General features: G+C 49.8%; 56 protein-coding genes and 1 tRNA gene (2 of these 57 only partly in view). 45 read left to right on the forward strand and 12 right to left on the reverse strand.

Features of this window, described 5'->3' with window-relative positions; all coding sequences use genetic code 11:
• Together LOS79_RS25045 and gyrA are read right to left on the reverse strand one after the other, a co-directional pair.
• Nucleotides 1-853: the 5' portion of an HD-GYP domain-containing protein gene (locus LOS79_RS25045; RefSeq protein WP_315413183.1), read on the reverse strand. The gene continues 248 nt to the left of window position 1, outside the view; only the first 853 of its 1,101 coding nucleotides appear in the window; its start codon is at nt 851-853; the stop codon falls past the left edge of the window.
• Nucleotides 854-999: 146 nt separating this feature from the next.
• Nucleotides 1,000-3,540, reverse strand: a complete 2,541-nt coding sequence (gene gyrA / locus LOS79_RS25050; protein ID WP_315413185.1) for a DNA gyrase subunit A — start codon at nt 3,538-3,540, stop codon at nt 1,000-1,002.
• Nucleotides 3,541-3,836: 296 nt separating this feature from the next.
• Between gyrA and LOS79_RS25055 the strand changes: the two genes are divergently transcribed.
• Nucleotides 3,837-4,712: a YheC/YheD family protein gene (locus LOS79_RS25055; RefSeq protein WP_315413187.1), complete on the forward strand. Its 876-nt coding sequence runs from the start codon at nt 3,837-3,839 to the stop codon at nt 4,710-4,712.
• Nucleotides 4,713-4,802: 90 nt separating this feature from the next.
• Here the strand turns inward: LOS79_RS25055 and gyrB are convergent, their stop codons facing one another.
• The 6 genes from gyrB to dnaA form a co-directional block, all read right to left on the reverse strand.
• The gene (gyrB, locus tag LOS79_RS25060; RefSeq protein WP_315413189.1) at nt 4,803-6,713 is read right to left on the reverse strand and encodes a DNA topoisomerase (ATP-hydrolyzing) subunit B; all 1,911 of its coding nucleotides are present in this window, start codon (nt 6,711-6,713) and stop codon (nt 4,803-4,805) included.
• Between the two features lie 46 nt (nt 6,714-6,759).
• Nucleotides 6,760-7,008, reverse strand: a complete 249-nt coding sequence (gene remB / locus LOS79_RS25065; protein ID WP_039295738.1) for an extracellular matrix regulator RemB — start codon at nt 7,006-7,008, stop codon at nt 6,760-6,762.
• Nucleotides 7,009-7,024: 16 nt separating this feature from the next.
• Nucleotides 7,025-8,143 carry a DNA replication/repair protein RecF gene (gene recF / locus LOS79_RS25070; protein WP_315413193.1) on the reverse strand — a complete coding sequence of 373 codons (1,119 nt, stop codon included), beginning with the start codon at nt 8,141-8,143 and terminating at the stop codon, nt 7,025-7,027.
• A 21-nt stretch (nt 8,144-8,164) separates the two neighbouring features.
• The gene (yaaA, locus tag LOS79_RS25075) at nt 8,165-8,392 is read right to left on the reverse strand and encodes a S4 domain-containing protein YaaA (protein WP_315413195.1); all 228 of its coding nucleotides are present in this window, start codon (nt 8,390-8,392) and stop codon (nt 8,165-8,167) included.
• Between the two features lie 46 nt (nt 8,393-8,438).
• The gene (dnaN, locus tag LOS79_RS25080; protein ID WP_315413197.1) at nt 8,439-9,581 is read right to left on the reverse strand and encodes a DNA polymerase III subunit beta; all 1,143 of its coding nucleotides are present in this window, start codon (nt 9,579-9,581) and stop codon (nt 8,439-8,441) included.
• Nucleotides 9,582-9,778: 197 nt separating this feature from the next.
• On the reverse strand, nt 9,779-11,125 hold the full coding sequence (gene dnaA / locus LOS79_RS25085; protein WP_315413198.1) for a chromosomal replication initiator protein DnaA: 1,347 nt from the start codon (nt 11,123-11,125) through the stop codon (nt 9,779-9,781).
• A gap of 738 nt (nt 11,126-11,863) precedes the next feature.
• Here dnaA and rpmH point away from each other — a divergent pair.
• From rpmH to LOS79_RS25145, 12 genes are all read left to right on the forward strand, one after another.
• Nucleotides 11,864-11,998, forward strand: a complete 135-nt coding sequence (gene rpmH / locus LOS79_RS25090; protein WP_019914530.1) for a 50S ribosomal protein L34 — start codon at nt 11,864-11,866, stop codon at nt 11,996-11,998.
• A 496-nt stretch (nt 11,999-12,494) separates the two neighbouring features.
• A complete protein-coding gene (rnpA, locus tag LOS79_RS25095) occupies nt 12,495-12,845 on the forward strand; it encodes a ribonuclease P protein component (RefSeq protein ID WP_315413205.1) in 351 nt (116 codons plus the stop codon).
• Nucleotides 12,846-12,931: 86 nt separating this feature from the next.
• Entirely contained in the window at nt 12,932-13,858 is a 927-nt protein-coding gene (locus tag LOS79_RS25100; RefSeq protein WP_315413207.1) for a YidC/Oxa1 family membrane protein insertase, read from the forward strand.
• Nucleotides 13,855-14,589, forward strand: a complete 735-nt coding sequence (gene jag, locus LOS79_RS25105) for an RNA-binding cell elongation regulator Jag/EloR (RefSeq protein ID WP_315413209.1) — start codon at nt 13,855-13,857, stop codon at nt 14,587-14,589. Before LOS79_RS25100 ends, jag begins: the two co-directional genes overlap by 4 nt.
• Before the next feature lie 87 nt (nt 14,590-14,676).
• Nucleotides 14,677-16,053, forward strand: coding sequence for a tRNA uridine-5-carboxymethylaminomethyl(34) synthesis GTPase MnmE (gene mnmE, locus LOS79_RS25110; RefSeq protein WP_315413211.1), 1,377 nt, complete (start codon nt 14,677-14,679; stop codon nt 16,051-16,053).
• 15 nt (nt 16,054-16,068) lie between these two features.
• Nucleotides 16,069-17,955: a tRNA uridine-5-carboxymethylaminomethyl(34) synthesis enzyme MnmG gene (gene mnmG, locus LOS79_RS25115; protein WP_315413213.1), complete on the forward strand. Its 1,887-nt coding sequence runs from the start codon at nt 16,069-16,071 to the stop codon at nt 17,953-17,955.
• A gap of 3 nt (nt 17,956-17,958) precedes the next feature.
• A complete protein-coding gene (rsmG, locus tag LOS79_RS25120; RefSeq protein WP_315413214.1) occupies nt 17,959-18,681 on the forward strand; it encodes a 16S rRNA (guanine(527)-N(7))-methyltransferase RsmG in 723 nt (240 codons plus the stop codon).
• Nucleotides 18,682-19,027: 346 nt separating this feature from the next.
• Complete coding sequence (gene noc, locus LOS79_RS25125) at nt 19,028-19,843, forward strand: nucleoid occlusion protein (RefSeq protein ID WP_315413217.1); 816 nt, start codon at nt 19,028-19,030, stop codon at nt 19,841-19,843.
• Between the two features lie 196 nt (nt 19,844-20,039).
• Nucleotides 20,040-20,801: a ParA family protein gene (locus tag LOS79_RS25130; RefSeq protein ID WP_315413219.1), complete on the forward strand. Its 762-nt coding sequence runs from the start codon at nt 20,040-20,042 to the stop codon at nt 20,799-20,801.
• The gene (locus LOS79_RS25135; protein WP_315413220.1) at nt 20,794-21,636 is read left to right on the forward strand and encodes a ParB/RepB/Spo0J family partition protein; all 843 of its coding nucleotides are present in this window, start codon (nt 20,794-20,796) and stop codon (nt 21,634-21,636) included. Before LOS79_RS25130 ends, LOS79_RS25135 begins: the two co-directional genes overlap by 8 nt.
• Before the next feature lie 93 nt (nt 21,637-21,729).
• Nucleotides 21,730-22,893 carry an aminotransferase class V-fold PLP-dependent enzyme gene (locus tag LOS79_RS25140; protein ID WP_315413222.1) on the forward strand — a complete coding sequence of 388 codons (1,164 nt, stop codon included), beginning with the start codon at nt 21,730-21,732 and terminating at the stop codon, nt 22,891-22,893.
• Nucleotides 22,894-22,913: 20 nt separating this feature from the next.
• Complete coding sequence (locus tag LOS79_RS25145; RefSeq protein WP_315413224.1) at nt 22,914-23,414, forward strand: DUF4446 family protein; 501 nt, start codon at nt 22,914-22,916, stop codon at nt 23,412-23,414.
• Here LOS79_RS25145 and yyaC read toward each other — a convergent pair.
• Complete coding sequence (yyaC, locus tag LOS79_RS25150) at nt 23,386-23,994, reverse strand: spore protease YyaC (RefSeq protein WP_315413226.1); 609 nt, start codon at nt 23,992-23,994, stop codon at nt 23,386-23,388. The genes LOS79_RS25145 and yyaC overlap by 29 nt on opposite strands.
• Before the next feature lie 200 nt (nt 23,995-24,194).
• Between yyaC and LOS79_RS25155 the strand changes: the two genes are divergently transcribed.
• From LOS79_RS25155 to LOS79_RS25170, 4 genes are all read left to right on the forward strand, one after another.
• Nucleotides 24,195-24,479, forward strand: coding sequence for a putative Se/S carrier protein (locus LOS79_RS25155; protein WP_315413228.1), 285 nt, complete (start codon nt 24,195-24,197; stop codon nt 24,477-24,479).
• The gene (locus LOS79_RS25160; RefSeq protein ID WP_315422448.1) at nt 24,472-25,500 is read left to right on the forward strand and encodes a mechanosensitive ion channel family protein; all 1,029 of its coding nucleotides are present in this window, start codon (nt 24,472-24,474) and stop codon (nt 25,498-25,500) included. The genes LOS79_RS25155 and LOS79_RS25160 overlap by 8 nt, the downstream gene beginning before the upstream one ends.
• Nucleotides 25,500-25,712 carry a DUF951 domain-containing protein gene (locus LOS79_RS25165; protein WP_315413229.1) on the forward strand — a complete coding sequence of 71 codons (213 nt, stop codon included), beginning with the start codon at nt 25,500-25,502 and terminating at the stop codon, nt 25,710-25,712. Before LOS79_RS25160 ends, LOS79_RS25165 begins: the two co-directional genes overlap by 1 nt.
• 43 nt (nt 25,713-25,755) lie before the next feature.
• Nucleotides 25,756-25,846: transfer RNA gene (locus tag LOS79_RS25170), tRNA-Ser, on the forward strand.
• Nucleotides 25,847-26,207: 361 nt separating this feature from the next.
• On the opposite strand, the gene LOS79_RS25175 is transcribed toward LOS79_RS25170, so the two are convergent.
• On the reverse strand, nt 26,208-26,405 hold the full coding sequence (locus LOS79_RS25175) for a YjzC family protein (RefSeq protein WP_315413230.1): 198 nt from the start codon (nt 26,403-26,405) through the stop codon (nt 26,208-26,210).
• Nucleotides 26,406-26,637: 232 nt separating this feature from the next.
• Here LOS79_RS25175 and rpsF point away from each other — a divergent pair, with 232 nt between their 5' ends.
• The 3 genes from rpsF to rpsR are packed head-to-tail and all read left to right on the forward strand — an operon-like array spanning nt 26,638 to nt 27,774.
• Entirely contained in the window at nt 26,638-26,922 is a 285-nt protein-coding gene (gene rpsF, locus LOS79_RS25180) for a 30S ribosomal protein S6 (protein ID WP_025706808.1), read from the forward strand.
• Nucleotides 26,923-26,970: 48 nt separating this feature from the next.
• Entirely contained in the window at nt 26,971-27,480 is a 510-nt protein-coding gene (ssb, locus tag LOS79_RS25185) for a single-stranded DNA-binding protein (protein ID WP_315413236.1), read from the forward strand.
• 21 nt (nt 27,481-27,501) lie between these two features.
• Complete coding sequence (gene rpsR, locus LOS79_RS25190) at nt 27,502-27,774, forward strand: 30S ribosomal protein S18 (RefSeq protein ID WP_238654517.1); 273 nt, start codon at nt 27,502-27,504, stop codon at nt 27,772-27,774.
• A gap of 94 nt (nt 27,775-27,868) precedes the next feature.
• Here rpsR and LOS79_RS25195 read toward each other — a convergent pair whose 3' ends face one another.
• On the reverse strand, nt 27,869-28,195 hold the full coding sequence (locus tag LOS79_RS25195; RefSeq protein ID WP_315413239.1) for a hypothetical protein: 327 nt from the start codon (nt 28,193-28,195) through the stop codon (nt 27,869-27,871).
• Between the two features lie 92 nt (nt 28,196-28,287).
• Between LOS79_RS25195 and LOS79_RS25200 the strand changes: the two genes are divergently transcribed.
• The 18 genes from LOS79_RS25200 to LOS79_RS25285 all read left to right on the forward strand — a co-directional run bounded on the left by LOS79_RS25200 (nt 28,288) and on the right by LOS79_RS25285 (nt 50,396).
• Nucleotides 28,288-28,662: a VOC family protein gene (locus tag LOS79_RS25200; RefSeq protein ID WP_315413241.1), complete on the forward strand. Its 375-nt coding sequence runs from the start codon at nt 28,288-28,290 to the stop codon at nt 28,660-28,662.
• A 452-nt stretch (nt 28,663-29,114) separates the two neighbouring features.
• Complete coding sequence (locus LOS79_RS25205; RefSeq protein ID WP_315413242.1) at nt 29,115-31,124, forward strand: endonuclease MutS2; 2,010 nt, start codon at nt 29,115-29,117, stop codon at nt 31,122-31,124.
• A 261-nt stretch (nt 31,125-31,385) separates the two neighbouring features.
• Nucleotides 31,386-33,107 (forward strand): oligopeptide ABC transporter substrate-binding protein, encoded by a 1,722-nt coding sequence (gene opp4A / locus LOS79_RS25210; RefSeq protein ID WP_315413244.1) that lies wholly within the window; start codon nt 31,386-31,388, stop codon nt 33,105-33,107.
• Between the two features lie 394 nt (nt 33,108-33,501).
• Nucleotides 33,502-34,551, forward strand: coding sequence for an LCP family protein (locus tag LOS79_RS25215; RefSeq protein ID WP_315413245.1), 1,050 nt, complete (start codon nt 33,502-33,504; stop codon nt 34,549-34,551).
• 186 nt (nt 34,552-34,737) lie between these two features.
• Nucleotides 34,738-35,163: a CBS domain-containing protein gene (locus LOS79_RS25220; RefSeq protein ID WP_315413246.1), complete on the forward strand. Its 426-nt coding sequence runs from the start codon at nt 34,738-34,740 to the stop codon at nt 35,161-35,163.
• Nucleotides 35,164-35,405: 242 nt separating this feature from the next.
• Nucleotides 35,406-35,708, forward strand: coding sequence for a MazG-like family protein (locus LOS79_RS25225; RefSeq protein WP_315422450.1), 303 nt, complete (start codon nt 35,406-35,408; stop codon nt 35,706-35,708).
• Between the two features lie 6 nt (nt 35,709-35,714).
• Nucleotides 35,715-36,632 carry a DUF2232 domain-containing protein gene (locus LOS79_RS25230; protein ID WP_315413248.1) on the forward strand — a complete coding sequence of 306 codons (918 nt, stop codon included), beginning with the start codon at nt 35,715-35,717 and terminating at the stop codon, nt 36,630-36,632.
• An 11-nt stretch (nt 36,633-36,643) separates the two neighbouring features.
• On the forward strand, nt 36,644-38,656 hold the full coding sequence (locus LOS79_RS25235; RefSeq protein WP_315413249.1) for a DHH family phosphoesterase: 2,013 nt from the start codon (nt 36,644-36,646) through the stop codon (nt 38,654-38,656).
• Nucleotides 38,653-39,099: a 50S ribosomal protein L9 gene (gene rplI / locus LOS79_RS25240; RefSeq protein WP_315413250.1), complete on the forward strand. Its 447-nt coding sequence runs from the start codon at nt 38,653-38,655 to the stop codon at nt 39,097-39,099. The genes LOS79_RS25235 and rplI overlap by 4 nt, the downstream gene beginning before the upstream one ends.
• A 1-nt stretch (nt 39,100) precedes the next feature.
• Complete coding sequence (gene dnaB, locus LOS79_RS25245) at nt 39,101-40,462, forward strand: replicative DNA helicase (RefSeq protein WP_315413252.1); 1,362 nt, start codon at nt 39,101-39,103, stop codon at nt 40,460-40,462.
• A 304-nt stretch (nt 40,463-40,766) separates the two neighbouring features.
• Nucleotides 40,767-42,056, forward strand: coding sequence for an adenylosuccinate synthase (locus LOS79_RS25250; RefSeq protein ID WP_315413254.1), 1,290 nt, complete (start codon nt 40,767-40,769; stop codon nt 42,054-42,056).
• Nucleotides 42,057-42,250: 194 nt separating this feature from the next.
• Nucleotides 42,251-42,856 carry a hypothetical protein gene (locus tag LOS79_RS25255; protein WP_315413256.1) on the forward strand — a complete coding sequence of 202 codons (606 nt, stop codon included), beginning with the start codon at nt 42,251-42,253 and terminating at the stop codon, nt 42,854-42,856.
• Between the two features lie 301 nt (nt 42,857-43,157).
• Complete coding sequence (locus LOS79_RS25260) at nt 43,158-44,705, forward strand: peptidoglycan DD-metalloendopeptidase family protein (RefSeq protein ID WP_315413258.1); 1,548 nt, start codon at nt 43,158-43,160, stop codon at nt 44,703-44,705.
• Nucleotides 44,706-44,865: 160 nt separating this feature from the next.
• On the forward strand, nt 44,866-45,597 hold the full coding sequence (yycF, locus tag LOS79_RS25265) for a response regulator YycF (protein WP_315413259.1): 732 nt from the start codon (nt 44,866-44,868) through the stop codon (nt 45,595-45,597).
• 74 nt (nt 45,598-45,671) lie between these two features.
• A complete protein-coding gene (gene walK / locus LOS79_RS25270) occupies nt 45,672-47,429 on the forward strand; it encodes a cell wall metabolism sensor histidine kinase WalK (RefSeq protein ID WP_397386812.1) in 1,758 nt (585 codons plus the stop codon).
• A complete protein-coding gene (locus LOS79_RS25275) occupies nt 47,426-48,718 on the forward strand; it encodes a YycH family regulatory protein (protein WP_315413262.1) in 1,293 nt (430 codons plus the stop codon). Before walK ends, LOS79_RS25275 begins: the two co-directional genes overlap by 4 nt.
• Nucleotides 48,719-48,832: 114 nt before the next feature.
• Nucleotides 48,833-49,573 carry a two-component system regulatory protein YycI gene (gene yycI, locus LOS79_RS25280; RefSeq protein WP_315413264.1) on the forward strand — a complete coding sequence of 247 codons (741 nt, stop codon included), beginning with the start codon at nt 48,833-48,835 and terminating at the stop codon, nt 49,571-49,573.
• 16 nt (nt 49,574-49,589) lie between these two features.
• The gene (locus LOS79_RS25285; RefSeq protein WP_315413266.1) at nt 49,590-50,396 is read left to right on the forward strand and encodes an MBL fold metallo-hydrolase; all 807 of its coding nucleotides are present in this window, start codon (nt 49,590-49,592) and stop codon (nt 50,394-50,396) included.
• On the opposite strand, the gene LOS79_RS25290 is transcribed toward LOS79_RS25285, so the two are convergent.
• Nucleotides 50,365-50,571: a hypothetical protein gene (locus LOS79_RS25290; protein WP_315413268.1), complete on the reverse strand. Its 207-nt coding sequence runs from the start codon at nt 50,569-50,571 to the stop codon at nt 50,365-50,367. The two genes, LOS79_RS25285 and LOS79_RS25290, sit on opposite strands and share 32 nt — an antisense overlap.
• A gap of 353 nt (nt 50,572-50,924) precedes the next feature.
• Here LOS79_RS25290 and LOS79_RS25295 point away from each other — a divergent pair, with 353 nt between their 5' ends.
• From LOS79_RS25295 to cydC, 7 genes are all read left to right on the forward strand, one after another.
• Nucleotides 50,925-52,160, forward strand: coding sequence for a S1C family serine protease (locus tag LOS79_RS25295; protein ID WP_315413270.1), 1,236 nt, complete (start codon nt 50,925-50,927; stop codon nt 52,158-52,160).
• Nucleotides 52,161-52,554: 394 nt separating this feature from the next.
• Nucleotides 52,555-52,755 carry a cold-shock protein gene (locus tag LOS79_RS25300; protein WP_039878010.1) on the forward strand — a complete coding sequence of 67 codons (201 nt, stop codon included), beginning with the start codon at nt 52,555-52,557 and terminating at the stop codon, nt 52,753-52,755.
• A gap of 94 nt (nt 52,756-52,849) precedes the next feature.
• A complete protein-coding gene (locus tag LOS79_RS25305; RefSeq protein ID WP_039295880.1) occupies nt 52,850-53,080 on the forward strand; it encodes a cold-shock protein in 231 nt (76 codons plus the stop codon).
• Nucleotides 53,081-53,304: 224 nt separating this feature from the next.
• A complete protein-coding gene (locus LOS79_RS25310; RefSeq protein WP_315413277.1) occupies nt 53,305-54,693 on the forward strand; it encodes a cytochrome ubiquinol oxidase subunit I in 1,389 nt (462 codons plus the stop codon).
• Between the two features lie 3 nt (nt 54,694-54,696).
• Nucleotides 54,697-55,710, forward strand: coding sequence for a cytochrome d ubiquinol oxidase subunit II (gene cydB / locus LOS79_RS25315; RefSeq protein WP_315413278.1), 1,014 nt, complete (start codon nt 54,697-54,699; stop codon nt 55,708-55,710).
• A complete protein-coding gene (gene cydD / locus LOS79_RS25320; protein ID WP_315413280.1) occupies nt 55,710-57,479 on the forward strand; it encodes a thiol reductant ABC exporter subunit CydD in 1,770 nt (589 codons plus the stop codon). Before cydB ends, cydD begins: the two co-directional genes overlap by 1 nt.
• Nucleotides 57,476-57,671: the 5' portion of a thiol reductant ABC exporter subunit CydC gene (cydC, locus tag LOS79_RS25325; RefSeq protein WP_315413282.1), read on the forward strand. It continues 1,712 nt past the right edge of the window; the window shows 196 of its 1,908 coding nt (coding positions 1-196); its start codon is at nt 57,476-57,478; the stop codon falls past the right edge of the window. The genes cydD and cydC overlap by 4 nt, the downstream gene beginning before the upstream one ends.

Genomic DNA, 57,671 nt, shown 5'->3' on the forward strand with positions numbered 1-57,671 from the left:
GCGACTGGGCCTTTCTATAAGCCTTTTGAAGGGTCATGGCATGGAATATATCAGCTACTGCTACTATCTTGGCGTAGAAATGAATCTGGGTACCGTCCAGCTTAAGCGGATAACCGGTACCGTCTATTTTCTCATGATGCTGCAGGGCGGCCAGTCGGACACCTTCGTTAATGGCGGTAACATTACGCAGCAGCTGATAACCATAGGTAGTATGCCGGCGTACTTCCTCGACCTCGCTGCCTTTAAGCGGCTCCGGCTTCTGCAGCAGTGCCTCATCTACTTTTACGTTGCCTATATCATGCAGTAAGCCGGCAAACGCAGCCTGCATCCAGTCCTTCTGGGGATATCCGCACCACTGGGCAATCCTATATGATGTCAAAGCCGACAATACCGCGTTATGATAATTGTAATCCTGTTCAAACAAGACGCGCGGAGCAAACTTTAGGACATGATAATCCTTCAAATGGCTGATCAGCAGCTCCAGCTGACTCCGTAATTCATAAATGGGAAGTGCCACTGCCGCTGCAGAACGGTAACACTTCTTAATGAGCGCCAGCATTCTTTCATATTCATCATGGATAGGTGAGTTGCTCTTGGCAAGCACGGATTCATTAATAAGAGAGCCTGTTTTGACCGCCTGCTGCTTCACTGCCTGTTTGGCGCCCTCTGGTGCTGTGTCTTCACCCTGGGCCCCTTCTATCTCAACCTGTCCAATTAAAAAGGCCTGCAGAACCTCTATATCGCGCGGAAGGATTATTTTCCCTTTGGAGAAGAGAACCCCTCCCAGTGGTGTTATAACATCCTTAATGATTTTTGAGCCTACTTTTATTTCTGTAACGGATACGTTTGGCATAAATTCAGCCCCTTTATTTCTGTAACACCATTTGTTCTTTAATTATAGTATGTAACCTGACAAGCGACTAGATAGCAGAAACCCTATTCCTTAAATAAAAAGCATGAGCTTCTGGAATCAGAAACTCATGCTCTGCCTGCAAATACTTACTCCTGTTCGTCCGCCTCATCATCAGCAACGGATTCAGGCTGGATATCTTCGCCTTCTTCTAGGACTACAGCACTTTGAATTTCTTCGCCGTCCTCGTGTTCAGGCAATTCATCTTCCTCTTTATCCGCTCTGCACAGCGTAGCAACCGCATCATCCTCACGGATGTTGATCAGCTTAACGCCCTGGGCGTAACGTCCCATTGTCGAAATGCCGTCCATACTGGTCCGGATCAGTGTACCGCTTGTAGTTATAATCATCAGGTCCTCGTCACGCTTAACAACCTTAAGCCCGACTACCGGACCATTCTTGTCTGTAAGGTTAATCGTCTTGATACCTTTACCGCCGCGGGTCTGGGAACGATAATCGCCGGCAGGCGTCCGTTTACCATAGCCCTTGGTTGTAACGATCAGCACTTCAAGCTCTTTATCCACACAGTCCATGCCGATGACATGGTCATTATCGTCGAGTGTAATTCCTTTAACCCCGGTGGCGCTCCGGCCCATTGAACGGACATCATTCTCTGAGAAGGTAATCGACATCCCGCGGGCAGTACCTATAATCAGATCCTGCTCACCATCAGTCAGCTTCACCTCAATAAGTGAATCCTCTTCACGGAGATTAATCGCGATCAGGCCGCCCTTACGGATATTGTTGTAATCCTCCAGGGGAGTCTTCTTCACAATCCCCTCACGGGTAGCAAAGAACAGGTACTTGTCACTGTCCGCATCCTCTACCTGGATTACCGCGCTGATCTTCTCACCCTGCTCAATTTGAATCAGGTTGATAATCGGCGTTCCCCGGGCAGTCCGGCCAAGCTCCGGAATCTCATAGGCTTTGATCCGGTACACTTTACCCTTATCCGTGAAGAACATCAGATAGTTATGGGAATTACTCACGAAGAGATGCTCCACAAAGTCCTGATCCTTGGTGTCCATCCCTATAACCCCGCGGCCGCCGCGCTTCTGGCTGCGGTAGGTGCTGACCGGCAGACGCTTGATATAGCCGGTATGGGTAATCGTAATAACAACCTCTTCACGCGGAATCAAGTCTTCGTCGAGAATGCTTTCTTCTCCGACCGTAATTTCCGTACGGCGGTCATCGGAGTACTTATCACGAATTTCCTGCAGCTCATTGCTGATAATCTCCAGAACGAGATGCTCGTTAGCCAGAATTTCACGGTACTCGGCAATTTTGGCCAGAAGTTCGTTATATTCATTCTCAATTTTCTCACGTTCCAGACCAGTCAGGCGCTGCATCCGCATGTCGAGGATGGCCTGAGCCTGCTCAACGCTTAGGCTGAAGGTTTCCATCAGGCCTTCACGGGCAATATCTGTCGTGCGCGAAGCGCGGATCAGGGCAATAACTTCATCCAGATGATCGAGGGCAATACGCAGACCTTCCAGAATATGTGCCCGTGCTTCCGCTTTCTTCAGGTCAAATATGGTCCGGCGGCGGATAACTTCGATCTGATGCTGCAGATAATGATACAGCACATCACGCAGGTTCAGAATCTTCGGTTCATTCCCTACGATAGCCAGCATATTGATCCCGAAGGTAGACTGCATAGAGGTATGCTTGTACAGGTTGTTAAGTACAACACTCGGGTTCACATCCCGGCGCATTTCAATAACAACGCGCATTCCTGTGCGGTCAGATTCATCACGCAGATCCGTAATGCCTTCGATACGCTTCTCACGCACCAATTCAGCAATCTTCTCTACGAGTCTGGCCTTATTAACCTGATAAGGCAGCTCATGCACAATAATCCGTGCTTTACCGTTATTCTCTTCGATCGTCGCTTTGGCACGCATGGTAACCGATCCGCGTCCTGTGCGGTAAGCCTGACGGATTCCTTCACGGCCCAATATATAACCGGCTGTCGGGAAATCCGGGCCTTGAATATATTCCATTAGCTCCATAGGCGTAATATCAGGATTCTTAATCATGGCCTGCACACCGTCAATAACCTCACCCAGGTTATGCGGAGGGATATTAGTGGCCATACCGACCGCAATACCGGATACTCCGTTTACAAGCAGGTTCGGATAACGCGCAGGCAATACTACAGGCTCATTCTCTTCACCGTCATAGTTGGGAGCGAAATCAACTGTTTCTTTGTTCAGATCGCGGAGCATTTCTCCGGCAATCTTGGACAGCCTTGCTTCGGTATACCGCATCGCAGCTGCCATATCCCCGTCAATGGAACCGAAGTTTCCGTGTCCGTCTACGAGCATATAACGCATGGAGAAATCCTGGGCCATACGTACCATCGTCTCATATACGGCGGAGTCTCCGTGAGGATGATACTTACCGATAACCTCACCGACGATTCTCGCTGACTTTTTATGAGGTTTATCCGAGGACATTCCAAGTTCCGACATCGCAAACAAAATGCGCCGGTGAACAGGCTTAAGTCCGTCCCGCACATCCGGCAAAGCCCGGCTTACAATGATGCTCATCGCATAATCCATGAAGGATTCGCGCATTTCCGCACCAATGTCCCGGTCTTTGATTTGCGGGTTATTTTGTTCAGCCATGAGTTGCTGGACCTCCTTCAGTTAAAAACCGCTACCCTTAATTATATTACTTTCACAAAAGCAGCACAATTAAACCTGATAGCCTTTTATCTTCTATATTGATTTTCTTTTAGTACGGATAAGGGTATACGCCCTTTCCGCTGGTGCCTCCAGTACATAGACTGTAAAGACAAGAAGAATGGCTCTATAACCCCGTTTTCGTCCAAAAAGGCATAACCCCATATCCTTATATTATAACATTGTTTAGTTAGCTTGTCCTGAAAATTCGTTGTAGAACAATACTTAGGAGGCAGAAAATGAGGATTCAGCGTGTGTCCAGCAAATGGGCCAAAACAAAAGTCATTCTGCAGAATCGCCTGCTCTCAGTCTTCATTCCCGAAACACGCAAATACCGCCTGGAAGATTTGAAAGAGCTGCTCGGCATTTACGGAACGGTCTATATTAAACCGGACCGCGGCACCTATGGCAGCGGAGTGATGAGAGCCGAGCAGCGGGCTGTCCATTTAAGCCCAAGCGATCAGCAGCCGGATTTTGATGCCGGAGACGATGTGACTCCTGAAGCAGAGACCGAGCAACGGCTGATGTACATTTTGAGATATGCAAAAGATGCCGAGGTATTTAGCACACCGGAGGAGCTTCATGCAGCCATCCTGCCGAAGATTAAAGGCCGGACCTATCTGGTACAGCAAGGGATTGATCTGCTTCAGCATCAGGACCGCCCGTTTGACCTCCGGGTTCTGGCCCAGAAGAACCTGCGGGGCTGCTGGGAGACGACAGGCATGCTTGGCCGGGTAGCCGCACCACAGAAGGTAGTCACCAACTATCATAACGGCGGCAGCATTTTTCAGATAGATACCCTGTTTAAGGAGCATATGTCAGCTGCTGAAATGGCAGGTGCCCTGGAGCAGCTGAAATCACTGGGTGTAAGAATCGGGGCACAGCTTGAAACCGCCTATCCGGGCCTTAAAGAAATCGGACTTGATGTAGCCATAGATCAGCATCATGACCTCTGGCTGCTTGAGGTGAATACACTGCCCTCTATCATTGTCTTCAAAATGTTCCGGGACAAAAGCATCTACCGCAGAATTCACCGTTATGCAGTCGCTTATGGACGTTTGAAACGTTCCCGGCCGGCTGCCGGCCGCAGGCGAAGCGTAACGGGAAGGCGCTAGCACTCTCTCTTACGCCCATTCCAGACAAAAATAAAACCTCCGGCAAGTCCCTGATAGGGAGATAACCGGAGGTTTGTTATAGGGCTCTGCTTAAATATCGAGATTTCTGACAGACTGGGCATGCTCCTGAATAAAGTCACGGCGCGGCTCTACATTGTCACCCATCAGTGTATCAAAGATACTGTCAGCCAGCATAGCATCCTCGATCGTTACCTGAAGCATAGTACGGCTCTCAGGATCCATGGTAGTATCCCACAGCTGGGCAGCGTTCATCTCCCCCAGACCTTTGTAGCGCTGAACATTGACCTTCACGTTCTCGCCAAAGGTGGCGATAATTTCATCGCGTTCCTTCTCGCTCTGTGCATAGCGGATGACCTTGTTGCGTTCAATCTTGAACAGTGGCGGCTGGGCAATGTAGATATACCCGGCATCGACAATCTTCCGCATATAACGGTAGAAGAAGGTCAGCAGCAATGTTCTGATGTGGGCACCGTCGACGTCGGCATCGGTCATGATGACAACCTTATGATAACGCGCTTTACCGAGATCGAAATCATCGCTTATCCCGGTTCCAAGGGCGGTAATAATTGCCCGGATTTCGGCGTTGGACAAGATTCGGTCAAGCCGGGCTTTCTCTACGTTCAGAATCTTACCGCGCAGCGGCAGAATCGCCTGGAAGTGACGGTCACGGCCCTGCTTGGCCGAACCGCCGGCAGAGTCCCCTTCGACGATATACAGCTCACTGATCGATGCATCCTTCGAGGAGCAGTCAGCCAGCTTGCCCGGAAGGGCGCTGACCTCAAGCGCACTCTTGCGGCGTGTCAGCTCACGTGCTTTACGGGCCGCTTCGCGGGCACGGGAAGCCTGCAGTGACTTCTCAAGCACACGGCGTGAGACGGCCGGATTCTCTTCCAGGAACTCCTGCAGCTTCTCCCCAAACAGTGATTCTACAATTCCGCGGACTTCACTGTTACCGAGCTTCGTCTTAGTCTGGCCTTCGAACTGCGGCTCAGGAATTTTGACAGAGATAATCGCGGTCAGACCTTCACGCACATCATCTCCGGTCAGATTCTGGCTGCTGTCTTTAATGACCCCTGCCTTGCGGGCATAGTCATTAATGATACGGGTCAGAGCGCTCTTGAAGCCGGATTCATGCGTACCGCCCTCATGGGTATTGATATTATTCGCAAAGGAATAGATGTTCTCTGTGTATGAATCGTTATATTGGAGAGCCACTTCAACGGCAATCATATCCCGTGAGCCTTCCACGTAGATCGGTTCCTCATGCAGGGCTTCTTTTTTCTCGTTAAGGTATTTCACATACTCTACAATACCGCCGTCATACTTGAACGTATTGGAGACTCCAGTCCGTTCATCCAGCAGGGAAAGCTCAATCCCCTTGTTCAGGAAGGCAAGCTCCCGGATACGGGTAAGCAGCGTTGAATATTCAAAAACAGTCGTTTCGGTAAAAATCTCCGGATCCGGATGGAAGGTTGTAGTCGTACCAGTCTCCTCGGAATCTCCGATTACCTTGATATCGTACTGTGGTGCACCGCGTCTGTATTCCTGCCGGTAGGCATGGCCGTCACGTTTGACAGTGACCACTACCTTCTCAGACAGCGCGTTAACAACCGAGATCCCTACGCCGTGAAGACCGCCGGAAACCTTGTAACCCCCGCCGCCGAATTTACCGCCTGCATGCAGGACAGTCATTACTACTTCGAGCGTAGATTTCTTCAGCTTCACGTTCTCACCGACAGGAATACCCCGCCCGTTATCGATAACAGTCACACTGTTATCTTCATGGATAATGACTTGAATCCGGTCGCAAAAACCTGCCAGCGCCTCGTCGATACTATTATCGACAACCTCCCAGACCAAATGATGCAGACCTTTGGCGCTGGTGGAGCCGATGTACATGCCGGGACGTTTCCGAACCGCTTCCAGCCCTTCCAGTACCTGAATCTGGCTCTCATCATATGTCGGTTGATTCATTGACATGCCTTCACCTACTTCTTTCAGATTATCTCCTGTAACTGCCGGAACATTATATTTCTAACAAGATTTTGGCTCTTTTTTTGAGAGTGGAGGAGGATATAGGGGAGTAGTAGACAGTATTCTTGGTTACGACAATAGACTTCGCTTCCTCTTCACCAATGCGTTCCAGCTTTTTGTCCTGCTGGGAATGAGTCATGAATTGCTTCGATACCTTGGAAGATTTCTCAATCGAAATATCAAATATCGCAATCAGCTCTGAGGATCGAATAATTTTCTCTCCGCCCAAATGAATATACATGGTCTTCCTCCGCTCTTTATAGCTCCACTTTACCGCCGTGAACATGATACAGGCTCGCGCCCTTGAGTTTATCGGCATTCAGCCCCTCGACACCGGTAGCGGTGATGAAGGTCTGCACCTTGCTTTGAAAGGTTTCGATCAGTTGGGTCTGACGATAGGGATCAAGTTCGGACAAAACATCATCAAGAAGCAGCACAGGATATTCTCCGATTTCCTCATGGATCAGTTCAATTTCCGCCAGCTTGAGCGATAAAGCCGCCGTACGCTGCTGTCCCTGGGAGCCGTATACCTGCGCTTCTCTTCCGTTGATAAAAAAGGACAGGTCATCCCGATGGGGACCCGTCAGCGTCATGCCGCGCCTGATTTCCTGTTCTCTCGTTTGTGATAACTTTAACATAAATTTGTCCAATAAGACAGCTTCATCTTCCTCTTCGCGCTCACCAAAAGAAGGCACATAGAGCAGTTTCAGCTCTTCTCCGCCGTTTGTTATGCCGCGGTGGATGGTTTCTGCCCATATCTGCAGCTTCTTTATGAATTGTTTCCTTTTTTTGACGATTTTAACACCATGCTCTATAAGTTGGGCATCCCAAATCTCCAAAAGCTCCTTGCCGGCAGCCTCCTTACCCCATAGCTGCTTCAGCAGATTGCCCCTCTGGAGCAGAATTTTCTGGTATTGCTGGAGGTGAAACAGGTAGCTGGGCTGCACCTGGCCAATCTCCATATCGAGAAAGCGGCGCCGGATCCCGGGGGTTCCTTTGACAATCTCCAGATCCTCCGGCGCAAACATGACCACATTCAGGGAACCTACGAATTCACTGAGCCGGCGCTGCTCGAGTCCGTTAATCCGGGCTTTTTTACCCTGGGGGGACAAGGTCAGCTCCAGCTTAAGATCACCGTATTTGCGCTCCACCTCAGCTACAATCTGTGCCGAGCCGGCCGGTGCATCAAAAGATATGAGTTCCTTATCCTTGGAGGTGCGGTGGCTTTTGGTCATCGCCAGGACGAACAAAGCCTCCATGAGATTTGTTTTGCCCTGGGCGTTCTGGCCGAGAATAAGGTTCACATCGCCCAGGTTCTCTAGACGCAGCAGCCCGTAGTTGCGGTAATACTGCAGACCGATATTTTTGACAAACAAGACCCTGTCCTCCTTGGGGTATTACTCCTTGATCCCGCCGCCTTCAACTTCGAAAACGCCGTTATCCTGTACCTCTATCTTATCACCCGGGTAAAGCTTCCGGCCACGCCGTTCTTCCTTCTCCCCGTTCACAAGTACATGTCCTTCCTGCAGCAGCGCTTTGGCCATCCCGCCTGTGGATACGCAATCGGCGAGCTTCAAAAACTGGTCCAGCTTAATATATCCACTGTGGATAACTATTTTTTTCATCTTTTTGTTCCTTTCGGCCACTTATCCACAGGTCATGGACAGGGCATTAGTTAGTTGTACGGTAAGGCAGAATCACATACAGGCTGCGGCTTTCATCGAGCGGACGGAGAATAATCGGGCTCATCATTCCGGTGAAGGCGATCACAAGCTGCTCACTTTCTACTACCTTCAGCACATCGAGCATATATTTCGAGTTGAAGGAGATCCGCAGCGGCTCACCTTTGAAATCTATGACTTCCAGCTCTTCCCGTACCTTGCCCAGCTCGGACGAGCTCGAGGAGATTTCTACATCCCCGTTCTCGAGCGTCTGCATGCGGACAATGTTTGTTTTCTCTTCACGGGACAGCAAATAAGCACGGTCAATCGATTCGCTGAGTTTTTTTGTATCCAAAGTTAGTTCTGTTTTGTAGTTGGTTGGAATAATTCTAGAAGTATCCGGATAAATTCCGTCCAGGATCCGCGAATAGAACAGCACTTTGTCGATTTTGAACAGAACCTGGTTATCAGCTACGACAATATCCACCAGCATATTCTGGTCGGGAATGATTTTGCTCAGCTCGTTCAGCGTTTTGCCGGCAATAACAATATTCGCAAACTGGACATTCTCAGTTCCATCCAGATGGGCGGCCCGTGTCGCCAGGCGGTGGCGGTCGGTTGCTGTAAATTTAAATTCGTTATCGGTCAGATTCCACAGAATTCCCGTAAGAATCGGCGTTGTTTCCTGGGTGGAAATAGAGAAGGCGGTTTGCTTAATCATATTCTTCAGCAGGTCGCCGGGAAGTGAGATGGTTTCATTCTCTTCAATGCTTGGCAGAACAGGGAATTCTTCCGGGTCAAGACCGACGATCTGAATCTCCGTGGATCCGGAAGAGATATAGGTTTGAAAGCCTTCTTTAACTTCCATGTGGATTTCTTTGGAGGGGAGCTTCTTGATAATTTCGACAAAGAACTTGGCTGGAAGCACAACGCTGCCCGGCTGCTCTACTTTGACAATCGTATGGCTGTCATTCTCAGCGGGGATAAAGGACTGGATGGAGATATCCGTATCACTTGCGGTTAAGGTTACACCCTGATGGCTAACCTCAAACTTGATACCTGTCAGAATAGGTATTGTTGTTCTGCTTGAGATTGCTTTGGAGACATGGCCTATAGATTCGTTAAGTTCATTCTTGAGAATGCTGATTTTCATAATTTCACTCCTAGCTGAAAAGTTGGGAAATGGCACTGCGGATATCCTCTTTGAAACCTGCTCTTAGATGATGAATTATTATAGTTATTTAATAGTATTAGTAGTAGGGGCTCCGTTTATGTGGATAAGTCGCTCAAACAGCATAAAATTAAGCCTACCCACATGTGTATAGATTGTGTATAGGCTCTTAGTTCCTCTTAGGAAGGATTTTTAATTTTCTCCGAAAGATTATTTACCACTTTGTACAACTCCTGGTCCACCTTTAATTGCTGCGTAATCTTCTCATGGGCATGAATAACGGTTGTATGATCGCGTCCCCCGAAGGCTTCACCAATTTTTGGCAGCGAATAATCCGTCAGCTCACGGGAGAGATACATGGCGATCTGCCTTGGAAAAGCAACAGCCTTCGTGCGTTTCCGCGCTTTGAAATCCTCCATGCGCAAATTGTAGTATTCGCCGACTTTTTGCTGAATGTCGTTAATGGTGATCATCTTCGGACGGCTGGACGGAATAATATCCTTCAGTGCTTCAGCTGCCAGATGCGTTGTCACATCCTGATTCGTCAGTGAGGAATAGGCTACAACACGGATCAGCGCGCCTTCGAGCTCGCGGATATTCGTATCAATCTGATTAGCGATATACATCATCGCTTCATTCGGGATATCCAGGTTCTCCGCTTTGGCCTTCTTCCGCAGAATTGCAATCCGCGTCTCCAGATCCGGAGGCTGAATATCTGTAATCAGTCCCCATTCGAACCGTGAGCGCAGCCGTTCTTCCAGCGTGGGGATTTCCTTCGGCGGCCGGTCGCTTGAAATGATAATTTGCTTGCGTTCTTCATGAAGCGCATTGAACGTATGGAAAAATTCCTCCTGCGTTGACTCCTTGCCGGCCAGGAATTGAATGTCGTCAATCAGCAAAATGTCAACATTGCGGTATTTGTTACGGAAGCTCTCACCGCGGTTGTCACGGATCGAGTTAATGAATTCATTCGTAAATTTCTCGGACGAGATGTAAATTACCTTGTTATTGGGGTTATGCTCCAGCACATAGTGGCCGATGGCATGCATTAAGTGAGTCTTTCCGAGCCCTACGCCCCCGTATAAAAACAAAGGATTGTAAGCTTTAGCCGGTGCTTCGGCTACGGCCAGCGAGGCTGCATGCGCAAACCGGTTGCCTGAACCGATAACGAACGTATCAAAAGTGTATTTGGGATTGAGCAAATGCGTCTGTGCTTCTTCGCGGGATACCGCGGGAGAGGGCGCCAGCTGTTGGACTACAGGCTCAGAGGGCTTGTTCTCTTCAATTACAAATTTGACGTCAACCTGTTGTCCGGTGACCTCATACACTGTAGCTCCTACCAGTTTGGTGTAGCGACTTTCCAGCCATTCTACGGCAAAAGTTGTAGGCGCCGAGATGATCAGGGCCTGAGGGCTGAAGCTTAATGCCTTCGTCGCCTTAAACCAGGTATCAAAGCTCGGCTTGCTTAGTTTGGTTTGAATAATCGATAAAATTTGCTGCCATAATTCGGAAGTATGGCTGTCCACAGACTGTCACTCCTTTAAATCTTCCAAATGTGGCGTCAGCCATGAAGTGGAAATGTCGAAGAAAATGGGTTGTTGCTGAATCTTATCCCCAATATGCAATATCAAGAGACAAAAAAATATGGATAAATTTGAATTGTTCACAACTTTATCCACAGCTTGTTGATAATATATTGAACAAACAAATCTATTCACATTCAAAAGTAATACCATCATAGCAAAAGCCCCCTTGTTTTTCAATGAGCCGCGCTATTTTATCCACAAATTCAATCACTTGTGTATAATTTTTACGAACACCACTACATATTGTTGATAATTTGTTTACCGTTCGACAGGTTCCGTCAACGGTTCGATATTTTTATACACAGGTTGTGCTCAGCTGTGTGCATCCGGCAATTTTTTTTGATCACAGGTGGATAACTGGACAAGCCTGTGGATTATTATTTTGAACAAATGCAATGTGGATAAGGCGCTAAGATGAAACTGTGGGGAACGGAAACCGCCTGGGGATAGCGGAGGTGAGGCAGCCGCAGTCAGTGCAGAAAATAAAAAGAGGGAGGAAGATGACTAGGTTGACTTTTGCCATGATTATATGTTTAAATATATAAAGGTGTTTTCTGTGAGGATATGTCTCCAAATTTAATTGATGATACTTGTAGATACTGTCCCTACTCTAAGGACGGCTTAGTCCGTTTCTGCTTATATGACAGTAATTAAGATCCTGTAAGGGAGGTGCAATACATGAGACCGACGTTCAAACCGAATGTGAGCAAACGCAAAAAGGTGCATGGTTTCCGCAAAAGAATGAGCACGAAAAACGGCCGTAAAGTGCTGGCAGCCCGCCGCCTTAAAGGCAGAAAAGTTTTGAGTGCGTAAGTTAGGCCGCTAGGGACCACTGCTGTGGTCCTTTTTTAAAAGATATGTATTTATCTGTTTCGGGGTCCCCGCAAAGAGCCTGTGTAACCATTGAAGCTAAAGCCCCACTTGTGTGGGGTTATTTTCATGGAGCCTTCCAGGAGATCTGGATCAGGCATCCTTACAAAGGCCGCATCTGCGGGGCTTTTTTGATTTTAAGTGAAGGCAGCGGATACATTAATTGTTTCTCTTCTATATATAGCGCCGAAATGGATGCTGTCCGCAGAGCGGTGGATGACCGCTTCTTCTGCTGCTACAAATACATGTTTGGCTCTGCAGAGGCTGCCTCCGATACTGCGGGGCTTTTTTTGAAACTGTCCTGCGGCGGCAGGTGCTGACTGTATTTGCTGCTCCGGTAGCAGCTGTTTATGGCATCCTCTGACTGACTATACTAATTAAGAAGAAAAAATTCCGGATTCCGGATCCATTCCGCCCGGTATTTAAATAGGAGATTACCGTGCACAAAAGTTTACGTTTACGAAACCGTGCCGACTTCAGCCGGGTCTACCGTCACGGAAAGTCATTCGCCAATCATCAGTTTGTGGTGTACTGGTTCCCCCGAAGAGAGGTCGAGCGCTTCCGGGTAGGGATATCTGTAAGCAAAAAGGTTGGAAATGCTGTGGTCCGCAACCGGATGAGAAGGCTGGTGAAGGAGATTGTACGTCATCACGAACCGGAAATTACCGGCGGGCTGGACATGGTATTCATCGTAAGAAAAGGAGCTCTTTCCAAGGATTACGGCGAGCTTGAGAACAGTGTGCTTCATGTGCTTCGTAAAGCCAAGCTGCTCAAGGCTTTGCGCAAGTAAGCGGGCCGGAAGAGGCTTGTTTATTTGTATCCATAATTATGTTATGATTTACGGTGCAATGGAATGTTTATGAGAGGGGTTTTGAAGTGTCTCTAATGAAGACTAAGCGAGGAAAAATGTTTCTTCTCCTCGGGTTAATGGTTCTAATGATCGCTGTTCTGTCGGGATGCTCTCCGTCTGCGGCAACAGTGACGCACACTACGGAGGATTTGAAAAATGGAGGCTTCTGGCAAAGTAATGTTGTTTATTATTTCGCCATTGCACTGGATACGTTTGCGAAGTGGTTTAACGGCCAGTATGGTTTAGCCGTCCTTGTAATGGTTATCATCGTGCGTACGCTTATTTTGCCGCTTACTATTAAGCAAGTGAAGAGCTCGCGTGCAATGCAGGCCATTCAGCCGCAACTTGAGAAGATTAAGAAAAAATATAAAGATGAGCCGGAAAAGGTACAGCAGGAAACCATGCGCCTCTTCCAGGAGAATAAGGTTAATCCGATGGCCGGCTGTCTGCCGCTGATTGTGCAAATGCCGATCTTCATCGCACTGTACAATTCAATTTACTACAACCCGGACCTTCGATTGCATGACTTCCTGTGGCTGCAGCTCGGCAAGCCCGACCATCTGTTCATACTGCCGCTTCTGGCCGCTGCTACAACATTCATTCAGACTCGTATGATGACCAAGATGAACCCGGTACAACAGCAAGGCCCAATGCAGTTCATGATGATGGTATATCCGGTTCTGATTTTCATCATGTCCTACAACTTCCCGGCTGCGCTTCCGCTGTACTGGTTCTATAGTAACTTGTACACCATTATTCAGAACTACTTCTTGTACCGCAACAACGACAAGCATAAAGCGGCAGTTGCTGCTGCCAGCGCTGCTGCAGATGCCGAAGAAGCAAGACTGGCTAAGAGCAAAAAGAGCAATGCCAATACCCGCAAGGATGTTACGCCTGCTGCTGCTAAAGGCAACGGCGGTAACGGAAAGAAGGGGGCCAAAAAGTCAAAATGAGCAAAGTCGTCGCGACAGGGAAAACCATTGAAGAAGCTGTAGAACGGGGACTTAATCAGCTTGGAGTTCACAAGGACCGGGTAACGGTCAACGTACTTGAACAGCCGTCAAAAGGATTCCTTGGATTGATCGGTGCGAAGGGAGCCAAGGTAGAATTAACCTTGATTCCTGAAGCCGCACCGGTATCAGCGGCGAGTGCTCCGCTACTGTCTCAGCAGTCAACAAGAGAGAGCAACCAGGAGGCTATCAGCGGCGCACCGCGCCAAGATTCCGGACACCCGGTGGAGGAAGCTTACGGGCAGGCCGTTCAATTCATTGTGGATGTCGCCAAGAGCATGGGGCTCGAGGTGGAAGTAGAAATCGTTCATACCAAGGAATCGACTGTTCTGCAAATATCCGGTCCGGATCTGGGGCTGCTGATTGGCAGAAGAGGACAAACTCTCGATGCTCTGCAGTATTTGGCTAATATTGTTGCCAACCGTTATTCTGACAGCTTCATCCGTCTTGTGCTCGATGCGGAGAACTTCCGTGAGCGCCGCAAGAAGACACTTGAGGAGCTGGCAGACCGGCTGGCCGGGCGTGTGGTCCGGACCCGTAAAGAGGTTGTACTGGAGCCCATGTCCCCGCAGGAACGCAAGATTATTCATTCCCGTTTACAGGATCACCGGCAGGTTAACACGCTCAGCAAGGGTGAAGAGCCGAACCGCCGCGTCGTTATAACATTGAAGTAGTTCTATATGCCGCAATGACTCCTTGACCTATGCGAGGAGTCATTGTTTTTTTGAATAGAAGAAATCAAGCCCGAGGTGAATAACAACATGCTTAGTGATACTATTGCTGCTGTATCGACAGCGCTCGGTGAAGGCGGAATCGCCATCATCCGGGTTAGCGGACCGCAGGCAATTTCCCAGGTAGCCCCATTGTTTCATAGCCGTATCCCCCTGACAGAGGCTGAGTCACATACGGTGCAATACGGTCATATCGTAAGCCCGCAGGACGGGGAACGGATGGAGGAAGTGCTTGTAACGGTCATGAAGGGACCACGTTCCTTCACTACTGAAGATGTGGTGGAGATCAGCGCCCATGGCGGTGTAATCTCCGTCAGAAGAGTGATGGACCTATTGCTGCAGCAGGAGATCCGGCTGGCTGAGCCGGGGGAATTCACCAAACGTGCATTTCTCGGCGGACGGATTGATCTTTCACAGGCGGAAGCAGTGATTGACCTGATCCGTTCCAAATCAGACCGGGCATTCTCGGTTGCTCTGAAGCAGGTCAGCGGTTCGCTGTCAGCGCGGATTCATGAGCTTCGCCATACCCTGATTGAGACGCTGGCCCATATCGAAGTTAATATAGACTATCCCGAACATGATGTAGAATCGTTAACAGCTGATTTCATTAAGGATAAGAGTCAAGAGGTTATGGAAGGCATTAATAAGCTGCTTAAGACAGCTAATGAAGGAAAGATTCTGCGCGAAGGGATTACAACAGCAATTGTAGGAAGGCCTAATGTAGGGAAGTCCTCACTGCTTAACGCGCTTGCCCGCGACAACAAAGCGATTGTAACCGATATTCCGGGAACAACGCGTGATGTAATAGAGGAGTATGTTACGATTAATAATATCCCCCTCAAGCTGCTGGATACGGCTGGTATCCGTGAAACGATGGATATTGTAGAGAAAATCGGCGTCGAACGCTCGAAGGCTGCTTTTAGCGATGCTGATCTTATTCTGCTTGTGCTGAACGCTAATGAAGAGCTGCATGAGGATGAGCTGGCACTTATGGAACAAATCCACGGTAGACAAGCCCTCATCATCATGAATAAAATGGACTTACCGTCCCGTTTGGACAAGGAGAAGCTTTACTCCTTTTTTGAGGAGTCCAGCATAGTTCCGATGTCTGTACTGGAGGAGGAGGGCCTGGATAAACTGGAAGAGGCGATCTCGGCACTCTTTTTCGGAGGCAAGCTGCAATCGGGAGATTTAACCTACGTAAGCAATGTAAGGCATATTGCACTGCTGAAGAAGGCACACAAATCACTGCAGGATGCCTATGAGGCTGCGGAGATGCTCATTCCTATAGATATGATTCAAATCGATGTGCGTCTGGCCTGGGAGCAGCTTGGTGAGATCATCGGGGACACCGCTGCCGACTCTTTGCTGGATCAGATTTTCTCGCAATTTTGCTTGGGTAAATAAAAGGAGGGAACAGCTATGAATTATGATGGAGGCAGCTATGATGTTATCGTCATTGGCGCCGGACATGCCGGCTGTGAAGCGGCACTGGCTGCGGCCCGGATGGGCTGCCGCACACTGATGATTACAATCAACCTGGATATGGTGGCGTTCATGCCATGTAACCCTTCCATTGGCGGACCTGCCAAGGGTCATGTGGTACGTGAGATTGATGCGCTGGGCGGTGAAATGGGCCGCAATATAGATAAGACCTTCATTCAGCTGCGGATGCTTAATACAGGCAAGGGGCCGGCTGTTCATGCACTTCGTGCACAGGCCGATAAGTACCTTTATCAGCATGCCATGAAGGAAACGATGGAAAAGACACCGAACCTGACCCTGCGCCAGGGAATGGTGGAAGAGCTGATTGTGGAGGACGGCCGCTGCGCTGGAGTGATCACGAAGACAGGCACGGTGTATCACAGCAAAACTGTAATTTTGACGACCGGAACGTATCTTCGGGGCAAAGTGATTATGGGTGAATTAACCTATGAGAGCGGGCCGAATAATCAGCAGCCGTCAGTCCGTTTATCGGAAAATCTGCGTGAGCTTGGCTTTGATCTGGTCCGTTTCAAGACGGGAACACCGCCGCGTGTGCATAAGGACACCATAGACTTCTCAAAGACAGAGATTCAGCCGGGCGACGATAAACCGAAATTCTTTTCATTTGAAACGAAGTCATCCGATAATGAGCAGCTTCCTTGCTGGCTGACATACACGCAACCGGCCACACATCAGATTATTAATGATAACCTGCACCGTGCTCCGATGTTCACCGGGATTATTGAAGGAACGGGTCCGCGCTATTGCCCGTCGATTGAGGACAAGGTTGTCCGTTTCAGTGATAAATCGCAGCATCAGATCTTCCTGGAGCCGGAAGGAAAGAATACATCAGAATATTATGTGCAGGGTCTGTCTACCAGTCTGCCTGAAGATGTCCAGCTTGCTGTTCTACGGTCTATTCCCGGTATGGAAAAAGTAGAAATGATGCGCAACGGTTATGCGATAGAGTATGATGCAATGGTTCCTACACAGCTATGGCCATCGCTTGAAACCAAACGTCTGCCGGGGCTGTTCACGGCCGGACAGATTAATGGCACCTCCGGTTATGAAGAAGCAGCGGGACAAGGTGTGATTGCCGGAATTAATGCTGCACGTAAAGTGCAAGAGAAGGATGCGGTCATACTGGACCGTTCCCAAGGGTACATTGGTGTACTGATTGATGATCTGGTGACCAAAGGAACCAATGAGCCTTACCGGCTGCTGACCTCCCGTGCAGAATACCGGTTACTACTCCGCCATGATAATGCGGATCTGCGCCTGACGCCAATCGGCCATGAGATCGGACTGATTCCACAGCAGCGGTATGAAGCCTTCCTCGATAAAAAAGAACGGGTGGAACGTGAGATTATCCGCCTTCAAGAAACAAAGGTTAAACCTGTACAGGTAAATGAACTGCTTGCTGCTTATGATTCGGCTCCTATTGTTGACGGAAGCAATCTCTTGACCTTAATGCGCCGGCCTGAGATTCAATACAGCTTCGTAGACAGCGTATCTTCTGCTCCGGAAGAGCTCGATGATGAAATGAAGGAACAGGTTGAAATTCAAATTAAATATGCCGGCTATATTGAGAAACAGCTTCAGCATGTAGAAAAGCTGCAGAAGATGGAGAAAAAGAAGATCCCGGATGATATTAATTACAATGAGATTCATGGGCTTGCTATGGAAGCCCGGCAAAAGCTGACTAAAATCGCCCCAATCTCCATCGGTCAGGCTTCGCGTATCGGCGGGGTAACTCCGGCAGATATTTCGATCCTGCTAGTCTATTTGGAGCACTATAACCGGGTGACGGCTGCGAAAGGATAAATCATGGATAATACGGTTACTCAGTTCACTGCACTGCTTGGCGAGCGGGGGATACAGCTCACACCTAAGCAGCTTGAACAATTCGAGTCATACTTCCAGGAACTGATCTCCTGGAATGAGAAAATGAATCTTACGGGGATCACAGAACGAAGCCAAGTCTATACGAAGCATTTCTATGATTCGTTGACACTGGCCTTATACCTGAATATGGATGAAGTCAAGAGTCTGGCTGATATTGGCTCAGGAGCAGGTTTTCCCGGGATTCCGCTGAAAATTTGTTACCCGCATTTAAAGCTGACAATAGTTGATTCACTTAGTAAGCGAATCTCTTTCCTGCAGCATGTATGTGACAAGCTTGGACTAACCAATGTGCAGTTGATTCATGGACGGGCAGAGGATGTAGCCAAGCAGTTTGTACACCGTGATGCTTATGATGTAGTCACTGCGCGCGCAGTTGCGCGATTGGCGTTACTAAATGAATTCTGCCTTCCGTTTACCCGTAAGGATGGGATTTTTGCAGCGATGAAAGGCAGCGATCCGGCTGAAGAGCTGGCAGAGGCGAAACGCAGCTTCAAAGAGCTGAGGGCAGAACTACAGAAGGTGGAGTCCTTTAGTTTACCGGTAGAAGATTCGGCGCGGCATATTATTCTTGTCCGTAAAACTGGAGCGACACCGGCTAAATATCCGCGCAAAGCAGGAGTGCCGGCGAAATCGCCGCTGGTGTAATTGTTTCACGTGAAACAATCCTAATTGCAAAGTACGAGTTTCAGATCAAGCTCATTGAGAGATGAGCTTGTTTTTTTATATTATTTACTTCTGCTTATCTATTCGACACAAAGCATTAAATAAAGCCGATGATGACATTTGTGATCAACTATTTCCAGAGAAATGAGTGACTGAATGCAGAGTCTAGGCAGGAAAAATAGGTCTTTATGGAGAATAGGATTATGAGAGAAAAAGTGATAGAATACTATAGTAGATCTTTTCTGGAGGTTCTACGCTGTACGATGAGCTTTTCGCAAGAAAGGTTAACGGGATCGTACTAAAACGAAATTAGGTGGTTATGGACGGAATGAAAGAACAATTCACCAAGCTTTTTGGATTTAGCGAGCGGAGCAGCGGAGAAGAGATCAAACAAATCCCGGTTCATGAGGTTGTCAGCAGTCCATACCAGCCACGGACTATTTTTGATGATGACAAAATAGACGAACTGTGCCAGACTATCAAAACTCATGGAGTTATCCAGCCGATCGTTGTTCGTATGCGTGATTCCCAGTATGAGATTATTGCAGGCGAAAGACGATGGCGGGCAGTCAAAAAGCTGGGCTTGGATACCATTCCCGCCCTTGTCCGCGAGTTTAACGATTCTCAGGCAGCTTCAATCGCACTAATAGAAAATTTGCAGCGTGAAGGGCTAACTTCAATTGAAGAAGCCATTGCCTATCAGAAGCTGATAGATCTTCATCAATTAACACAGGAGAGCCTGGCCCAGCGGCTTGGTAAAAGCCAATCTACAATTGCCAACAAAATCCGTTTGCTGAATCTGCCCGAGCAGGTCAAAACCGCTTTAATGGAAAGAAAAATTACTGAACGCCATGCGCGTTCGCTGCTGTCTCTGGACAGTGAAGAGATGCAGCTAAAGGTTCTTGCTGAGATTATTGCCAAAGAACTGAATGTCAAACAAACCGAAGCGCGGATTGCCTTCTATAAGGAAGTTACGCAAATCAAAAAGTCAAAAAGGATATCTTACACTAAGGATGTCCGGCTGGCGCTAAATACAATCCGTCAATCCATAGATATGGTAACCGGCTCAGGAATGGAAATTAAGACCTCAGAGAATGACCGCGGCGATCATTATGAGATTGTCATCCAAATTCCAAAAAGATAAATGATTTCAAAAGCTGAAGGCGGCCTTGAGGTGATTGGCCGCCTTTTCTATGACTTGAACCGGACGTTGTCACATATTAAATAATGTACATTTGTCTATACTTCTTGCAGATGTGATGCCGTGTATAATAAACCATGTTGCTCATCCAACTCATGACCTACAAGATGATTCTTTCTAACAATTCGAGGTGAAATAAGTGTCCAAGATTATTGCCATAGCAAATCAAAAAGGCGGAGTCGGCAAAACAACAACCTCTGTGAACCTGGGGGCCGGTATGGCTACTTTAGGGAAGAGAGTGCTGCTTGTTGATATTGATCCGCAAGGCAACACTACGAGCGGCGTTGGCGTCAACAAAGCAGATGTAGCAAATTGCATTTATGATATTCTGATTAATGAAGCTAATCCCCAGGATACAATTTTGGAGACTGGGATTGAATGGTTGCATATTATTCCGGCTACCATTCAACTCGCAGGTGCAGAGATTGAGCTTGTCTCTACCATTTCCAGAGAACTCAAGCTAAAAAAGGCACTGAATACAGTCAAAAGCAAATATGATTATATAATTATAGATTGCCCTCCATCATTAGGTATATTGACGATTAACTCATTGACTGCTGCAGACTCAGTAATCATTCCTATACAATGCGAGTATTATGCGCTTGAAGGATTAAGCCAATTGCTTAATACGGTGAGACTGGTTCAGAAGAATCTCAATCCTCATCTGCAAATTGAAGGCGTACTGCTTACTATGCTTGATGCCCGGACTAATCTGGGGATTCAAGTTATTGAAGAGGTAAAAAAGTATTTCCAAGAAAAGGTATATAGAACCATTATCCCGCGGAATGTGCGCCTGAGTGAAGCGCCTTCTCACGGACAATCAATTATCACCTATGATGCCCGTTCTAAAGGAGCGGAAGTGTATTTAGAGTTGGCAAAGGAAGTGATTTCTTATGAGTAAACGGTTAGGAAAAGGACTGGATGCTTTAATCCCTTCTCTATCCATTAATGAAGATGATAAGGTTATCGAAATCTCCTTGTCACAGTTAAGAGCCAATCCTTATCAGCCGCGCAAGGATTTCAATGAGGAAGCTATCCAGGAATTGGCTGAATCAATCAGGCAGCATGGAGTTATTCAACCGATCATTGTCCGCAGTGTTCTTAAGGGATATGAAATTATTGCCGGTGAACGCAGATTCCGGGCTTCGCAGTATTGTGGCAAAGCAACTATTCCTGCTGTGGTGCGCAGCCTCAGTGATCAGCAGGTTATGGAGATTGCCTTAATTGAAAACCTGCAGCGTGAGAATCTGAATGCAATGGAAATTGCCGTTGCCTATCAAGGCTTGATGGATCAGTTCGCGCTTACTCAGGAGGAACTTTCACTTAAGGTCGGAAAGTCGAGATCGCATATTGCTAACTTCCTGCGGCTCCTTAGCTTGCCGGAAGAAGTGAAAGAATATGTTTCACGTGGAACAATTTCAATGGGGCATGCCCGGGCGATTGTTGCTCTGAAAGATACAGAGACCATCAAACAATTAGCAGCGCAATGTGTGGAACAGCAGTGGAGTGTGCGCGAGCTGGAAGAAGTAGTGAAGAATCTCGACCGTAAACCGGCTGAGGGGACTAAGTCCAAGGTGATTAAAAGAGATCCTTATATCGATAACGTAGAAGAGGTATTGCGTGAACGGTTTAAGACGACTGTTAAAATTAAGCAGGGCAAAGAAAAAGGGAAAATTGAATTGAATTATTACAGTGCCCAAGACCTGGAAAGATTGCTGGAGCTGCTTGGCAACTGATTTGGATATTTGTGCCGAAAACATATCCTGAGATATCCTTGATAAGGGTATGGAGGGGTATGTTTTTTAAAAGGGAAAAGTGAGGGTGGAGAGATGGAGGGACTTGTGTATCTGGATCATGCAGCAACCTCGTGGCCTAAACCGCCCGAAGTTGCTGCTGCCATGATGGATGCTTTGCAGCATTCAGGGGCAAATGCCGGGCGCGGTAATCACTCACTGGCGATGGGGACAGGGCGTGTGCTGGTCCGGGCACGAAGCCTGCTGGCGGAGCTGTTCTCTGTTGCAAATGCCCAGAATATCGCTTTTACGCATAATACAACTATGGGGCTAAATATGGCTATTAAGGGTACACTTCAACCAGGAGATCATGTGATATCAACAATGACTGAACATAACTCTGTTCGCAGACCACTGGAATATCTGCGCCGGACAATTGGAATTGAAGTGGATTACTTACAGGCTGATGGAGAGGGGCAGATTAATCTGCAGCAGCTTCAGCAGTCCTTCCGCCATAACACCCGGATGGTAATTTGTAACCATAGCTCTAATCTGCTCGGAAGTGTGCTTCCGGTTGGGCTGATAGGGGATATTGCTAAATCGCATGGAGCGATATTTCTGGTGGATGCTGCGCAAAGTGCCGGTTCCATTGATATTGATGTAGCGAAGATGAATATTGACCTGTTGGCATTTCCGGGGCATAAAGGGCTGCTTGGACCGCAAGGGACCGGAGGGCTCTATATCTCTCCTAATTTAGATCTCGAACCATTAATGCACGGAGGGACTGGCAGCCAGTCAGAAAACAGTGAGCAGCCTACTGTGCGGCCGGACCGTTATGAAGCGGGGACACAGAATGCAGTCGGTATTGCCGGACTACTGGCAGGAGTGAAAAAAGTCAAAGCATTAGGGACGAAACAGATCCATTCTCAAGAATGGATGCAGACGCAGACTCTGATGGAAGGATTGGCAGGCATTCCGGGAATCCGGATGCTTGGACCAAAATTAGGCGATGAACGCAGCGGCATTGTATCATTTGTAGTTAAAGGACAGGACTCGGCCGATATAGCCCATCGTTTGGACCGGGAGTATCGTATAGCTGTACGAGCAGGTATGCATTGCACGCCACTGGCTCATCAGGCAGCTGAAACACTGGAGAGCGGAGCGGTCAGAGCCAGTGTCGGGGTGAGTTCATCAGAAGAAGATATTAAGCGGCTGATTGATGCAATGGAAGAAATGTACGGGGTTTCGCGCACAAGATAAATACAAAGGATGGTCCATACATGTCAGAATTGAATGAAATCATTAGTGAGCAGCTGTCGCTGTTCATTATGGGGTTTGCGGCAATCATTATTGTGCTGGTGATCATGCTTATTGTCCAAGGGGTCAAGCTTCGCGGTATGCGGCGGAGATATGATGCAATGATGACCGGGAATGGAATAGAGGACCTGGAGAGCCTGTTGATTAATTTGCGTAATCAGAGTGACAAGCTGGAAGAAGACCAGCAAGGGCAGAAGGTGCTTATTGAGGCCGTACAGGCCAAAATGCGCGGAATGAAATCAAAGGTGGCTGTGAAACGCTACAACGCCTTCGGTGAACGCGGTAATGATCTGAGCTTCTCGCTTGCCATTCTGGATGACAACCAAAGCGGGATTGTGGTGAGCAGCCTGCACAACCGCGAGAACTCATATATTTATGCCAAGCCGCTTGAAAAGGGAGAATCCCAGTACCCGCTATCCCCGGAAGAGAAAGAAGTTATTGCTCTAGCGCTGCAGCAGATCTAGCATGGAGATTCCATTGCTTCAAGGCAGAGAACAGGCTGGAGGCAATGATATCGGCCAATCTCATTACAAGGCTTAATCTTGTGTTCTGCAGAACAAAGTACTCCATGAAGCCGCCCACATTAACAATGCCTGTCAGGTGGATATCTCCAACCGGCGGAAGCTGTTTATTGACTCCGGCCCCCGGGCGGAGGGGGCCTTCAACAACCTGAATACAGCCGACACTCGTTGACTGGCCCAGACAAGCATCAATGCCTATAATGAACGGATCGGAATGTTTCGCGTAGATAAGGCCGAGTGTTTCCTCCAGATTGACGGCATGCACAGGCTCGTCCAGCGTTCCATAGAGATGGAATAGCGGACTGTGGAAGCGGGCTAGAGCTGTGCCGACAAGCGGACCCAGCGAATCGCCGGTAGAACGGTCTGTGCCTACGCAGACAATCACAATCGGTGTATCCGGGCGCGTGCGGGAGAAGTGGAAAAGCAGGCGGTGGGTGATTGCAGAATAGATATCGGGATCAGCATGTGATATTTTTAAGCAAGACGGTTCCTGCAATGACGAAGCTTTCGAAGAGAAATTCATATGATCTTCCTTTCTGGGCGGCAGCTGCTAATTACGAGAATATCATCAGCTTAATGAGAGAAACCTGCTGTGAAATGCTGATCACGCAAAGGCATTGGTCCGCGGATAGTATCCTGATGAGCCTAGTATATGGATGAAAGTGGCTTTTTATACTATGACGGCAATAGATAGGACCAATAGCCCAGAGGAGGCGTAAAAGTGTGGAGGAAGAATTACTGCTAGCCTTTGATTCGACCCAGCAGGCGCTGCGCGCCGAGATGCTGCTGGAGTATGCGGAAATTGAAATTGATATATTTCCTACACCGAAGGAGATTACGGCCGGCTGTGCAATGTCGATTCAATTCTACCGGAATGCACTGGAAGAGGTGCGTGTTATTGTAGCCGAGCAGCAGGTTGAGATCAGAGGGATCTTTGCCAGGTCGGCTGATGGGGCCGGTTATGTTGAAGTGACGGAAAAGGGGAAATTCGATGAGAACGATGAATAACTGGGTACTTGAAGTAACTGATCCGGGGCAGGTTATTGATGAGGCTGTACGATTCAAGGACAGGGTATGGGAATGGGTGACTAATGCGGATATGTGGGCAACCGTATTGTTCGCGGGAATCCGGATTCTCCTGATCTTCATCATAACCCGGGTGATCATCAAAGTGGTCTCCAGCACCATTGACCGTTCACTGGAACGGGAGAGCCGGGGGAGGCTGCTGGCGAATAACCGCCGCTTCTCAACAGTAGGCGGGCTGCTGAAGAACGTGGTTACCTTCATCTGCAATTTTGTCATGATTATGCTGATTCTTTCCGAGTTTCAGTTCGATCTGAAGCCGCTGCTGGCCGGAGCCGGGGTAGTCGGGCTGGCTATAGGGTTCGGTTCACAAAGTTTGGTCAAGGATGTAATTACCGGCTTCTTCATCATCTTCGAAGATCAGTTTGCTGTCGGCGATGTGATTCAGAGCGGAACCTATAAAGGTACGGTGGAGATGATCGGGCTGAGAACGACCAGGCTGCTTAGTGCTACGGGGGAAGTACATATTATCCCTAACGGCACGATTGTCAATGTGACCAATTATTCACTGGCCAATGCGCTTGCGGTAGTGGATGTACCGGTTAAAATCGAACGCGGGCTGGAAGCAACCCTTGCCTTGATCGGAGATGCGCTGAAAGGGATAGAGGAGCGGAGCGAAAGTGTCATTGCTTACCCTAATATCCTCGGTATCCAATCCATGAGCACTTCCGAATATGTAATACGGGTGGCAGCTGGCTGCCACCCTAATGCCAGGGATTCCGCAGAGCGGCAGATTCAGAATGATATTAAGCAGGCTCTTGAGCGGCAAAGCAGCCTGGAGGCCGCTAAGGCCGAGCAGGAGGCCCGTGAACAGGCCGAGAGAGATGCAAGGGCGATTGATTTGGAAAAGCTCTCTGAGGGCCTCACCGAAGCCCGTGAGGAGCAAGAGGCTGCTCCAAGAAGGCAGATTGCTGCTGCTAAAGAAGCAGAGGAAGGGGAGGAGTGATGGAACGCAAAGTATTCGGACTGGGGGATATTGTGCTGATGAAGAAACCTCATCCCTGCGGTACTAATGAGATGGAGATTATCCGGATGGGCATGGATATCCGGATTAAATGTACCGGCTGCCAGCATAGCGTGCTGATCCCCCGGGCCAAATTCGAGAAAAACTTGAAAAAGGTGCTGCATTCCGCAGAAAACACAGCCGACAATAATTAAGCTTGCAAATATGAAATCGTCATGCTACAATAAATCTTGCTGCGGAGAGGTACCCAAGAGGCCCAAGGGGGCTGACTCGAAATCAGTTAGGCGTGTCAAAGCGTGCGTGGGTTCGAATCCCACCCTCTCCGCCACTTCAGCAATTTATAATTAACTTACAGACCTTCGCCCAATTGAGCGAAGGTTTTTTTGTGTCTTCATTATCTGCTAATTATCTGCTGAAGACACAAAAAGAGGGACCCTTTAAGGTCCCTCTCCAGAGGCAGTACATCAATGATGTTCGGAAATCTCTGTCTGTAGCCGCTAAAGTGAAACAGGTTGTGCTGGGCTGCTTTTTTAGGGCAGCCTTTACTCTCCCCGGCTTACATTAGATGCTGATTCAGAATCCCTGTGATTGTGTTCGTCTACGACGTTCAACGGAACCACACCTCTCTTTTGTACTGCCTGGATCTATTATGTGCATCGGTACAATTATTATACATACTGCCAAATTAATTAGTGGACCCGTGCCTTCTCAACCTTTTTCCATTTGCGGTTCTGGTTTGTAGTTTCCGGGAAAGTATCACCTTTCTTCATTTCAATCTGTTTCGGATTCTGAATCTCCGTGTGGAAGCTGCGCCCTTCGCCTACCTCTGTATACATGCCTGGATTTGGAGCCTTATCGCCCTTTTCGTATTCTGTTTTCTCGCCCATAGTATGATTACCTTCTTTCAGCAGAGTGATGGAGCGGTTATATTGTGGCCCTCCATAGACATCTTCATGAAAGCTAAATTCCCCCACTGCATAAGATTCCTAACTTTCATAAGGAATATTTCTTGCATTGGCGGCGGCAGTTTGATATACTGTTTTGGTGCGAGTTCACGTTTGTGCTCGTTCCTTGCTCCTGACTTGATTAGGGGCCTCAGACCATAAGGAGGTGAAAATTATGCGCAAATATGAAGTCATGTACATTATTCGTCCTGACATTGAACAAGAAGCCGTTCAAGCAGCAGTCGAAAAATTCCAAGGCATCATCTCCAACGGCGGAGAAATTACAAAGCACGATGTGCAGGGTAAACGCCGTCTTGCGTATGAGATCAAGAAATTCCGTGATGGCGTTTATGTTTTGGTTAACTTTACTGCAGAACCTGCAGTTGTTACTGAGCTTGAGCGTATCATGAAGATTTCCGACGAAGTAATTCGTTATCTCATTACGAACGACGTTGCCTAAGATATTGACAAGCTTTGTAACAAATCGCGCTACAAGGAGGGGATTCTATTGTTGAACCGTATCATTCTGATCGGTCGGTTGACCCGTGACCCGGAACTTCGTTATACTCCTGCTGGTGTTGCCGTAACGCAGTTTACGCTTGCCGTAGACCGCAACTTTACGGGCCAGAACGGTGAACGCGAAGCGGACTTTATCCCGGTAGTAACCTGGAGACAGCTGGCTGAGACCTGTGCCAATTATTTGCGCAAAGGACGACTGGCAGCCGTAGAAGGACGCATCCAAGTACGGAATTACGAGAATAATGAAGGTAAGCGTGTATACGTTACTGAAGTTATTGCTGATAATGTCCGTTTCCTGGAATCCTCGCAGAACCGTGAGGGCGGAAATGCACCAAGTGGTGGAAGTATGCCGGAAGAGCCTAACTTTGGCGGCGGCGGTAACGGCGGGAACAGTTCGCGCGGAAATAACAACAATTTCTCGCGTAACAACAATAATCAAGATCCTTTTTCGGGCGATGGAAAACCGATCGATATATCGGACGATGATTTGCCATTTTAATACGGAAGGACTGAACAGAACATGGCTTTCAAACCAAGAGAAGGCGGAGACAACGACAAAAGACCGGCACGTCGTGGTGGACGCAACAAGCGTAAAAAAGTGTGCTATTTCACTGTGAACAAGATTACTCACATTGACTATAAAGACACTGAACTTCTGAAGAAGTTCATCAGCGAACGCGGAAAGATTTTGCCGCGTCGTGTAACTGGTACAAGTGCAAAATACCAACGCGCTCTGACCATTGCTGTAAAGCGCTCGCGTCAAATCGCGCTGCTGCCTTACACAACGGAATAGGACGTTTTATGAAGCAGCCGGCTTAGCCGGCTGCTTTTTTGCATGTTTTGATAAACGGGGAATGATAACTTAATCGTGCTGAAAATATAGATACTTATAATGGCCGGCTGAAAGCGATGCCGGACAAAATTAGGATGAGCAGCAGCAAGGGGAGTAATTGCCCGAGCGGGGAAATTGTGCGCTGGTTAAAATTAGCATTCAGGTAAATGCCGCTTTGAATCATAATAAAGCCGAGTAAGATAAACAAAATCATTACTATTCGCTGGTCAATAAAATTGGCCGAGAGGATTATGCTGAAACAGCCGGTTATGAAGACCATAGTGTTTCGCCGAGGAAGCTTGCGTTGGTACAATTGTGATAGCCCAAAAGCCAAATGAATCAAAGCGTAAATTACAGCGATAAGTAGAGCGGTGTTTGCCATGTTATTTTAATCCTCCTTTTGCTATTACTAGTATTAAACCATCACAAGCACGATCCGGATATGAAAAATGCATAAATATGGAGGTATGAACAATGATCAGTGCAAGCCCGTATGTCATTATTCAAAACGTACAGGAGTCAGTGGAGTATTATAAGAGTGTTTTCGGGGGAGAAATTAAGGTATTGAATGAGCATAACGGCAAGCTGCTGCATGCTGAGCTGCATTTGGGCCAGACGCTGATTCATTTCTCTGATGATTACGGCAGGGGAGCTAAGACAGAGAATGTAAGCATTATTCTGTCGCTGGGCAGTGAAGAGCAGCTGCGCGGAATTTATGAACAGTTAACTTCTGATGGCGGACAGGCTACAGTCGAGTTACAAAAAACATTCTTTGGTGCACTTCACGGTCAGGTTACCGACAGCAAAAACGGAATTACCTGGGTGATGAACTGCTTTGCCGGCAATTGACAAACCGCTTCCAGATGTAGTAAATTACAGGTATCCTATAACTAAAGGGGAAATTTTGATGTTGGTGAGCGTTCTTAACTAAGCAATTTCATATCATTCCGGCAGCTGCCGTATCATGCTCCGTTTATTTGTGAATGGGTGCATGTCTTGTTAGAGTATGTCCTGGTGACTTTACTATCTAACCTGTGGCTGGACGAATGGATGATTTAGTTAAGAACACATACGAAGCGTCATGATGGCCTCTTTACGGCTATTATTCTCTTTGTGATTAACCGTGCTCTTCGCAGCACGGTTTTTTCTGTTCTCAGGGATAGTTTTGCCTTGGGGAGCAAAGGGAATAGCAGCAATTTAAAGAGGGCGAAGACTGCCGTAGTGGCGGTCTTCGCCCTCTTTTTTGATTTAGGGACTATACCGCCCGGATCAGCCGGGCATTTATTCAAGGAGGAATCAGATTGAATTCACAAAGTATGATTACGCTCGAGTACGGGACTATTAAGCAGGAATTGATGCGTCATGCGGTATCCTATGAAGGCAGAAGATATGTAAGCGAGCTTGCCCCTATGACTTATCTCCCTGGAATTCAGCGGGCGGTGGAGGAGGCAGAGGAAGCCAGGGAACTGCTGGAGCGGGGAGCTAGTGTGCCGATTCCTTCGCTGGAAGGCATAGAATGGGTTCTGTCGCTGCTGGGTACCGGGTATCTGTACAATGAACAGGATTTCACCGCAGTCTCGGTATTCCTGAACAGCTGCGGACAGCTTCGTAAATACATGGCCTCAAAGGAGTATAGCGCGCCACGGATTGCTGCTTACGGTGTATCCCTGCAGGAGCTGGGCCATGTCCGGGAGGAGATCGAACGCTGCATCCGGCTTGGAGTGATTGATGATCAGGCCAGCAAGGGGCTGGAACGGGTGCGTAAGCGGCTGACGGTGGCCAGAGACCGGCTGCACAGAAAGCTGGACAATATCATGTCCCGCCACAAATCCATTCTGCAGGAGAGCCTGGTCAGCATGCGAGGAGGCCGTTATGTTATCCCTGTGAAGCGGGAGTACCATAAGCAGATTAAAGGCTCGGTGCTGGACCAGTCAACAAGCGGACAGACGGTATTCGTAGAGCCAGACGAGGTGGCATCGCTTCAGGGAGAAATTGAGCTGCTGGCCGCGGATGAAGCAAGGGAGGAAGGGATCATCTTAAGCATGCTGACCGGACTGCTCGAACAGGAGCAGGCGGCGCTGCGTCTGAATATTGAAATTACAGGCACTTACGATTTCATCTTTGCCAAGGGTAAATATGCGAGAACTCTGGATGCCCGCCGGGTATCGCTGAATGAACGCGGCTACCTGCGGATGAATGGCGGCAGGCATCCGCTGCTGAAGGATATGATACCGGTCAGCCTTGAATTCGGGCAACGCTACAAATCGCTGATCGTGACCGGCCCGAATACAGGCGGCAAAACGGTAGTGCTCAAAACGCTGGGCCTTCTGTCGCTTATGGTCCAGTCCGGTCTGCTTATACCGGCTGAGCCTGACAGTGATTTCGCGGTATTTACGGATGTAATGAGTGTAATCGGCGACGGCCAGAGCCTGACACAGTCGCTCAGCACGTTCTCCGCACAGATGAAGAGCATCGAAGAGATGCTTGGCAGTGCAGGTAAAGGTATACTGCTGCTGATTGACGAGCTGGCTGCAGGGACAGACCCGGGAGAAGGCTTCGCACTGTCGATTGCAATCCTGGAGGAGCTGAACCGTAAAGGGGCCAATATCATTGTAACGACCCATTTCAATGAGCTGAAGGTATTTGCTGCAGCAACGCCGGGATTCCAGAATGCAAGGATGGAATTCGACAAGGATACGCTGCAGCCGCTCTACCGGCTGACCATCGGGGAGGCCGGCGAGAGCTATGCCTTACAGATCGCCGAGAAGCTCGGCATCTGCAAGGCGGTAATCCAGCGTGCCCAGCAGCTGGCGGCAGAGCAGCAGGAGCACAGAGGCGGCCGTAAGCCGTGGAGTGCTCCTGAGCAGGAGGGGCAAGGGCAGGGGGCTGACCGGGCCGCAAGCGGGGCTGCCGCGGGCGATACAGACGCCCGGGACCGGAGCAGGGCAGCAGAGGCAGCCGGGCAGGCCGGAGCTGCTGCAGGTGAGCCAATGGAAGCGGAACGGGACGGGGCGGCGGTTAAGCGGGATTTTGAAGTAGGTGATGCTGTTTATGTCAGCTCCCTGGGCCGCACGGGTATTGTATATGAGAAGAAGGATAGCCGGGGGATGGTCGGAGTTATGATCCAGAAGCAGAAAATATCCGTAAATCATAAGCGGCTGAAGCCGTATCTGTTGAAGGAGGAGCTGTACCCGGACGATTATGATTTCGATATTATTTTTGAGAGCAAGGAAAACCGCAAGAAGCGCAAGCTGATGCAGAAAAGACATGTCGAGGGACTGAGCATCGAGCTCCCGGAAGAAAAGAAATAAAGCAGTGCTATAGCAGAGGTCTGCCCGTCAGGGCAGGCTTTTTTCAGTAAGGCCGGTAATATAAATAATGTAGGTTTGCTCGCCGGGAAGCTTCTCTGCCGGGCGAAAATAAATTAAAGGCTTCACTTTACCGTCAATATTGTATATCCTCTATTATGTGGTGCATTCCGAAGATCAGAAATAACGTACGTGTATTTTAGTAAAATCCAATTCAGAAACCGCTTTCATTATGTTGCGATTAACCCGGGAGGGAAGAAATATATGTCAAAACCGCTCATCGGCAGACTGATGCTTCCGCTCATGCTCGCGGTGGTATTATCAGCATGCAGCGCTTCAAGCACGGGCAGTCCGCCTTATATAGCCCGCCTGAGCAAAACAGCCGATGAACCTGTTGCAGGCGGAACGGTCACATACGGGTATTCGTCGGCGTTCCAGGGAATCTTCGAACCGGCTTTTTTCGAGGGGGAAGACGATGCGAATGTGCTTGAGTTCACTACAGAAGCCATGTTTACCATTAATGATGATTTATCAACGGCGCCTAATATTGCCTCCTGGCAGGAATCAGACGACCATACGGTATTTACCTTCTCCATTAAGCCGGGCGTCCGCTGGCATAACGGCGACGAGCTGACGGTAGAGGACTGGAAGTTTGCCCTGGAGACCATCGCCAGCCCCGATTACCCGGGATCCAGGTATTATAGCGTGGAAATGATCAAAGGGGCGGAAGCCTATCATCTGGGACAGGCAAGCGAAATATCCGGACTTAAGGTTATGGACCCGTATACGCTGCGGATTACGATGAATTCGGCGCGGGTTAATCTGCTTGACAGTCTCTGGGCATATCCGATGAATAAAAGGTACTTCGAAGGCGTCGCTGTGAAGGATATGCTGGACAGTGACCAGGTGCGCCAGCAGCCGATTGGTACCGGGCCGTTCGTGGTAACAAGTATAACGCCGGGACAGACCGTCGAAATGAAAAGGTTCAATAATTATTACAAAGGCGAAGCGCTGCTGGACGGAATAACCTATAAAGTTATCGAGGGTAAGGATACAGCTGCGCTGCTGGAGGCCGGAAGCATTGATATTGCGGCGGTGCCGCGTGATGCCTATCAGACTGCAAATCAGCTGGACCAGGTGGATATCCGGAATTCACCGGGCCTGGTCTATGAATATATTGGCTTCAAATTCGGGCGCTGGGATGAAGAAAGCGGCCAGGTGGTGATGGACAATCCGAAATTCCAGGATAAGCGTCTCCGCAAAGCTATGTATTACGCGCTTGACCGGCAAGGCATTATTGATAAGTATTCCTACGGACTGGGCACTCTGATTGAGACTCCAATCCCCAGCTCAAGCTGGGCCAAGATCAGCGATGAGGAAATCGATACCTACCCTTATCTTCCGGAAAAGGCCAAGTCCCTGCTTGATGAGGCAGGGTATCTGGATACAGACGGGGACGGATTCCGCGAAGATCCTGACGGCAAGCCGTTCACAGTGAATTATGATGCAATGAGCGGCAGCAAGACGGCAGAGGCAAGGACTTCAGCTATACTGCAGAATTGGCGCGATGTCGGGCTTAATGTACAGCTGAACGGGGGGAGTCTGAAGGAGCTGAACAGCTTTTATGAAGCAGTGGAGTCGGATGATCCTTCGGTCGAGCTGTTTAACGGCGTCTGGGGGCTGGCTAGTGATCCCGATCCGTCAGGCCTGTGGCGGGCGACCGATGCCTGGAATTATCCGCGGTGGACTTCGGAGCGCAGCGAGGAGCTGATCCGGGACGGGGTAAGCCTGAAGGCGTATGACAAAGATTTCCGCAAGGAAATTTATTATGAGTGGCAGAAGCTGATTAATGATGAGGTTCCGATGATCTTTTTCTCCGAAAGGTCGAATATCACTGCTGTTAATAAGCGTGTGCAGGGTGTAACTGTCAACGCGCTTAGCAATATCCTTGACCCGCAAAACTGGTGGATTAAGGAACCGGAGTAAGGCCAACCGACGGTCTGAACTGCTGCCAACCGGCATGCGGGGCAGGCTGTCTTTTTTTTTTTTTGTGAAAATAAGCATCAAAACCGCTTTTCCTGCGTCATATACATTAGTGAATTCCAGCTGCTGTAGTGCTGATGCTGTCGTTATTTGTTGTTTCTTTTTAAGTGTGAAGTGATTACAATAGAAATATTGTTTGTGTGTCAAAGCAGTTTTCCAAGTTTATCTTACAATTAGAACGACCCGAATCCCGGAAAGGGGGAACACTATAGTATAGCAGGGCGGTGTACCGCAGCATGAACAGCCCAGTTATGACTGTCCCGGAAGCATAAGACAGGCATTGTAAATAGATCACGGCCATAATATGTACAATCCCAACATAAAGAAGGAATTATAAATGATGAATAAGATTAAAAAAATGAAAAAAAGATACATTGCGCTCATCGCAGTGCTGGTTATTATCGCCGGAGGTTTTGTGTTCCAGAAGCCGCTTGCGGTGCTGGCCTTTGACCTCTTTTTGTCAGACCAGGTGGAGACCAAACTGGCGGAAGAATCTTACCAGCCGCTGGAGAATGATACAAAGACTACAACCCCGGTTAAGGCTGAGCCTGTAGTTTATAAAAGCGACCCGTTCTCACTGATGCTTCTGGGAACGGACCAGCGGGGCAATGAGGTAGCCCGGTCGGATACGATGATCTATGCAATTATCCGCCCCGAGGATTATAAAATTCTGTTGATCTCCATCCCCCGTGATACGTATACGGAAATCATCGGGCATGATGATAATAAGAAGGATAAGATTACGCATGCCTATGCATTCGGCGGCCAGCAGATGGCGAAAGACACGCTTGAAGCGCTGCTTGGACATGATATTCAGTATTATGCCACAATTAATTTCCAGGGCCTTAAGGATGCGGTAGATGCGATTGGCGGGGTTCCGCTTCCGATTAAGAAGGATATTGTGAATAAAGGCAAGGATCATGAGAAATTTACCATTGTCGGCGGCAAATCCAACTACAGCGGTGAAGAAGCGCTCAATTATACACGCTACCGTGAGGATAGCGATTTCAACCGGACGAAACGGCAGCAGGTATTTATCGATGTTGTAGCGAATAAAATGTTATCGATCAGTCAAATCGGCAACATTCCGGAACTGCTGGACATTATGGGTGAAAACTTCAAAACCGATATTGAGCCTTCCATGATTATCAGCCTGGCGAAGAAATTTATGGGCGGTAAGGATATGGATATTTCCAGCTTTACGGTAATGGGTGAAGGTAAACGCATCGATGGTCTATACTATGATATTGTGGATGAAGAGGACCTTAGCCAGGCCAAGGCAATGATCGACAACTGGATGAATGCCAGCACGCCGGTGGATCAGTTAATTGAACCGGGCAAAGCGGAAAATGCGCTGGAGCCTGCGTCTACACCTGCAGTACAGTAAGGTTCCAGGCAGCCCGTGCTATTCCATAAAAACAGCAGCCATCCGCAAGGTTAATGGCTGCTGTTTATTGTCTTCATGCTATAATGGAGTGGAACTAACGGCGTGTATGGGTGTATAACTACGTGGACCTTACAGCAAGGAAGGTAGAGCAGCATTCCTTCGGAACTCTTTGAGGAGGATCAAGAGATGAATATTGCATTTTTTTTACTTCCGAAACAGGAGGTGGCTTGCGTCACGCTTGACTCGACGCTGCGCCAGACTCTGGAACGGATGGAGTTTCACCGTTATACCGCAGTACCGATCCTGAACCGGAACGGGGAATATGCCGGCACTGTCACTGAAGGCGATCTGCTTTGGTACATGAAGGATTCAGACGGCGCGGTTACTTTTGAGAATGCTTCCAAATATCTGCTTAAGGATGTGCCGCTGCGGATGAATAATCTGCCGGTCTCCATTGACGCTGATATGGAAGACCTGATTAATCTGGCCAAGGTGCAGAACTTTGTGCCGGTGGTCGATGACATGAAACGGTTCATAGGCATTGTCCGCCGGAGCCAGATTATTGAATATTGCGAGAAGGTTGTCTCAAGACAATCCCAGGAATCGTTATAATTTTTATCACTATACGGTAACCGATACGGCAGCCATGCTTAAGGAACCAAGGCCTGTATTTCCGGCATCGCGGAATGCGGGCCTTTTTTGAAGAGTATCTTGTCTGGAAAGTAAAGGGAACATTACCTTATACAGGATTTGAACGGCTGATTAACGGAGCGGCAGGCGTCCGTGTGGCTCGGAAATATTTATGCTATAATGGAGAATAATGCTTTTTGCCGGAGGTAGAGACCGTGCCCAATGTGCCGAAGGACCTGGATGTGGCCAAACGAGCCAAGGTAATTGAGTGGTTAAAGACCGAAGTAATCGATCAAGTCTCACGGTTATTCAAAGCGTTGTGGGAGGGCAGTACCGCCCGTGTGGGCGACAGCCTGGCCAGCCTGATCATGAGCTCATATATATTGGGGCGCAGACTTGGTATCCCTTATCGTGAACTGGATGATCTGCTGGTGGAGAAGCTGCGCAAGCACAGGCAGGAAGGCCATCAGCTGGAAGAATGGTACCAGGATATATCTGCGTTAGAAGAACATATGCGTAAGAGGTGAATACTGTTGAAATTTCGCTGGACGTCTGTGGCTTGGAGCATCGCTTATTTGCTGCTGCTGTTATCGCTGTCAACCCCACTGCTGCTAATCACAACACTGTTTATGATTATTCCGGCCGTAGTGCTCTTTACTACCCTTAATACCAGACAATTTATTCTTCATGTCTTGCCGGTCCTGCTGATTGTGGGCCTGATTACACCAGTTTATATTCTAATTGCAGTCTTCTTCCTGATTCCTTCCCTTGTGATGGGACGCTGGTACAGGAAGCGCGCCTCGGCGATGTCTACCATTACTGCAGGCCTGGTTGCAGTGCTGGGTGAATTCCTGCTGATCCTGCTGGTCAGCTCTACAGTGTTCCATTTCGACCTGTACACGTATGTGCATGATGTATTGCAGACGTATACAGACTGGCTGTCCACATTGGGAGCCAATAATCCGCTGCTGACTGATATTACAATTTCAGCTGATCAGGTCCGTGAGATGAGCTGGCTGACCATTCAGGTCATTCCGATGACGCTTATCCTCAGCGCCTTCATCATGGCTGTCATTACCCATTCCATTGTCCGTCCGATTCTGAACAGTATGGAATATGCTGTACCCAGGCTGAAGCCGGCACGGGAGTGGAGGCTCGCCAGAGCCTTCATCTGGTATTATCTGCTGGGCGTAGTACTCAGCCTGCTCTTTGGCGGTGCAAGCTCGGGCTTCATGCTGATGATCTCGGCCAACCTGCTGCCGCTGCTGCAGATCGCCTTCAAGATTCAAACCATCGGCTTCCTCTTCTTCCTGGTGCATGAGCGGAAGTGGACCAAGGTTGTTGCGCTTCTGCTGGCTATTCCTGTGATTGTTCTGCCGGGATTCTGGGTTATCGGTGTAGTGGATCTGGCATTCCCGCTCCGGGAGCTTGTGAAGAAATCGAAACGATAGGGTGAGAGCTCATGCCAAAATTTCTGCAAAGACGCTGGCACGGGTATCATACCGTGTGGGCGTTCTTGCTGATGCTGGTCCTGATTATAGTGGTCAGTATCTATAACTGGGTCCTCGGTGTTGCGAGCCTCTTCCTGGCCGGAACATTATGTTTCACTATGCTGCAGGCTGAGCTGTCGTTCCGCCGCAATCTTGTAGAATATATTAACGGCCTCTCCTTCCGGATTAAAAGGGTGGAGGGAGAAGCTGTAAGTATGCTTCCCCTGGGTATTATCCTCTACAGTGAAGACCGGACCATCGAATGGCATAACCGCAACGCAGGTAAGATCTTCTCACGCAAGTCACTGGTCGGTGAGGAAATGCAGGAGCTGATGCCGGAGGTTATCGCTTCACTGCCGGGCAATGCACCGCCGAAGCGGGAGCATATTCATGTTAAGGACAGCGCTATGAAAGATCACCGGCAGGAGATTACCGTTGATGACCGGTATTATCAGGTAGTGGTGATTCCAAGTGAACGTCTGCTGTACCTGTACGATATTACAGAGCTTGTAGTTCTGCGCGAACGGTATGAGGAAGAAAAGCTGGCGATCGGCATCGTAATGATGGACAATCTCGATGAAGCGGCCCAGGGCATGGATGACCAGCAGCGGACCTCGCTGATTGCCAAGGTAGCCAGTGAGATTACGGAGTGGAGCAAGCAGTTTGAGGTCTATCTGCGCCGCTTGTCCTCCGAGCGGTACCTGATGCTGCTGAATCACCGCAGCCTCCAGGCGCTGGAGGAGAGCCGGTTCGTCGTACTCGACGAGGTCCGGGAGATGACGGCGGATCTCAAGGTGCCAATGACGCTCAGCATTGGCCTCGCCTATGGTGCGGAATCGGCCAGCGAGCTTGGGGCACTGGCGCAGACGAGCCTTGACATGGCGCTGGGCCGGGGCGGTGACCAGGCAGCGGTGAAGGCGGGCCAGCGGCTCTCCTTCTATGGCGGCAAGAGCAATGCCGCCGAGAAGCGCACCCGGGTTAGGGCAAGAGTGATCGCCCATGCCCTGCGTGACCTGATGCAGGAGAGCGACCGGGTGCTGATTATGGGCCACCGGACGCCGGATATTGATGCGATCGGTGCAGCCATCGGCCTGCTCAAGGCGGCACAAATGTACAATGTGGAAGCACATATCGTAATGGAGGCACCGAATCCGTCCATTACCCGGATGCTGGAGCAGATCCGCAGGGATGAAGAGCTGTACAAGACCTTCATTCCGACGGAGCAGGCGCTGCAGCTGATGACTGAACACACGCTGCTCATTGTGGTCGATACCCACAAGGCTTCCATGACAATGGAGCCGCGGCTGGTACAGTATGCGAGCCGGATTGTGGTGGTGGATCATCACCGCCGGGGGGAAGAGTTCATCAATGATGCAGTGCTCGTATACCTGGAGCCGTATGCGTCTTCCACCTGTGAGCTGGTAACCGAGCTGCTGCAGTATATTCATGACAAAATCCAGATCAGTCCGCTGGAGGCAACGATGCTGCTGGCCGGCATTACAGTGGATACGAAGCAGTTCGCGCTCCATACCGGGTCACGGACCTTCGAGGCTGCCGGGTTCCTGCGCCGGGTCGGGGCCGATACGATACTTATTCAGCGCATGCTGAAGGAGGATCTGCAGGAGTATATCTCCAAGGCGGAGATTATCAAGCATGCACGGATGATCTACGACAATATTGCACTCGTTGTAACAGCACCGGGGATGAAGATTCCCCAGCTGCTGATTGCCCAGACCGCCGATACGCTGCTGGGAATGACGAATGTGGTGGCGTCCTTCGTCATCAGCGAGCGCCCTGACGGCCTGATCGGCATCAGCGCCCGGTCACTGGGGCGGATGAATGTGCAGGTTGTAATGGAGAAGCTGGGCGGCGGCGGACATCTGTCCAATGCAGCTGTGCAGCTTGAAGGAACAAGCAAGGAAGCAGAAGCCAGACTGCTTAAAGTGTTGGCGGAAATTGAATCGAAAGAGGGGTTATTCGAATGAAGGTCATTTTCATCAAGGATGTTAAAGGGCAAGGCAAGAAGGGTCAGGTTAAAGAGGTATCTGAAGGGTATGCAGCGAACTTCCTGCTGCCGCGCGGACTGGTCCGTCCGGCAACCGAAGGCAATGTGAAGACGCTGGAGAATCAGGCAGCCGCGGAACAACGCCGTAAGGACCAGGAGAAAGAGGAAGCGGTGCAGCTTGGCAAGAAGCTTGATGAGCTGACGCTCGTGATGAAGGCTAAAGCAGGCGAAGGCGGCCGGCTGTTCGGCGCGATTACCAGCAAGCAGATCGGTGAAACACTGGCATCCACGCAGGGCATTGTAATCGACAAGCGCAAGATTGAGCTGAGTGATCCGATCCGCCATGTAGGCACATTCCGGGTAACAGTAAAGCTGCACACTGAAGTAAAGGCTAACCTCACGGTTCAGGTAACGGAGGAGTAAAATGGGTGGAGATCTCTTTTTCGATCGGATTCCCCCGCAGAATCTGGAGGCGGAGCAGGCCGTGCTCGGTGCTGTTCTGCTGTCGGATGAGGCGCTTATAACCGCAATGGAGCGGGTGAATACCGAAGACTTCTACGATAAACCGCATCAGATGATATTTGAGGCGATGGTACAGCTTGGAGAAGAGAGCCAGCCGATTGACCTGATTACACTGACCTCCCGGCTTCAGGATAAGGGAGAGCTTGAGGATATCGGCGGTGTCAGCTATTTGGCTAAGCTGGCCCATGCAGTGCCGACTGCAGCCAATGTGGACTACTATGCACAGATCATCGAAGAAAAGGCGATGCTGCGGCGGCTCATCCGTACAGCGACGCAGATTGTCAGCGAGGGCTATACCGGCGGTGAGGATGTAGGCATCATGCTGAGTGATGCCGAACGCCGCATCCTGGAAATCTCCAACCGGCGCAGCGGCAGCGGCTTCATTGCTATCCGCGATGTAGTAATGGAGGTATTTGACCGGGTGGAACTGCTCCATCAGAATAAGGGCAATACCTCGGGTATTCCAAGCGGCTTCGTTGATCTGGACCACATGACCAACGGCTTTCAGCGGAATGACCTGATCATTGTAGCAGCCCGGCCTTCTGTCGGAAAGACGGCGTTTGCCTTGAATATATGCCAGAATGTAGCGGTCCGGGCCAACGAGACCGTCGCCATTTTCAGTCTGGAAATGTCGGCGGCGCAGCTGGTTCAGCGTATGATCTGTGCCGAAGCTAATCTGGACGCCAATATTATGCGTACCGGCGAATTCAAGAACGATGATGACTGGTCCAAGCTGACGATGGGCATCCAGGCCTTGGGTGAGTCGGAAATATACATTGATGATACGCCCGGGATTACAGTTACTGATATTCGCGCTAAATGCCGCAGGCTGAAGAAGGAAAAAGGTCTTGGCATGATCGTCATCGACTACCTGCAGCTGATTCAGGGCCGCGGTAAAGCGGGGGAGAACCGCCAGCAGGAAGTATCAGAAATCTCACGTACCCTGAAGCAGATTGCCCGTGAACTTGAGGTGCCTGTCATTGCTCTGTCCCAGCTCAGCCGCGGCGTAGAGCAGCGGCAGGATAAACGGCCGATGATGAGTGACCTTCGTGAATCGGGTTCAATCGAGCAGGATGCGGATATCGTAGCGTTCCTGTACCGTGATGATTACTACAATCAGGATACCGAGAAGAAGAATATTATTGAGATTATTATCGCCAAACAGCGTAACGGTCCCGTAGGCACGGTGGAGCTTGTATTCCTGAAGAACTTCAACAAGTTCGTCAACTACGAGCGGGCACATGCCGAACCATTTGCAGGTTAGGCGAATTTCGCACAATACACGAACGATTGCAGATCTTTTTCTGCAATCGTTCGTTTTTATTTGACTTTAAAAAGTGCCGCTGTTACACTGATTATTGTGCTTTGGCAGGTTCGCTTGCCCAGGCGCCCAAGGGCTGCATACATAAGAAATGTGTACACAGCCTATATTACAAGTGGAAACGGCTTCGCTGTCCTTTTAACGGGACGATGGTGTTCAGCGGAAACAGAAGGACAATTTATAGCGTAAGCCTATTCTTATATTTCGAAAAATAATGGTGCCTACCAGCACCTACGGAGGAATGAACATGTCAACAGTAGTCGTCGTGGGAACACAATGGGGAGACGAAGGCAAAGGGAAAATCACAGATTATCTGGCGGAAAGCGCAGATGTGGTTGCCCGGTATCAAGGGGGTAACAATGCCGGTCACACGATTCTGATTGACGGAAAGAAGTACAAGCTGAGCTTGATTCCATCCGGTGTATTTTATAAAGAGAAGACTTGTGTAATCGGTAACGGAATGGTTATTAATCCGGAGGCGCTTATTCAGGAAATTAATTATATTCATGAGAATGGCTTCGATACGAAGAATCTGGTCATCAGCGACCGTGCCCATGTTATTATGCCATATCATATGCTGCTCGACGCTCTGGAAGAAGACCGCAAGGGCCCGAACAAAATCGGTACTACCCGCAAGGGAATCGGCCCTGCCTATATGGATAAGGCTGCCCGTAACGGGATCCGTATCGCTGATCTGATGGATGCTGAAGAGTTCGAGCTCAGACTCCGTCCGCTGATGGAAGAGAAGAACCAGGTGATCACTCAGGTATACGGCGCAGAGCCGCTGGATGTGGAAGAGATTCTGGTGAAATACCTGGAGTATGCCGAAGTGCTGCGCGGGTATGTAACCGATACTTCCGTTGTGCTGAATGATGCTATTGATAACGGGGAATCCAAGGTGCTGTTCGAAGGCGCGCAGGGAGTAATGCTGGATATCGACCAGGGTACTTATCCGTTCGTAACTTCGTCGAATCCTTCGGCAGGCGGCGTATGTATCGGTTCAGGTGTTGGCCCGTCCAAGATCAAGCAGGTTATCGGTGTAGCCAAAGCTTATACTACCCGTGTTGGCGACGGTCCGTTCCCTACAGAACTGAATGATGCTACTGGTGATTATATCCGTGAAACCGGACATGAGTACGGTACAGTAACCGGCCGCGCGCGCCGCGTGGGCTGGTTCGATAGCGTAGTTGTACGCCATGCCCGCCGTGTGAGCGGAATTACAGGCCTGTCCCTGAACTCGCTGGATGTGCTGAGCGGCCTGGAAACCGTGAAGATCTGCACAGGCTACAAGTTCCGCGGGGAGATTATCACGCATTATCCGGCCAGTCTCAAGATGCTGGCAGAATGCGAAGCGGTGTATGAGGAGCTTCCGGGCTGGAGCGAGGATATCACGTCTGCGAAGACGCTGGCTGATCTTCCGGAGAATACCCGCAGATATGTTGAACGTGTCTCGGAGCTGACCGGAATTCCGATCTCCATCTTCTCCGTAGGCCGCAACCGGGAGCAGACAAACCAGGTGCTGCCAATCTATATTTAATATCAAATCACTATACAGGTATGAACAGAAGGGGCCTCCATGCGGGGGCCTCTTCTATTTATACCTATGTTTCGGGGGTATTTTGACAGCCTGCAGACGTTTCTCCGGCCGGGTTCTAGTCAATACTGGGAGAATAGGATCACAAGGACTGATTCTCCAGGATTGAATTTAGCATGGGTAAGGGAGCGATGGAAATGAAATTTGTGAAAAGCGCGCTGAGCGTCTGCCTGATTGTTGTACTCGCCAGCGGGCTCTCCATTCTGACAACCGGTTATGTAGTTAATACGTATATTCAGTCGGTGCTGGCCAGCTTTGAAATTAAGCTGGATGGACCGGAGCCGGGCATTGGCGGTTTCGTCAAAAGCCTCACAGGCATGGGAACCGCCAAGAAAACGGATTCCGGCAAGGCAGCTGACAGCGGCCAGGGGAACAGCGGCAACCCGCCTGCCGGCAGCAAGGAGCAGACAGTAGAGCAAGAGGTACCGGAGAATGCCCTGCCTGTAATGGGCCAAGCTGCCGGAGAGCAGGATAGTGCGCTTAATCAGGAGCTGGTTATGACCCCGGAGGCCATGAGTGATCTCAAGCAGAATCTTCCGGATGAAGAGAAAGCCAATATTTTCAATATTCTGATGAATAAGCTTCCGCAGGAGGAGATGCAGAAGATATCCGCTGCGATGGAGGGAGGATTAACGGAGAGCGAGGTGCTGGAGCTGCAGGAGATCATTGCGGGATATGTAGATGCCGATGAATATGAGGCCTTAATGAAAATGCTTACACCTGGTTCTTCAGCAGGAGATTAAAATTAAAAATTGTCACTTTTTGGACACGGAATGACTGTTTAAAATGCATATTTACCGATAAAACCCGCGAAAATCGCGGGTTTTGCTATGAGAAGAAAGTTGAAATGATTCTTCAGGCTATGGTACAGTAAAAAAGGACTATGAGGGGTTAATATTTTGTAACCTTTTTCAGGCCTAGAAGCAGCATTGTTCGTACTCACGTAAACAGATAAATAGATGGCGTTCAACATATAAAAGGGGTCGTAAAAAAAAGTATATCCGCATAGGCGGACCGTATGGGCGGACTGAAAGGGAGAGTTTCATGAAAGGATTTAAGTTTATGCACCGGGTGGGGAACCTGCGGAGCCGCGATGAAGCAGCTGCAGGACCTGGAGCAGCAGGTCAACAAGGCAATGATACTGCCGGCAAGCCTCGGGTCTTACATCCAGAAACAAGGCCCCGCAGACTCCGGCGTTCATGGATTGCAGCTTCTGCCGGGCTGATCCTTCTCGCGGCCTTCCTGGTCGGAGCAGAGAAGAAGCATGTAGCGGCCAACACAATCACCTATTACAAGGTGCTGGTGAAAGGCGAGGAGATCGGAACTCTGAGCCAGGAATCTGATCTGGACAAGCTGTTTGAGGAGAAGAGGCAGGAGTATCAGCTTAAGTATCCTGACTCAGTGATGGTACTGCAAACCAGCGGCATCACTACAGAAGAGGAAAGTGCCTACAAGCCGGAGGTTGACAGCGAGGCTACACTGGACAAGCTGGATGGCATGCTCAAAGCCTATGCAGTCGGCGTAGAATTGACAGTTGACGGCAAATCGCTGGGGATTGTGAAGGACCAGGAGACGGCAGCAGCAGTGCTGGAGGCTGTGAAGGAGCACTATGCTCCGCAAGCGGAAGCAGCTCCGGAAGCGAAGCTGAAGAAGACAGCGGCCAAGGTGAAGACGGTAGCGGCAGCAGGAACGGATAAGCTGGAGTCGGCTTCAATCCGTGAAGAGGTGACTGTCGTTCCGGTCAAAGCCGACCCGAACAAGGTAATGAGCATTGATGAAGCGGTTAAGGTGCTGACAGAAGGCAAAGAAGAGCCGCTGGTCTATGCAGTACAGGAAGGCGATACCGTCTCCGCAATTGCTTCACGGTTTAAGATCACCCAAGCTGAGATTTTCCGCAATAACCCTGCGGTTAAGGAATTGACAATGCAGATCGGCGACGAGCTGCAGCTGACCGTACCCCAGCCTGATCTTACGGTAGTGACTGTGGAGCAGGTATCCGAACAGGTGGTAACGGAGCCGGAAGTCATCGTACGCAAGAGTGACCAGCTGGCAGCCGGTAAACGCAAGGTCGTCCGTGCCGGACAGACCGGGCTTAAGACCATGCAGTACAGGCTGACCAAAGAAAATGGGCTGGTTGTAAAAGAAGAGTGGCTGGGACAGACGGTAGTAAAGGAATCACTGCCCGAAGTCGTCTACACAGGAACCAAGGTTGTCGGTGAAGGAACCGGAATGTTCGCCTGGCCGGTTGCCGGAGCTACTATATCAAGCAGTTACGGTGAGCGCTGGGGACGGGCACATAAAGGAGTCGATCTCGTATCCGGGAACCGTACCATTAAGGCTGCTGATGCCGGAACCGTAAGCTTCGCCGGTGTACAGAGCGGATACGGCAATGTGGTTATTGTTAATCATAACAACGGATACGTTACTTATTACGGTCATTTGAGCTCAATTTCCGTCTCTGTCGGGCAGAGGCTCGGACAAGGCAGCAAAATAGGCATTATGGGCAACACCGGCCGGTCGACCGGCACGCATCTGCATTTTGAAATCCGCAAGAACGGCACAGCCGTCAATCCGATGAAATACCTGAAATAATCTATACTTTATAAGCTTCATGCCGTCCGGAGGATTCCGGGCGGTTTTTTTATTTTCAAATATAAGGACAAAGAAGGCTCTATTTGATGTGAGGCCAGGACAGGTATGTTAAAATAAATGAATAAGGTTTGAGTCTGGTTAGAAAGGTGAAGCTGAATCTATGCAAATGGGAACGATTCTGGTAGTGGATGATGAACAGCCTATTGCTGATATATTGAAATTCAATCTGGAAAAAGAGGGCTACGAGGTCATCTGTGCCTTCGACGGCAACAGTGCTGTCGAGCTGGCGTTATCCAGCCGTCCTGACCTGATGCTGCTTGATCTGATGCTGCCCGGCAAGGACGGGATGGATGTGTGCCGTGAGGTGCGTGCTGCGCATCTGGATATTCCGATTATTATGCTTACCGCCAAGGACGGGGAGATTGATAAGGTGCTGGGCCTTGAGCTGGGCGCGGATGATTATGTGACCAAGCCGTTCAGTACCCGCGAGCTGCTGGCCCGGGTCAAAGCCCAGATGCGCCGTCAGCATAAGCCGGCCTTGTCCGAGGCACCGAGTGAAAGTGTAGAGAGCAAGCAGGGGGTGTACCACTTCGGCCTGTTCATTGATACGGATATGTATCTGGTCTATAAGGACGGCGAGCCGCTGGATCTGACGCACCGCGAATATGAGCTGCTCTACTATATGATCCGCCATGCCGGCAAAGTAATGACCCGGGAGCATCTGCTGCAGGCAGTCTGGGGCTTCGAGTACTTCGGGGATGTGCGTACCGTTGATGTAACCATCCGCCGGCTGAGAGAGAAAATTGAGGAGAATCCAAGCAAGCCGGAATATATATTCACCCGGCGCGGACTCGGTTATTTAATGCATAGCCCCAAAAGTGGAGGGCTGTGATGAAGGGACTGTCCTTTTTCCGGACGATTCAAGCCAGGCTTATCGTAATTTATGTGCTGCTGATTCTTATTGCCATGCAGCTGATCGGCGTCTATTTTGTCAGTTCGATGAAGAATTCACTGACCGATAATTTCACCAAGGATCTGAAGGCCCGGGCGGAGATGCTCTCCATCCTCACCGCTGATAAGTTCGGCAGCGAGACAGGGACGGCTGATGAGGAGTCGGCAGCAGAAAGCCTGCGCGGAATGGTGAACAACCTGTACATTAACGGTGCAGAGATTCAGGTGCTGGATGCGAGCGGCAAAATTATCACCACCTCTGTGCCTTCGCAGAATGATTATATCGGCCAGCGCAATACCCAGACTGTTGTCAGCCGTGCCCTGCAGGGAATCAGTGACAACGAGGAATATATCATTGCTGATGATAATGTGCGCAAGAAGGTTGTCGCCAAGCCGGTGATCTCCGGTGATAAGGTGGTTGGCGCGATCTATATCGCTGCTGACATGAAGGACCTGTATGCTACGATGAGCAGGATCAACAGCGTCTTCCTCTCCGGGCTGCTGCTGGCGCTGGCGCTAACGGCTGTGCTAGGGGTTATTCTTGCCCATACCATCACCCATCCGATTAAGGAAATGACCAAGCATGCCACTGCGGTGGCGGAAGGCCGGTTCAACCGGAAGGTTCCGGTATTCGGCAATGATGAGATCGGACAGCTCAGCCAGGCCTTCAACTATATGACAGACCGGCTGCGTGAAGCTTTGTCGCAGAATGAAGAGGAGAAGGAGAAGCTGTCCTCGATTCTTGCCAATATGAGTGACGGCGTGGTTGCCACCGATGAGAGCGGGGCGGTTATTCTGATGAATACCCGCGCTGCGCTGATGCTGGGTGCGGAAGGCCCGCTTCCGGAGGGCGCACCGCTGGACGAGCTGCTCGGGCTTGACCATGAGCAGGCCGGTTCGCTGGCAGAGGGCAATGCCCAGTCGGCCATGCTTCATCTCTCGCCGATGGGCGGAGAGGACCCTAATATCGTAAGAGTCACCTTCACTCCGATCCACCGCCGTGAAGGCGGACGGATTGCGGGGACGATCGCGGTACTCCAGGACGTAACCGAGCAGGAGAATCTGGAGGAATCGCGCCGGGAGTTCGTAGCGAATGTATCGCATGAGCTGCGGACGCCGCTGACTACGATTAAGAGCTATGCGGAGGCGCTTGATGACGGGGCGCTCGATGATCCGCAGCTTGCCGTGCGGTTCGTCGGGGTTATCCGCAACGAGACTGAGCGGATGATCCGGCTGGTGACTGACCTGCTGCATCTGTCCCGCCTGGACTCCAAGGAATCCAGCCTGCGCATACAGCAGACCGATATTTCAGAGATGCTGGAGGATGTTGCCGACCGCTTCTCCTTCCAGATCCGCCAGAAGCGGATTCATATCAGTACCAGAGTGCGCAAGGAGGTATCTTCGGCCTGGCTGGACCGTGATCAGATTGATCAGGTGCTGGGCAACCTGGTCTCCAATGCGCTGAAATATACACCCGAAGGCGGAACCATCCGGCTGGAGGCGCTTAAGAGTGAGGATGGCATGCTGGCTATTTCAGTCCGTGACTCCGGGATCGGGATTCCGAAAAAGGATATTGAACGCATCTTTGAACGCTTTTACCGCGTGGATAAGGCCCGCTCGCGGAATATGGGCGGGACAGGCCTCGGGCTGTCCATTGCCCGGGAAATTGTCAAAGCACACGGCGGTTCCATTACCCTGCAATCTGAGCTGAATGAAGGCTCACTGGTCACGTTCACGCTGCCTTTGATGAAGCATAGGGGGAGTGAAGCGTGAAGGAAAAAGTGAAATCATGGGTGCTTACCCTGCTAATTCTGGGGAGTCTGATAGAGAGCTATTACTTGATCTACAGGCTTCCAGGCAGTGACTCGGCAGTGCTGTCAGAGAATTTGTATGTGAAGACTGATAATATGGGCCCTCAAGAAAAGGTCGAGAATCTGCTCTATCCCGATAAAATGATTATTCATATGGGTGAGAACAAGCATACGCTGTTCTATCCCAGCTCAACCTTCTATAATCTGATTCTGAACCGCTTGAAGGGACGAAGCTTCGAGAGCTTCCAGCGGCGTTCAGTCCAGGATTTCGACTGGAATAAAATCCGCAGTGAGAATTCCGGCATTGAATTGTCCTTCGGGGCAGGAATTCCGGTAACGCTGCTGCAGCGGGTAATGCAGATCTCGCCGGATTCGCTGTTTGAAGGAGAAAGCATTGACCGGATCTGGATCTACAATATCAAGAATGACTCCAAGGCGCATGCTATCTTCTTCAGCACACGCGGAGATATCGTGTATGAGGCGGCTAAGGCTGACCTTACCGTTCAGGATGTCCAGCAGCATGTTGATTTCGGCAAGAACCTGACGCCGTATACTGCTGTAAACGGTGATTACTATGTGCCTGAGGCGTCAGTTCCGCTTGTTGAAGTAGTGACGCCTGCCGCTATGTATACTATTGAGCAAATGCAGAGTAACCTGTTCTTCGATGCCGGAAGTACAAGATATATTCCGGAGAAGGACGGTTCCAAAATCTATACAGACAGCAAACGCAGCCTGCAGGTAGACCAGGAACAGAACTGGATGAGCTACAGTGTTCCGGCTGCGCTGCCTGACGGGGAAAGCACTGCGGCGAAGGATGCGCTCGAGGCGGTTGATTTCGTCAACGGGCATGGCGGCTGGAACGGAACGTACCGGCTGGCTGCGACAGAAGAGGGAAGTCAGGACCGGGAGGTTTCTTTCCAGCAATATTACGGCACCTATCCGTCAGGCTCTTACCCGATCATGAGCAATCCCCAGCTTCCTTATGGAATCATCCGGCTCGAGCTGCAGCAGGGGACCGTCTCTTCATATGAGCGTTCTCTAATGTATATGGACGAGACTAAGTCGGAGAAAACGATTGTTGAGCTGACCGGCGGTGAATCCCTGAAGCAGCGGCTGGCCCAGATCGGCAGCTCCCTGCGGGTCATTGATCTGACCCCGGCCTATATGCCTGCGCTGACAGGGGACAAGCTGCAGCTTCATCCGGTATGGCGGGTCACGCTCAGTGACGGCAGTGTACTGATGCTGAATTAGCCGCTGACCAAACAAAGCGGATGCTAACAAAACAAAGCGGATGCTTTCGAAGTGAGTTTTGTACGAGGATTAATCATAGTAGCAGATGCTGACAAAACTTTTAGGAGGGAACGTATGGACTGGGGAAGAGCCAAAAGTGTATTGATCTACGCCTTTCTGGTACTGAATCTGCTGCTATGCTATCAGCTATGGATAGATGTGCGCGATCAGGTCAGCGCGGGACTTGATTTCACTTCCCTGTCCGCAGAGACGCAGGCGGTGATGGAGGAGAAGAATATCCGTGTGCTGTGTCCGATTCCCGCTGCCACTCCGCAGCTGCCGGATATCACCTACCGCTACTCTGCAGAGGAGCAGAACGAAGTTCCGGTGCAGCTCAGCGAACCGATTGACAGCAAGCTGATGTATTCGTCCTTCTCCGAGCTTAGCAGCCTGCTACAGAGTCAGATTCCGGATATCTCCAGTTACCGGTTCGATTCCCAGGAGAGTGAAGTCGGCAAGTTCGTGCTTCATCCGCTGGTGGATAATAAGTGGTCGCTGTTCCGGGTCCGGCTGGAGCTGATTAACAATAATCAGAAGATTGTAGCCTACCGCTGGCCGCAGATTGAGATTGGGGCAAGCCGGAGCGATAATCTGCAAAAGGTGCTTCCGGCCTCACAGGCGCTCAGCAGCCTTATTGAGAAGTATTTTCCGGCAGATTCGGCCGTGAAGGAGATTGAGCTTGGCTATTACGGCGAATTGTTCAACTCCGAGAGTCAGGTAGCTTCCCCGATGTGGCGGTTTATGCTGGAGAACGGCAGCGCCTATTATGTGGATGCTATAAGTGCGGACATTATCAGTCCCAAGACAACAGAGTAGAAGGAGCAGGAGAGATATGGGAATTTCATTTACAGTACTGTCCAGCGGTTCTACCGGAAATGTAACGGTGGTGCGTAACGGCGAAACCACGCTGATGATTGATGCGGGGCTTAGTGCGAAGCGCATTGATGAGCTGCTGGCCATGCGTGAGCTGACGGGGGCGGATCTAGACGGAATTCTCGTGACCCATGAGCATTCCGATCATATTAAAGGGCTCGGAGCGATGGCCCGCAAGTACGATCTTCCAATCTATGCAAATCAGAGCACATGGGGAGCCATTGAGAAGGGGATCGGCAAGATTGCGGAGCATAACAGAGTGATTATGGAAACGGGCCAGCACCGGGATTTCGGAAGTATGCGCGTAGAATCATTCGCCATCTCCCATGATGCTGCTGAGCCGGTAGCTTATAATTTCTACGACGGCAAGGAGAAGCTGTGTGTGGCGACAGACCTCGGGTATGTCAGCGATAAGGTCAGAACAGCCATCTCGGATGCGGATGTGCTGGTACTGGAAGCGAATCATGATATTGAGATGCTGAGAATGGGCCGTTATCCATGGAATACGAAGCGGCGGATTCTTGGGGATATGGGGCATTTGTCTAATGAGGCTGCCGGGGCGGCGCTCAGTGAGATTTTGACCGGACGGACCAAACGCACTTATCTGGCCCATTTAAGCAGAGACCATAATATGATCGATCTGGCGAGAATGTCAGTGCGCGGGGCTATGGAAGACCGGGGCTGCTTCTTCAAGGACAGTGAATTCCGGCTCTGCGATACTTATTATGACCGGCCTACGCCATGGGATAAGGTGAGCCAGTCATAAGACGGTCAGCCTTGGTAATGGTTTGCTCCAGCTCCTGCCGGGAAAATACCCCTTTGGCAATCATCAGCTCAATCATTGCACTCTGGACAAGAATGAGATGATAGTGCTCATCCTTCAGGTCGCCCAGCTTGCCGATGAACTGTACAAGATCCATGCTTGCGGAGAATGATTCCATTGTTTGTGCCTCCTTTTGAGTCGTGAATACCTGCGCAAATGTAAAAAATTCGCAGTATATTTAACACAGAAAAAATGTGGGCAGATAAGCTGCCTGTGATACAATTATAGAGCGTCCTAATCCTATTGTAGTCTTATAAGTTGCATATTATTCCGGATACAAGCTTATATTTTAGTAGGTTGCAAGAATAGAAGACACCCCTTGCGCTTAGAAACCGCAGAAATGTGGTGAATGAATCAAGTGAAACCTTTTAGGGCTTCGTGAAGTCTAAGAGATATAGCGGTTAAGCTCGGGCGTGGTTGCTTGGCGTTCAGGTCTTGAATGCAGTGGCAATAGAGGGGAGAGGATTTATCGTGGGATTGTTCGATGATGATTTTTATTCAACCAAGGTATCGCGGCGCAGAACGGGCAGACAGCAGCCGGCCGAAGGCAAATGGTCAGTCCGCCGGTCGCGGCGTTCTCTGGCAACCTGGCAGGTCTCGCTGATCAGTTCCGTGTGCAGTGCTGTTGTGGCTGTGCTGCTGTTCAGCCTGGTTACGGGGCAGTTCACGGAGGAGAAGGCTCAGGCGCCTGCGGTAATTGATAAGGTGGCTGTAAGCAGCGCGGATCCGTATGACCGGATTATTCAGGCTGCTGCCACTGTACGCCCTGCGGTTGTAAGCATCATTAATCATAAGGAAGACAACAAGGAGCTTAATATTCTCGACGAGTCTGCACTGGGCTCGGGAGTTATCTATAAAAAAGTCGATGATAAAGCATATATCATTACCAATAATCATGTCATTGAAAACTCCGGCAAGCTGGAGATTGTTACAGTAAACGGCGAGACCCGTAAAGCGGAGCTGGTCGGGGCTGATAAGGTTAGCGATATCGCTGTGCTCTCTATTGATGCCAAAGGCATCGATACTGTTGCACAGATCGGTGATTCCTCCAAGCTCCGGTTGGGCGAGACGGTAATTGCCATCGGCAATCCGCTCGGCCTTGGGGATACGCTCACTTCGGGGATTGTCAGCTATACAGAGCGGACAATTCCGGTATCGCTGAATCAGGATGGAGTCTATGACTGGGAGCAGGAGGTTATCCAGACGGATGCCGCCATTAATGAAGGCAACAGCGGAGGCGCGCTGGTTGATCTCGACGGCAAGGTCATCGGCATCAACACGATGAAGATTTCCGATACAGGCGTTGAAGGGCTGGGCTTCGCGATTCCGGCCAATCATGTAATGGAGACGGCGGATGAGCTGACAGCAAACGGACGGATTGCCCGCTCCTACCTTGGTGTGTACTCGGTCGATTTGAACAATCCTTATGTGCCGCTTGCCGAAGATCAGCGGAAGGAGCTTAATCTTCCAACTACCGTAACCGACGGGGTTGTTGTGCTTGATGCCGTGGGGCCGGCGAAGGATGCAGGCCTGCAATTCAATGATGTCATCACGAAGTTTAATGATAAGACGATTAACTCTACCCTGGCGCTGCGGAAATATTTATATGATCACACCAAGATCGGCGATAAGCTTGAGATCACCTTTTACCGGAATGGAGAAGCCAAGCAGATCACGGTACAACTTCTTGAGAAGCCCGAGGAATAAAATGGGCAGCACCCGTATATAATAATGAGGCAGTCATAATTAAGGAAACGGATTAAGCCGTCCTCCCTGGAGACAAAATAAGAGGACGGCCCCGTTTCAAGGCTGAAATTATGGGGTAAAGAATAATATTGGAGCAATTTATAAGTGATTTATCACTGTGGTAGCCCTTACATTGGGAACAACACCTTATAAGGGTAAAAACGGAGAAATTCGGATAGGACAGCTTGCCTTTGTTAATCAGGTGTGGTAACATGAACTTAATCATACAATTGATACCTAATTCTCGTATTGAAAAGGGCTGTCAAAGTAAACACAACCTTTTTCAATGTGTGAATTTTTTCTTTGTCTGAAGATAAAAAGAACATATTAATTTAAATTTGTGGAGGTAACACACATGCAAACAGGTACAGTTAAATGGTTCAACGCAGAAAAAGGATTCGGTTTCATCGAAGTTGAAGGCGGAAGCGACGTATTCGTACACTTCAGCGCAATCACTGGCGAAGGCTTCAAAACTTTGGATGAAGGCCAACGCGTTGAATTCAACGTTGTTCAAGGCAACCGTGGACCACAAGCCGAAAACGTTGTAAAACTGTAATTAATAGAAGATACCGTCCCGGCTTGTGAAAGTTGGGACGGTCTTTTTTTTACTGGTTTCTCAGCTTGCTACATAAAGGAAGGGAGGAACGGCAATGAACTACCGTAAGAAGCCTTTGGAGGAAGTACCGGAAGAAAATACCGCAATATGGGCCTGTACCAACGATGGGTGTAACGGATGGATGAGGGATAATTTTGCATTTGAGCATGCGCCTTCTTGCCGTCTCTGTCATTCTCCAATGGTACGAAGCATGAAGATGCTCCCGCAATTGCTGAATTCCAATGGCGATCTCAAATCGCTCAAGAAGGGTATTTCCATTACCTAAGCCAATGCCTTTATGATTCAAGACAACTATAGCAGCATGGACAAATCCAAGACGGCAAAACCGTCTTATTTTTTTTGCTTTCTAACCGTTTAATTGTGATATTTGTCACAAATTTATTGATTTTGATGCTGAAATAGGGTGTATAATGTGATGAAAGTCACACATTGAGTGTTGAAAATTTGACAGAATAGACATAACGAATGGGGAGAAGGAAGGGGAGAAATATGGATACAGTAATACTGTCGCGTATACAATTTGCGTCGACGACAATTTTTCATTATTTCTTTGTGCCGGTATCGATCGGACTAGCGCTCTTAATTGCAATTATGGAGACAATGTACGTAAGAAAGGGCAATGAAGAGTACAAAAGAATGGCACAGTTTTGGGGGAAGCTGTTTCTTATTAACTTCGCAGTAGGCGTAGTGACAGGGATATTGCAGGAATTCCAGTTCGGAATGAACTGGTCTGACTATTCGCGCTTCGTCGGTGATGTTTTTGGGGCCCCGCTGGCTATTGAGGCCTTGCTGGCCTTCTTCCTGGAGTCTACATTTATCGGGGTTTGGATATTCGGCTGGGATAAAGTATCCAAGCGTGTCCATCTCGTATCTATCTGGCTGGTAGCCCTCGGCACCATGCTGTCGGCATTCTGGATTCTGGCCGCGAACTCGTTCATGCAGCATCCGGTAGGCTTCGAGATTAATAACGGACGGGCTGAAATGAATGATATTTTTGCACTGATTACGAACGGGCAGCTGCTGGTGGAATTCCCGCATACCGTGCTTGCCGCTTATGCGACCGGCGCATTCCTGGTAACAGGGATCAGTGCTTATAAACTGCTTAAGAAACAGGATATTCCGTTCTTCCGGAAATCCTTTGAAATTGCCGCCATTGTCGGGATTATCTCCTCCTTCGGCGTAGCCGTTGCAGGACATGCGCAGGCACAATATCTTGTGGAGACACAGCCAATGAAGATGGCCGCTTCCGAAGCGCTATGGGGTGAGAGTGGCGACCCGGCACCTTGGACAGTGTTTGCCAATATTGATACAGAGAACCAGATCAACACCGGTGAAGTCCAGATTCCATATCTGCTGAGCTTCCTGTCTTACAGTAAATTCTCCGGTGATGTTAAGGGTATGCTGGAGCTGCAGAAGGAATATGAACTCGCATACGGACCGGGAGATTACATTCCTCCTGTAAAAACAACATTCTGGAGCTTCCGCATCATGGTTGCGGCCGGCTCGCTGATGATTGCGCTTGGCGTATATGCAATCTACCTCATGTGGCGCAAAAAGATGGACAGACCCAATACCTGGTTCATGCGGTTCATGTTCTGGGGGCTGCTGCTTCCGCCGATTGCCAATACCTCGGGCTGGATTATGACAGAGATCGGGCGCCAGCCATGGACGGTATTCGGGCTTATGACTACGGAAGACAGCGTATCGCCTAATATTACAAGCGGACAGGTGCTGTTCTCGGTAATTTCTTTTACCGCAATCTATGCTATTCTGGGTGCAGTGCTGATTGGCCTCTTCGTCAAGGTTATTAAAAAAGGTCCTTATGCTATGGATAACGAACACGGTGAATCCCACGATCCGTATAACAAGGAGGACTAACCCATGTCACTTAATGAATTGTGGTTTCTGTTAATTGCCGTGCTGTTTGTCGGCTTCTTCTTCCTTGAAGGCTTTGACTTCGGGGTAGGGATGGAGACGCAGATTCTGGCCAAGAATGATACAGAGCGCCGGGTGCTGATTAATTCCATCGGACCGTTCTGGGATGCAAATGAAGTATGGCTGATTACGGGTGCCGGCGCGATGTTCGCCGCTTTCCCGCATTGGTATGCGACGCTATTCAGCGGATTCTACATTCCGTTTGTGTTCGCGCTGCTGGCGCTGATTGCCCGCGGTGTCGCCTTTGAATTCAGAGGTAAACGCGACTCGAAGGCCTGGCAGAAAACCTGGGATGTCTGCATCTTCTTCGGCAGCTTCCTGCCGCCGTTCCTGCTGGCTGTAGTATTCGCGAGCTTCATCAAAGGTCTGCCGATTGACGGGGATATGCAGATGTATGCCGGATTCTTCGACATCGTTAATGTGTACACAGTTGTAGCCGGAATTACAGTAGTGCTGCTGTGTCTCGTGCATGGACTGATGTTCACTACGCTCCGTACCGTTGGAGATTTGCAGGTGCGGGCACGTAAGCTGGCCCAGAAACTGCTGATTCCGCTAGCCGTACTGCTGGTGGCCTTCGTAATTATGACTTACACCATGACTGATATTTTTGATAAACGCGGAGTGCTGCTCTGGATCGTAGTCGTTCTAGGTGTAGTAGCTTACCTGCTGTCTGGTTACTTTATGACGAAAAAGAAAGACGGCTATGCCTTCGGAATGACCGGAGCCGTAATGGCCTTGTCCGTAGCCTCGATCTTCATCGGCTTATTCCCGCGGGTAATGATCAGCTCGCTGGATCAGGCGTTCAACCTGACGATCACGAATGCGGCTTCCGGCCATTATTCACTGAAGGTAATGACGATTGTGGCGCTGACCCTGCTGCCGTTCGTGCTTGGTTATCAGATCTGGAGTTATTTCGTCTTCCACAAACGGATTCACGAGAAGGAGCATCTTGAATACTAATGGATAAAAATTTGCTTGGGTACAAAGGAGTAAAGCCCGTCTTCATGATTGTCGGCTTCCTTACCCTGGTGCAAAGCCTGTCCATTCTTCTGCTGGCGAAATCGCTGGCCGAAGTTGTCTCTGCGCTGTTTGCGGGAGAACCGCTGAAGGAACAAGGGGCTAATTCGCTCTTGTTCCTTCTTGCATTTCTCGTGCGTCATGCCTGCGCCATGCTGATGAGCCGTACGTCTTACCGCTTCGCGGAAGCAACCGGCAGCAGCATGCGGAGACAGATGATGGATAAGCTGTTCCAGCTGGGACCAAGACTGGCAGGAGACCGGGGAACCGGAAATGTGGTTACACTTGTACTTGAAGGAGTAACGAAGTTCCGTACCTACCTGGAGCTGATTATTCCGCGGATGGTCGGCATGGCTGTAACACCGGCCCTGCTGCTGGTCTATGTCTACACCCAGGATACGTCCAGCGGTGTTATTCTTACGCTGACGATGCCGATTATTATCGTCTTCATGATTCTGATCGGCATGACGGCCCGCAAGCAGATGGACCGTCAGCTGAAGTCTTACCGTACGCTGTCCAATCACTTCGTGGATTCACTGCGCGGCCTGGAGACGCTTAAGTTTCTTGGGCGCAGCCGCAGTCACAGCGAGAGTATTGCTGCGGTCAGCGACCGTTACCGCTCGGCAACTATGCGGACGCTGCGCGTGGCCTTCCTGTCCTCGTTCGCACTCGATTTCTTCACGATGCTGTCCGTAGCTTCCGTAGCGGTCAGCCTGGGCCTGCGTCTTGTGAATGAGCAGATGACGCTGGTCACCGGTCTGACGATTCTGATTCTGGCCCCAGAGTATTTCCTGCCGGTACGGCTGGTGGGGGCAGACTTCCATGCTACACTTGACGGCAAGGAAGCCGGGGAAGCGATGAAGAGCATTATTGACCGTGAAACCGTACAGGCGAAGCTGCTGGAGCCGGGAGCTGAAGGCGCCGGAAATGGTGCAATGCTGCAGGCTGGCGGACAGGCCTTCACCTGGGATAAGGACAGTACACTGCAGCTGAACGGAGCCGGTGTGAAATACGAGGAAGACGGCGTGTCCTCGCTGGAAGAAGTGAATCTTGCATTCAGTGGCTACGCGAAGATCGGGATTATCGGGGAGAGCGGTGCCGGAAAGTCTACACTCGTCGATGTTCTGGGCGGGTTCCTTCATCCGACGACTGGAAGTATCACAATTAACGGAACTAAGGTCAGCGCATTAACCGATGAAGCGTGGCGTAGGCAGACGGCCTATATTCCGCAGCGGCCGTATATCTTCAGCGGTACGCTGGCTGACAATGTCCGCTTCTACTATCCGGAAGCTACTGACGGGGATGTTGCAGCGGTGCTGGAGTCTGCCGGATTAGCGAAGCTGGTATCTTCACTTCCGGAAGGCTTGAATGAAATGATCGGCGGCGGCGGCCGCTCGCTCAGCGGCGGGCAGGAGCAGCGTGTGGCGCTGGCCCGTGCACTCTTAAGCAGCCGCCCGGTGCTGCTGCTGGATGAGCCGACGGCTCACCTGGACATAGAGACTGAATATGAGCTGAAGGAAACGATGCTGCCGCTGTTCGAAGGCAAGCTCGTATTCCTGGCTACGCACCGGCTGCACTGGATGATTGACATGGATCTGATTGTCGTCATGGAGCAGGGCCGGGTAGCAGAGATTGGGACGCACCGCGAGCTTATAGCCCGCAAAGGTGCCTATTACGGACTTATTCAAAGTCAATTGGAGGGAATCCATTGAAACGTGAAGGATGGTTTGCTCCCTATTACTCGGCCTACTTCTGGCGGTTCGTACTGATCGTTGCGCTGGGCGCTCTAACGATATTCTCAGCCTCTTCGCTGATGTACACGTCAGGCTTCCTGATCTCGAAGGCTTCGATTCCGCCGGAGAATATTCTGATGATCTATGTGCCGATTGTCGGCGTGCGCACCT

This window comes from Paenibacillus sp. MMS20-IR301, from assembly GCF_032302195.1.
In the GTDB taxonomy this organism is placed as follows: Bacteria; Bacillota; Bacilli; order Paenibacillales; family Paenibacillaceae; genus Paenibacillus_AQ.

Excerpts from the sequence above, each read along its gene's own strand:
- LOS79_RS25140 (WP_315413222.1), top strand. The coding sequence starts at position 21,730 with ATGGAGGGACTTGTGTATCTGGATCATGCAGCAACCTCGTGGCCTAAA.
- yaaA (WP_315413195.1), bottom strand. The coding sequence starts at position 8,392 with ATGAAAAAAATAGTTATCCACAGTGGATATATTAAGCTGGACCAGTTT.
- yyaC (WP_315413226.1), bottom strand. The coding sequence starts at position 23,994 with ATGAATTTCTCTTCGAAAGCTTCGTCATTGCAGGAACCGTCTTGCTTA.
- LOS79_RS25175 (WP_315413230.1), bottom strand. The coding sequence starts at position 26,405 with ATGGGCGAGAAAACAGAATACGAAAAGGGCGATAAGGCTCCAAATCCA.
- LOS79_RS25220 (WP_315413246.1), top strand. The coding sequence starts at position 34,738 with ATGAATATTGCATTTTTTTTACTTCCGAAACAGGAGGTGGCTTGCGTC.
- LOS79_RS25145 (WP_315413224.1), top strand. The coding sequence starts at position 22,914 with ATGTCAGAATTGAATGAAATCATTAGTGAGCAGCTGTCGCTGTTCATT.
- LOS79_RS25235 (WP_315413249.1), top strand. The coding sequence starts at position 36,644 with ATGCCAAAATTTCTGCAAAGACGCTGGCACGGGTATCATACCGTGTGG.
- LOS79_RS25300 (WP_039878010.1), top strand. The coding sequence starts at position 52,555 with ATGCAAACAGGTACAGTTAAATGGTTCAACGCAGAAAAAGGATTCGGT.
- jag (WP_315413209.1), top strand. The coding sequence starts at position 13,855 with ATGAGCAAAGTCGTCGCGACAGGGAAAACCATTGAAGAAGCTGTAGAA.
- LOS79_RS25260 (WP_315413258.1), top strand. The coding sequence starts at position 43,158 with ATGAAAGGATTTAAGTTTATGCACCGGGTGGGGAACCTGCGGAGCCGC.
- remB (WP_039295738.1), bottom strand. The coding sequence starts at position 7,008 with ATGTATATTCATTTGGGCGGAGAGAAAATTATTCGATCCTCAGAGCTG.
- dnaN (WP_315413197.1), bottom strand. The coding sequence starts at position 9,581 with ATGAAAATCAGCATTCTCAAGAATGAACTTAACGAATCTATAGGCCAT.
- gyrA (WP_315413185.1), bottom strand. The coding sequence starts at position 3,540 with ATGGCTGAACAAAATAACCCGCAAATCAAAGACCGGGACATTGGTGCG.
- noc (WP_315413217.1), top strand. The coding sequence starts at position 19,028 with ATGAAAGAACAATTCACCAAGCTTTTTGGATTTAGCGAGCGGAGCAGC.
- LOS79_RS25310 (WP_315413277.1), top strand. The coding sequence starts at position 53,305 with ATGGATACAGTAATACTGTCGCGTATACAATTTGCGTCGACGACAATT.
- LOS79_RS25255 (WP_315413256.1), top strand. The coding sequence starts at position 42,251 with ATGAAATTTGTGAAAAGCGCGCTGAGCGTCTGCCTGATTGTTGTACTC.
- mnmE (WP_315413211.1), top strand. The coding sequence starts at position 14,677 with ATGCTTAGTGATACTATTGCTGCTGTATCGACAGCGCTCGGTGAAGGC.
- yycF (WP_315413259.1), top strand. The coding sequence starts at position 44,866 with ATGCAAATGGGAACGATTCTGGTAGTGGATGATGAACAGCCTATTGCT.
- mnmG (WP_315413213.1), top strand. The coding sequence starts at position 16,069 with ATGAATTATGATGGAGGCAGCTATGATGTTATCGTCATTGGCGCCGGA.
- LOS79_RS25160 (WP_315422448.1), top strand. The coding sequence starts at position 24,472 with ATGAATAACTGGGTACTTGAAGTAACTGATCCGGGGCAGGTTATTGAT.
- LOS79_RS25165 (WP_315413229.1), top strand. The coding sequence starts at position 25,500 with ATGGAACGCAAAGTATTCGGACTGGGGGATATTGTGCTGATGAAGAAA.
- rsmG (WP_315413214.1), top strand. The coding sequence starts at position 17,959 with ATGGATAATACGGTTACTCAGTTCACTGCACTGCTTGGCGAGCGGGGG.
- cydD (WP_315413280.1), top strand. The coding sequence starts at position 55,710 with ATGGATAAAAATTTGCTTGGGTACAAAGGAGTAAAGCCCGTCTTCATG.
- LOS79_RS25250 (WP_315413254.1), top strand. The coding sequence starts at position 40,767 with ATGTCAACAGTAGTCGTCGTGGGAACACAATGGGGAGACGAAGGCAAA.
- LOS79_RS25285 (WP_315413266.1), top strand. The coding sequence starts at position 49,590 with ATGGGAATTTCATTTACAGTACTGTCCAGCGGTTCTACCGGAAATGTA.
- LOS79_RS25215 (WP_315413245.1), top strand. The coding sequence starts at position 33,502 with ATGATGAATAAGATTAAAAAAATGAAAAAAAGATACATTGCGCTCATC.
- rpsF (WP_025706808.1), top strand. The coding sequence starts at position 26,638 with ATGCGCAAATATGAAGTCATGTACATTATTCGTCCTGACATTGAACAA.
- dnaB (WP_315413252.1), top strand. The coding sequence starts at position 39,101 with ATGGGTGGAGATCTCTTTTTCGATCGGATTCCCCCGCAGAATCTGGAG.
- LOS79_RS25200 (WP_315413241.1), top strand. The coding sequence starts at position 28,288 with ATGATCAGTGCAAGCCCGTATGTCATTATTCAAAACGTACAGGAGTCA.
- rpmH (WP_019914530.1), top strand. The coding sequence starts at position 11,864 with ATGAGACCGACGTTCAAACCGAATGTGAGCAAACGCAAAAAGGTGCAT.
- LOS79_RS25135 (WP_315413220.1), top strand. The coding sequence starts at position 20,794 with ATGAGTAAACGGTTAGGAAAAGGACTGGATGCTTTAATCCCTTCTCTA.
- yycI (WP_315413264.1), top strand. The coding sequence starts at position 48,833 with ATGGACTGGGGAAGAGCCAAAAGTGTATTGATCTACGCCTTTCTGGTA.
- opp4A (WP_315413244.1), top strand. The coding sequence starts at position 31,386 with ATGTCAAAACCGCTCATCGGCAGACTGATGCTTCCGCTCATGCTCGCG.
- LOS79_RS25305 (WP_039295880.1), top strand. The coding sequence starts at position 52,850 with ATGAACTACCGTAAGAAGCCTTTGGAGGAAGTACCGGAAGAAAATACC.
- cydB (WP_315413278.1), top strand. The coding sequence starts at position 54,697 with ATGTCACTTAATGAATTGTGGTTTCTGTTAATTGCCGTGCTGTTTGTC.
- rplI (WP_315413250.1), top strand. The coding sequence starts at position 38,653 with ATGAAGGTCATTTTCATCAAGGATGTTAAAGGGCAAGGCAAGAAGGGT.
- walK (WP_397386812.1), top strand. The coding sequence starts at position 45,672 with ATGCAGCTGATCGGCGTCTATTTTGTCAGTTCGATGAAGAATTCACTG.
- LOS79_RS25195 (WP_315413239.1), bottom strand. The coding sequence starts at position 28,195 with ATGGCAAACACCGCTCTACTTATCGCTGTAATTTACGCTTTGATTCAT.
- gyrB (WP_315413189.1), bottom strand. The coding sequence starts at position 6,713 with ATGTCAATGAATCAACCGACATATGATGAGAGCCAGATTCAGGTACTG.
- rpsR (WP_238654517.1), top strand. The coding sequence starts at position 27,502 with ATGGCTTTCAAACCAAGAGAAGGCGGAGACAACGACAAAAGACCGGCA.
- LOS79_RS25055 (WP_315413187.1), top strand. The coding sequence starts at position 3,837 with ATGAGGATTCAGCGTGTGTCCAGCAAATGGGCCAAAACAAAAGTCATT.
- LOS79_RS25290 (WP_315413268.1), bottom strand. The coding sequence starts at position 50,571 with ATGGAATCATTCTCCGCAAGCATGGATCTTGTACAGTTCATCGGCAAG.